This is a genomic window from Enterobacter sp. CM29, assembly GCF_013179605.1.
Taxonomy (GTDB): domain Bacteria; phylum Pseudomonadota; class Gammaproteobacteria; order Enterobacterales; family Enterobacteriaceae; genus Enterobacter; species Enterobacter intestinihominis.
Genome location: NZ_JABMCU010000001.1, coordinates 1 through 56,379, shown reverse-complemented (window position 1 = coordinate 56,379; position 56,379 = coordinate 1). Strand labels below are relative to the sequence as shown.

The following is a 56,379-nucleotide window of genomic DNA, read 5'->3' as shown; positions in this document are numbered from 1 at the left end:
ACATTAACCAGCCACCAAAAATATCGCCATTGGCATTCGTATCCGCAGGCATTGCCAGTGTGCGTAAAACCAGTTCGCCCTGTGGGGCGTCATTTGTTGTCATTGTTTTTAAACTCGTAACTGAAGACTTCAGGCGGGATGCTACTATGATTTCTGGCTGGAGAGAATAGGGTTAGCGCCCGCAGCGCGGGCGCCTGAAGGTCAGAAGGACATGGTTACGCCAGCGTAATAGGCGCGGCCCGGTTCGTTATAGGTAGATGCACCGTCATTTTCACGGTAAATCTGCTTGTCAAAGAGGTTGCTGATGCCGGCGTTCAGGCGCAGGTTTTTGGTCAGCTGATAGTTACTGCCGATACCCACGATGGAATACGCGCCGATCTCTCTGTTGGACATCGCATTTTCCTCTTTGCGGATTTCAGCGTTTTCTCTGGGCTTCTGGTGGCCGTACATCGTCCAGCTTACGTTGGCTGAAAGCTTGCTGTTAACCTCCCAGTCCAGCATGGTGTTGACGGTATATTTGGGGATAATCGACAACGGATTACCGGTGTCTTTACTTTCAGACTGAATCATATACGTCGCATTAGTACGCCAGGTTAGCGTGTCGCGAATAACAGGGACGGTTAGGTTGCCTTCCAGACCTTCAACAACGGCCTTACCGCCGTTCTCCCATTGCAGGATATTTGCGCCGCTGCTTGTCTGCCCCAGCACATCCGTTCCTGAAACGATCTTGTTTTTGTAATCATTGCGGAACCAGGTAATTCCAGCCTCGTAGCCTTCCAGGGCAAAGGCCAGGCCGATCTCTTTGTTCACGCTGATTTCCGGATCCAGATCCGGGTTACCTAACAGATAACAGCTTCCTTCGGAAACGTTATTCGGGCAGCCATTGCCGCGGGTGGAAAGCAGATAGCCTTCGCTGGATTGATACAAGTTTGGCGCTTTAAATACCCGAGCGATACCCGCTTTAACCTTGAACATGTCACCCAAATCCTGAGAGAGGTTCAGGCTCGGACTCCAGTTGCTGCCAAATTGATTGTGATAATCAAAGCGGAGCCCTGGGATCAGGTTGGTGCCCTGACGCGCTTCAATATTGTCCTCAAGATAGATGCCGGTGAGGTCAGCGCTGTTTTTGCTGTTGCGCTCAGAAGCCGTGCCGGGAACGCCGTTAATCACTTCTCCCGACACATTTGTCGACTGCATTGAGGCCGGATCGTTCAGTTCATCACGGTTCCATTCTGCACCCACGGTTAGCGTCTGTTCGACCAGCCAGAAGAAAGGAATGTTCAGTTCACCCGTTGAACGGTATGATTCCAGCCGGCTGGTATCGTATTTATCGCTATTGATCATCCCTTCAACTTTGCCCGTAGAGCCTTCTTCCAGTCGGGTGTTGTTGGTCTTTTCATAATAAACCCCGAACTTTGACTGACCCCAGTCCCAGATGCCGTTGTGCGTAATGCCATAAGACTGGCGGTACATTCGGTTGGTTTCGTGTCCATACAGGGACGACACCAGACCGTCAGGGCTGACGTTGCTGTTGCTGTATTGAGTATCACCCGCGTAGATATTGCCCTGGCGGCTGTAGCTGTAGTCGAAATCGATAATCTGCTGTGGCGTGAGTTTCCAGGAGAGCAGGGCATTAATGTCCTTGTTACGTACGCCCTCTCGCCCGGCGGCGTAAGAGCCGTTTTGCGCGGTGTTGATGTCCTGAGCATCTGCGTCGGTTTTGTTGATGTTCCCGTACAGGCGCATCGTTAACGCATCGCCCGCGAGGGGGCCGCTCAGATCAAAATTAGCGCGTTTCGTCGCCCCCTCTTTATCATTTTCAGGCTGGTTAGTGTACAGGGAGAGGGAGCCGTGCCAGTCGTTGGACGGGCGTTTGGTAATGATGTTGACGACGCCGCCGGCAGCCCCCGAACCATAGCGGGCGGCAGCTGGTCCCCGGAGCACTTCAATACGCTCAACCATCTCTGGCGGAACCCAGTTGGTGTCCCCGCGGGTGTCGCGCTCCCCGCGCCAGCTGTAGCGCACCGAGTTACGTGACGTCACCGGCACACCGTCAATCAGAATCAGCGTGTTCTCTGGCCCCATACCGCGGATGTCGATCTGACGGTTGTTACCACGACTGCCTGTCGCGCTGTTTCCGGTGAGGTTAACCCCGGGCATTTTGCGAATAATTTCCGAAAGATCGTTAACCGGTGGATCCTTTTCTATGTCCTTTGCCGTGATGATGGAAACCCCCGGCTGTTGCTTTAGGGCCTCTTCAGCGGTTGCCTGAACGACCATTGTTTCACCATCGGCGAGAGGATCTTCCGCTGCGTGCGCGCTCTGGTATAGCGTTGAAAGAATGGCGAGCGTAAGTGTAGCCGGGGCAAATCTTATTATGTTATTCATCAACTCATTTCCATTTGTTAAAAATGCGATGAAGAATATTAATGATAGTGATTCTCATTACAATAAAGCGACAGCAATCTCCATAAAATCTTCATGATTCAGACATTTTCGCAGGAAGGTTGTGGAGAAAAGGGAAGGCGGGAAAAGAGGCCAGACCGCGTGACGATCTGGCCAGAAGGATCAGTGCTTGTCATCCTGCGGCATGTGGCGATAAATATAAACGCCGCTGAGCAGGGTGAAGATAAGGGTCAGCGCCGTCAGGCCAAACACCTTGAAGTTGACCCAGATATTCTGCGGCAGCCAGAATGCGATATAGATATTCGCCAGACCACACAGAATAAAAAATAGCGCCCAGGCGATATTCAGACGCCCCCACACAGCCAGCGGCAGCGTCAGTTCTTTCCCCAGCATGCGCTGGATCAGCGGCTTCTTCATCACCCACTGGCTGATGAGCAGCGCGCTCGCAAACAGGCCGTAAATCACTGTGACCTTCCATTTGATAAATTCATCATTGTGGAAGAACAACGTCAGACCACCAAACACCGCCACCATCAGGAAAGTGATGAGCGCCATCTTTTCAACTTTGCGATAGCGAACCCAGCTGTAAATCAGCACCACAGCCGTTGCCACAATCAACGCCAGCGTGCCGGCATAGATGTCGTACAACTTATAAAAAGCGAAAAATACGATCAGCGGTAAAAAATCAAGAAACTGCTTCATTCTGCGATCCCGGTTACTGACGAATTAACATGTACAGGCGGAACAAATAGACCAGCAGTACAGCTGAAATCAGATTGCTCAGCGTATTGGCGACAACCGCGCCGACGTTTGGCGTTAATACCGCAAAATTCGGCGCAAACAGCAACAGTAGAGTCTTGGCCAGCAACCAGCTGATAACGGCCGGGGCGACCAGACGCATATTCGCCCACGCGAGCCTTATACTGCTGCGCATGGCGGTGAAAATACCCATTTTGTCCTGCACAACCATTACTGGCGCAAATGAAAGCACGATAGCCAGCAGCACGCCCGGAACGACAACCAACATTATCCCCATCTGGACCAGCAGCGTAGTCAGGAAGATGAGGATAAACAGTTTCGGCAGCACCGGAGCACTGGCCCCGATGGCACGTAACGCGCTGACGCGTTGGCCGGCAGACACCAGCTGGATCATCAGCAACACGCCACCTGCCAGAATGGCGTTGCCGATTAGCCCCGAGAAGGTAGATGCCGCAGATGCACGCAGCAAGATTTGCTGTTGCTCTGGCGTCATATTCTGCACAAGGTCAAATAACCCTGCGCTGCCTGCAAGATGATCCCCCTGGCTCAGCGAGGCAATCTGTTCATCACTGGGTGAGAACGCATGACCCAGCACCACCGTAATGAAGGCGCACAACAACGCGATCAGTAAAAAAGTAACGAACTGATTGCGGAAAAAATTTCCCGTGTCACGGTAGACAGACTTCGCCGTGATAGACATGCACTCTCCTTGAGTATTGCAGGTGTTAATTAGCCGGCAATTGTACACCGGATAACACGCTGGTGGCAGCATCAAGGCTTGTATGGAAAAGCATATCTTTGTAAAGCGGCGGTAATCCATAGCGGGCGCGGGCGCGATTGCATGCCTCATTGACCTGCCCATCCTCTCCCGACATCGCGAAAGTGCGGCACGGGCTGGGGCGATCCGCGTAAATGGAACAGCGGGTGGATACCCCAGGTTCACCTTGCAGTGCCACACAGCGGCTCTGTTTTTGGTTGGTGCCGCGCATGCAACGCAGGAAAGGGGTCAAGGGTTCAGTGAGATCAACCGGAACGGTGCCGCCGCCATCGCTGGCTTCAGCCCAGTAGAAAGAGACTCGAAAATACGCACAACAGGCTCCGCACGTCATGCACGGGTTATGATCACTCATGGCACACCTGCAAAAGTAGAACGCATCAAATCAGATTGTGAGAGCGATAAATTATCCAGCCGCTACAGGAAGCGCAAGAGAGGAAAAACAGAAAATTTTGTAACTATGAAATGCCAAAAATTGACGCGGCAACAACTTATTGCTTTATGAGGCGTCACCAAAAATTAACCTAGATCAATGAATGTTAACTTACTGGTTTTAATGTGATCTGTGTTAGATCACTTATTACTCATTTGTGAGTATATTCTCCTCCGCAATTAAAACCACAACGATGGAGCGGATATGAAAAAATTAGCGGTGGCAGCCCTTATCTTAAGCAGTCTCTCTGGCGGCGCGTACGCGCATGAAGCAGGTGAATTCTTTATTCGTGCCGGTTCGGCAACGGTGCGTCCAACGGAAGGTTCCGACAATGTACTGGGTATGGGCGGGTTTAACGTTAGCAATAACACCCAGTTAGGCCTGACATTCACGTATATGGCTACGGATAACATTGGCGTTGAGCTTCTGGCCGCCACGCCATTCCGTCACCGCGTCGGTTTAGGGCCGACCGGGGACATTGCTACGGTGCACCATTTACCACCAACCCTGATGGCGCAGTGGTACTTCGGCGATTCCAGCAGCAAGTTACGCCCTTATATTGGTGCAGGCGTTAACTACACCACCTTCTTTGATGAGAAATTTAACGATACCGGTAAAGAGGCTGGGCTATCCGATCTCAGCCTGAAAGACTCATGGGGCATGGCGGGGCAGGTTGGTCTGGATTATCTGATTAACCGTGACTGGCTGATCAACGCCTCGGTCTGGTATATGGACATTGATACAGACGTGCGCTTTAAAGCTAGCGGTGAGCAGCAGAGTATCAGTACCCGTCTGGATCCGTGGGTATTTATGTTCTCAGCGGGTTACCGTTTCTGACAGAAGATATATCCCCGGTCAGCCGGGGATTGCTGTATGGTGGTTGTTCCACATACCTGGCTGGAGGGGATATCCCCAACATCAAATTTGAGTGTCCGGTTTGTGCAGGTAAACAGTTTCAGTTCACGACGTTCAGCCCAGCACATAGCCTACCTCACGGTGCTATCTGTTCCGTTTGCGGAACACGTCTCACCACTCATTCATGCCTGCCGAAACTCAGACGACGACGGTGGCCAAAGCCAGTAAACTAGATAAGGCCTCTGAGAGGCCTTTTTCGATCATGAAATCACTTCTGAATTAAATAACGAATCGTTGGTCCGTCCTGCTGGATATCCAGCACGGTATAGCCGTGATTTTTGGCATCAAGCGGAATGTTATTGATCGACTGGGGGCAATCGCTCACCACTTCCAGAATTTCACCTTTCTTAAGCTGCGGTAACGCCTCAAGCGTGGCAACGGCCGGGTAAGGGCAGGGTTCACCCACCATATCGAGACGATAATCAGGCACGATCTCTTTCATGCGGCATTCTCCTGAGTTTCAGTTTTGACGGTGGCACGCCGGAAGAAGCGCTTTTCTTGCGCAATAACCAGTAAGAAGGCAATAAGCAGCAGGGCGTAGGTCACCATGAGCCCCCCGGGTGGACCAAAGGTATTCAGCAAATTGACCTTGTCCCAGGTGGTTGCCAGTACTGGAGAGACGTCATCCCAGTAGTACGCCAGGAGGGTTGAGCCAATCACGTTACCCAGACCAACCCACCAGTAATGCACCTGGCCTTCCACGGCGCGATACATCCAGCCAGTTTCACACCCGCCCGCCAGCACGATGCCAAAACCAAACAGCAGCCCGCCAATGACCGCATTAGGACCGGCCCACATGATTTTCGGCTCAACGCCGAGCTGAACATAGCTAAAGATCCCGATCGCGCTCACGGCCATCCCGGCAATAATGGCTTTCGCCATCATGGTACGTCCGGTGATCCACATATCGCGAAACGCGGAGGTAAAGCAGATCTGCGCGCGTTCAATCAGCAGACCAAAGCCGACGCCGAACAGCATGGCCAGACCGAGTTTGGGCTGATTCATCGCCGTGCAAATCGCCCAGGCAACCATAGCAAAAAAGACCAGCATACCGAGGCGGAAGCGACGACGCGCCTGATCGGGTTTTTGCGTTAACGGAGATGCAGCGCTAACTTTCGTCATTTTCACCGGAATGCGGAACAGTGGCAGCAGGGTGAACTTTGCACCGAAATATGAGCCTATGGCGGTGGCGACGGCAAAGAACCAGGCATGCAGCGAGAACTGCGGAATACCGGTAAAGAACGCGGCCAGATTACAGCCCATCGCCAGGCGGGCGCCAAACCCGGCAATGATACCGCCGACCACGGCCTGCATAATGCGGATGCGGCTTTTCGGCATGCGCAACTTAACGTTGTTGGCCCACAGCGCGGCCGCAAAACATCCGCCAAACATGCCAATGATCATCATCCCGTCGATGCGGGTCAGCGGTGTGCCCTCAAGATGGATCAGTTTGAAGTAACCCCACTCTTCGGCATGAACGCCTGCCAGCTGTAATAGCTGCCCACCCCAGCGGGTAAACTCGCCCGTAACAGCCCAGAAGGTGCCGGTAATACCGAAATAATAGGTAGAGAGAATGCCTGCCGCGATAACGGCCGGAACAGGTGACCAGAACTTAACCAGGTAAGTCTGTTTGAAGGAATGCCAGGACATGAATAACCTCTGAACTCAGAAGGGTAACGCTAAAAAGAGCCCAGATCATACGCTTACGCGAACGTTTGAAAAGTCATTCACACCGAAAATATCGACAGGATCAATTTTGACCTGCTTCTTTCAGGAAGAGAGAAGGGAAAACCGCCTGACGCCGGGGCCAGACGGTGTTAACGGTTACGCCTTGTGTGTGGCCGCTTTCATGGATGTGACGAATGCGTGTAACTCAGCCAGCATCTGCTCTGGCTTATCCACATTCTTCTCGATGATTTTCACGATAGCCGAACCGGAAATGGCCCCGGCGGCTTTGGCGTCAATCGCCGCAGTAACCTGATCCGGAGAGGAAATCCCAAAGCCCTGAAGCGGCGGTGCAGCATGGTATTCTGCCAGCTTCTCCACCAGATGATGCAGCGGAAGCGCGGCTTTGTTTTCCGCACCGGTGACGCCCGCACGGGAGAGCAGGTAGGTGTAACCCCGTCCGTAAGAGGCAATCTGGCGCAACAGATCGTCATCGGCATTCGGTGGACAGATGAAAATCGGCGCGACGTTGTGGCGCATCGCCGCCTGACGGAACGGCGCAGACTCTTCAACGGGCACGTCAGCCACCAGCACGGAGTCAACGCCCACGCGGGCGCACTCTGCGTAAAACGCATCAATACCGCGGCTGAACACCAGGTTGGCGTACATCAGCAGGCCGATCGGAATGGTCGGGTGCTTCTGGCGAATCGCCGCCAGCATTTCGAAGCACTGGCCCGGCGTCACGCCCGCAGCAAACGCGCGAAGCGTCGCGTTCTGGATGGTCGGGCCATCCGCCAGCGGATCGGAGAACGGAATCCCCAACTCCAGCGCGTCGGCACCGGCGTCAATCAGGGTATCGATAATCTTCAGCGACAGCTCCGGACCGGGGTCGCCCAGCGTCACGAAGGGAACGAAAGCGCCTTCCTGGCGGGCTTTCAGTTGTGAAAATGCGTTATCGTAGCGTTCCATCAGATTTCCCCTCGTGCTTTCAGAATATCGTGAACGGTGAAAATATCTTTGTCACCGCGACCGGAAAGGTTTACCACCAGCAGTTGCTCTTTTTCCGGGTTTTCCTTCATCATTTTCAGCGCGTGTGCCAGCGCGTGGGAAGACTCCAGCGCCGGGATGATCCCTTCATTGCGGCACAGCGTTTTGAAGGCCTCCAGCGCTTCGTCATCAGTGATGGAGACATAATCCGCGCGCCCGGTGCTGTTGAGGAACGCGTGCTGCGGCCCTACGGACGGGAAATCCAGCCCGGCTGAAATTGAGTAAGACTCCTCAATCTGCCCTTCATCGGTCTGCATCATCGGGGCCTTCATGCCGAAATAGATCCCCACGCGACCATGCTTCAGCGGCGCACCGTGCTCGCCCGTTTCAATGCCGTGGCCGGCAGGCTCAACGCCAATCAGCCCAACGCTGGTTTCGTCGATAAAATCGGCAAACATGCCGATGGCGTTAGATCCGCCGCCAACGCAGGCGATCACCGCATCCGGCAGGCGACCCTCTTTTTCGAGGATCTGCGCTTTAGTCTCTTCTCCGATCATGCGCTGGAATTCACGCACGATGGTCGGGAACGGGTGTGGGCCTGCCGCGGTACCGAGCATGTAGTGGGCGGTTTCGTAGCTGCCAGACCAGTCGCGCAGCGCTTCATTACAGGCATCTTTCAGCGTCGCAGAACCGCTGTGCACAGGGATCACTTCCGCCCCCATCAGACGCATACGGAACACGTTAGGCGACTGGCGTTCAACGTCTTTCGCCCCCATATAGATGCGGCACTTCAGGCCGAGCAGGGCGCTGGCGAGGGCAGAGGCCACGCCGTGCTGGCCCGCGCCGGTTTCGGCGATAATTTCGGTTTTACCCATACGTTTGGCGAGCAGAGCCTGGCCAAGCACCTGATTAGTTTTATGCGCGCCGCCGTGCAGCAGATCTTCACGTTTAAGGTAGAGCGTGGTTCTGGTGCCTTCGGTCAGGTTGCGGCATTTGGTCAGTGCCGTCGGACGACCGGCGTAGTTTTTCAGCAGGTCAGTAAACTCCGCCTGAAACGCCGGATCTTTCTGCGCGCTCACGAACGCTTCTTCCAGCTGGCGCAGCGCGGGCATCAGGATTTGTGGGACGTACATCCCACCAAACTCACCAAAATACGGGTTAAGTAATGTCGTCATCTTCTCTTCCTTAATATGCACGCAGAGTTTTAAATACCGATGCCAGCTTGCTGGCGTCTTTTATGCCCGGTTGGGACTCTACGCCTGAATTGAAATCGAGGCCGGCGCAGCCGGTTTTGGCTGCTTCCACACAGTTATCGGGGCTTAATCCCCCCGCCAGCAGGACATTGTCCAGCACTTCGCCACGCAGCAGTGACCAGTCGAAACGCTGCCCCGTGCCGCCCTGGCCGTTGTCGAGCACGTATTTATCAACATGCGTAAGGTTACGCGCGGGCAGGATGGCGCCAACGCTTTGCGCTTTCCAGATCTGAACCTGAGGTGCCAGAACATGTCGCAGAGCATCGATGTATGTCTGATCTTCATCGCCATGTAGCTGAACCGCGCTCAGGGATAACGCGTCCGCTTTCGCCGCAACGTCGTTAATATCCGCATTGCGGAACACGCCCACGTAGCTCAGTGGCACAGCCGCAATCACCTTGCGCGCCTGTTCCTCATTAACGGCGCGAGGAGAGGACTCAACAAAGATCAGACCACCATAGATCGCGCCCGCCTCATACGCGGCCTGCGCATCCTGCTCACGGGTCAGGCCGCAAACTTTGTTCTCACCCAGCAGCACGCGGCGCACGGCCGCATTAAGATCGTCGTGTTCCATCATCGCGGAACCGATCAGGAAACCGTTGGCAAAGTGGCTGAGTTCGCGCACCTGAGCGTAGCTGTTGATTCCGGATTCGCTGATCACCGTGACGCCCGCACCCAGACGCGGCGCAAGCTGGCGCGTACGGTTGAGGTCAATCGACAGGTCGCGCAGGTCGCGGTTGTTAATGCCGACCACTTTGGCTTCCAGCGCGATGGCGCGCTCCAGCTCCTCTTCGTTGCTCACTTCGGTAAGCACGCCCATATTCAGGCTGTGCGCGACGGCGGAGAGCTGGCGATACTGTTCGTCATCCAGCACGGAGAGCATCAGCAGGCAGGCATCGGCCTGGTAAAAGCGCGCCAGCCAGATCTGATACGGGTCGATAATAAAGTCTTTGCACAGAATCGGCTGCGGCGCGATGCCGCTGACTACGGGCAGAAAATCGAAGCTGCCCTGGAAATATTTCTCATCCGTCAGCACAGAAATGGCAGACGCATGATGCTTGTAGATACCGGCAATACGCGCCGGGTCGAAATCGTCACGGATCACGCCTTTGGACGGAGACGCTTTTTTACACTCCAGAATAAACGCGGTACGCGCGCCCTGGAGGGCATCATAGAAACGACGGCTGCTCGGAACGACGTCATTCTGAAAACTGGCGAGCGGCTGCTGTTGCTTACGGGCTTCCACCCAGATGGCCTTATCGGCGACGATTTTCGCTAAAACGGTCTGCATTATTTACCCTCTTGCCGCAAGTGCGGTAACGCGATCGTAAGCTGCACCGGAGCGCAGTACGTCCAGAACTTTTTGGGCGTTGGCTTTCAGATCTTCCTCGCCATGTAAACGCATCAGCATGGCTACGTTGGCCGCCACGGCGGCCTCATGGGCGGCCTCACCTTTACCTTGTAATAAGCGCGTGAGAATGTCACGGTTTTCTTCCGGCGTGCCGCCCGCCAGGGCGTCCTGATGGTACGGGGTCAACCCGAAATCAGCGGCCTCAAGCTGATAGTTCAGCACTTCGCCGTTATTCAGTTCGGCCACCAGCGTGGGCGCATGCAGGGAAACTTCATCCATCCCGCCGCTGTGTACCACGGCGGCGCGTTGGTAACCGAGGACGCGCAGCGTCTCCGCAATCGGCAGGACCAGCTCCGGACTGTAAACGCCAATCAGCGCCAGCGGCGGGTGCGCCGGGTTAATGAGTGGACCGAGCACATTAAACAGCGTCCGGGTTTTAAGCTGCTGGCGAACGGGCATCGCGTGGCGGAAACCGGTGTGATACTTCGGCGCAAACAGGAAACAGACGCCCAGGTCATCCAGCGCTTCACGGGAACGCTCGGCGTTCATGTCCAGGTTGATACCGAAAGCCGCCAGCAGGTCGGACGATCCGGAACGGCTGGACACGCTGCGGTTGCCGTGCTTCGCCACTTTCAGTCCGCATGCCGCCGCCACAAAGGCGCTGGCGGTCGAAATATTGATGCTGTTGCTGCCGTCGCCACCGGTCCCAACGATATCGGCAAACGGATAGTCCGGGCGCGGGAACGGGGCGGCATTTTCCAGCAGCGCGGTTGCCGCACCGGCGATCTCCTGCGGGCTTTCGCCGCGCACTTTCATGCTCACCAGCGCAGCGGCCAGCTGCTCAGGCTTCAGCTCGCCGCGCACGACGGCGGAGAAAAGCTGGTGGCTCTCCTGCTGGCTCAGGGTCTGGGCCTGATACAGTTTTTCCAGAATCGGTTGCAGGGTGTTGGTCTGCTCCAGCTTTTGCAGCGCCCAGTTGAGCGTTTGCTCCAGCAGGCGCGCGCCGTTAGACGTCAGGATAGATTCCGGGTGGAACTGCATCCCGCAGACGCGATCCGCATCGTGACGTACCGCCATCACCATCCCTTCAAACGAGGCGTTAATCGTCAGCCCGGCCGGAATATTGCTGCCGACCAGTGAGTGGTAACGCGCCACCGGAAGCGGGTTCGGCAGACCGGCAAACATCGCCTGACCGTCATGTTCAATGCTTGACGCTTTACCATGCAGGATCTCCCCCGCCTGACCCACGTAACCACCGTAGGCTTCGACAATCGCCTGGTGGCCGAGGCAGATGCCGATAATCGGCAGCTTGCCGCGCATACGGGTCAACAGCTCAGGCATACAGCCCGCTTCGCTCGGTGCGCCTGGCCCCGGGGAGAGCATCAGCACCGGGTTTTGCATGGTCGCCAGACGGTCAATCAGCGTCTGGGCCGGAACGTGGTTGCGATAGATAACGACGTTGTGCCCATTCGCACGCAGCTGATCTGCCAGGTTGTAGGTAAAGGAGTCGATATTATCGAGCAGCAGAATGTCAGCCATCAGAAAATCTCCTGTGCATGGTGTGCGGTAGCAATGGCGCGCACTACCGCGCGCGCTTTACTGCGGGTTTCGTCGGCTTCCGACTGCGGAACAGAATCCAGCACAATCCCGGCCCCGGCCTGGACGGTAGCAATGCCGTCCTCAACGTAGGCGGAGCGAATCACGATGCAGGTATCGAGGTCACCGTGAGCGGTGAAATAGCCCACCGCGCCACCGTAGCTGCCGCGACGGCGGCCTTCAGCTTCGGCAATCAGCTGCATGGCGCGGACTTTCGGCGCGCCGCTCAACGTGCCCATGTTCATGCAGGCGCGGTAGGCGTGCAGGACGTCGAGGTCGTGGCGCAGCTCACCCACCACGCGGGATACCAGATGCATGACGAAGGAGTAGCGGTCGACTTTGGTCAGGTCTGCCACATAGCGGCTGCCCGGCGTACAAATACGCGCCAGGTCGTTACGTGCCAGGTCAACCAGCATCAGGTGTTCGGAGAGCTCTTTGTGGTCGGTACGCATTTCCAGTTCGATGCGGCTGTCGAGATCGCGGTCCAGGGAGCCATCGGCACGACGGCCGCGTGGACGGGTTCCCGCTATCGGGTAGATCTCAATCTGGCGGCTGGTGGCGTCGTACTTTAGGGAGCTTTCCGGTGACGCGCCGAACAGAGTGAAATCATTGTCCTGCATAAAGAACATGTACGGGCTTGGGTTGCTCTTTTTCAGCACATCGTAAGCCGCCAGCGGCGACGGGCAGGGCAGTGAAAAGCGACGGGACGGCACCACCTGGAAAATCTCCCCGGCACGAATCGCTTTTTGCATCTGACGCACCACCGCGCCGTACTGATCGTCGGTCTGACTCACCTCGCAGGTCATCTTTTCAACACGCTGCACCGGGAGCGCGGGCGGTGCTTCTGACATCTGCTGTTGCAGTTGGCCGATGCGCTGCGCGAGGCGATTTTTCTCAGACACAGATGGCGTGAACAGGCTGGCCTGAATGCGGGTGTATTTTTTCTGATGGTCGATCACCATCAGGGTTTCGGCCAGGTAGAAGCAGTAGTCCGGGCAGCGGTTACCCTGCTCGGTTTCCGGTAAATCTTCAAAGCCAGCAACCAGGTCGTAAGCAAACAGCCCGCCAAAGAACATTGCTTCGCGCTCATCTTCCGGCACATTGACCAGATTTTGCAGCAGGCGGAAGGCGTCGAAAACGGAGAGTGAGCAGAGGCGGGCATCTTCATCCAGCAACTGGCTTACCGGCGGGAAATGCAGAATTCGCAGGTCCGGATGACGCTCATTTTCAATGCCTGAAGGCAGAGCCGCATCCAGCAGCGGCAGCAGCGACGCGCCATTCTCGGATAACGCCTTAATAGTGACAGTGTCACCCGATGCGGTAATGCGCAGCGCGCTGTCAACCAGCAGCAGGCTTTTGAGATCGTCCTTGCTGTCGATATCAGCAGATTCCAGCAGCAGCGTCGCAGGACGTGCACCGCACACCTGATGAAAGAGCGCGGTAGGGTTATGGCGATAGGCCGCCTCGCAGGTCAGCAGTTCGAGGTGGGGTTTGGCTGTTTGCATGTTGTTATTCTCATATTCTGTTCAAAAAAAAGCCCGCTTGGGAGCGGGCCGGGTATCTGTTTGCTTTTCGCAGACGCGTGACACTGCCCGAAGATCAGGAAGTACGCCACCAACCGTGCAGAGCGAAATGTGCTGTCATTTTCAGATACCTTTCTCGTGTGAACTTGCGTACTAGTTAACTAGTTCGATGGCGTGTTGTCAACCCCTGATTTCAGTATTTCGCGGTAAGTCGGTATCATAGGTGCTTCGGATGTCTCCAGACTGTTATGGGAAGTGCTTTGAGCGATACCACCTACGCCGTAATTTATGATTTACACAGCCATACGCAGGCTTCAGATGGCCTGCTGACGCCCGAAGCCCTGGTCCATCGCGCCGTTGAAATGCGTGTCGGCACGCTGGCAATAACCGATCACGACACAACAGACGCCATCCCCGCCGCGCGCGCCGAGATTGCCCGAAGCGGGCTGGCGCTAAATCTGGTGCCCGGGGTCGAGATCTCCACGCTCTGGGAAAACCACGAAATTCATATCGTTGGCCTGAATATTGATACAGAACATCCGGCAATGTGCGCATTTTTGCAAGAACAAAAAGCACGACGCAATCAACGCGCGGAGTTGATAGGCGAACGTCTTGAGAAGGCGCATATCCCCGGTGCGCTGGAAGGTGCGCGCAAGCTGGCGAACGGTGGGGCGGTCACGCGCGGCCATTTCGCCCGTTTTCTGGTTGACGCCGGTAAAGCGACGACCATGGCGAATGTGTTTAAAAAGTATCTGGCTCGCGGGAAAACCGGATACGTTCCTCCCCAGTGGTGTACAATAAAACAAGCTATTGATGTGATTCATCATTCTGGTGGTAAGGCCGTATTGGCCCATCCGGGGCGGTATAATCTTTCTGCTAAATGGCTGAAAAGGCTGCTGGCCCACTTTGCCGAATGCGGCGGTGAGGCGATGGAAGTTGCCCAGTGTCAGCAGGCACCCAATGAGCGTTCGCAGCTCGCGACCTACGCCCGTCAGTTTGGCCTGCTTGGGTCACAGGGTTCAGATTTCCATCAGCCCTGCGCGTGGATTGAACTGGGGCGCAAGCTCTGGTTACCCGCTGGCGTTGAGCCCGTCTGGCAGCTCTGGGAACAGCCACAGCAAATTGAAGAGAGGGAAGTATGAGTCAGTTTTTCTATATCCATCCGGATAACCCACAGCCACGTCTGATTAATCAGGCTGTGGAAATCGTCCGTAAAGGTGGCGTTATTGTCTACCCAACCGATTCTGGCTACGCGCTGGGCTGTAAAATCGAGGATAAAGGGGCAATGGAGCGCATCTGTCGCATCCGCCAGCTGCCGGACGGCCACAACTTCACCCTAATGTGTCGCGATCTCTCTGAGCTGTCGACCTATGCGTATGTCGACAACGTGGCCTTTCGCCTGATCAAAAACAACACGCCGGGAAACTACACCTTCATTCTGAAAGGGACAAAAGAGGTGCCGCGTCGTCTGTTGCAGGAAAAACGTAAAACCATCGGCATGCGCGTGCCGTCGAACCCGATTGCCCAGGCGCTGCTGGAAACCCTCGGCGAGCCGATGCTGTCTACCTCGCTGATGCTGCCGGGCAGTGAGTTTACCGAGTCCGACCCGGAAGAGATCAAAGATCGTCTGGAGAAAGTGGTGGAGCTGATTATTCATGGCGGCTATCTAGGCCAGCAACCGACCACCGTGGTGGATCTCACCGAAGACGCGCCAGAAGTGATTCGTGAAGGCGTGGGCGATGTTAAGCCTTTCTTGTAAGGGTGTAAGCAGATTTACTACGCGGCCATCAAAGCAGGGCGTTGCCCTGTTTTTGACCTGATTCGACGCCTGTGAAGGCGCACAAGATAAATATTAAACGCTTTATAATCAGTGAGTTAAAGTAAATCGATTAATGGTTGTTACCAGCTTGTGTGGCAGCCATTAGCCACATCGCGACTCTCATCATGTATGTACACCTTTCCCTGCCGTTAATGGCTTCATTGGTACAGCTCCGTTATGGGTATTAATACCGAGGGGCTTTATGGCTTCTCTTTTCCAAAATCTGTTAGTTGCTCATTTTCTGCACCCTGGTTAACCTAAGATTAATCCTAATGAATCAAGGGTGAGCTTGGCTATCGGGAACAGACAGATTCAAAAAGGAATCACCCAAAGAAGAGTTAGATCGCTTGCTGGATGAGCTTGCATTCACAAAGGAGCAACGGGATTTTATAGAATCCATACGGCAAGATAACGTGGATAAAAACAACGAGGAGTAGTGTCTATGGCGTGGATCTGTGAAGTTAGCAGCCGTAGTGCTGCCGATATTGCTGTTTGTGTAGTCGGTTCAAGATCAGTAGCCGATCTGTTGGTTTGTAGAGTTGAGTCGCGCAGTGTGTCTCAAGGTATGGATGGGCTATGGTGTGAGGTAACGTCTCGAAGTGTTGCTTCATCGAAAGTGAAGTTTGTCACTTCGCGCTCTTCCGCTGATCTACTTATTTGTTATGTGACATCACGGAGTGTTGCGGGATGGACGAGAGAACATCCATTGAAAGGTAAACTCTGACCATAAGGAATCATCATGAGCATTTACTTCACTGAACATGGTAGTGCCATTGGATACCAGGTAGAAGGGCGTTGGACAGTCAAGGGCGATTATTTGCAGGTCAACCATGGTCCCAACATTCTAGGCGGTTTATACAAAATCAACGACAATAAAGTGAAATTCCCATTCGACTACAAAGAAGTTGAGGGAGTGATCGACACTGAGAAACTCACTTTCACCGTGTGTGGCATCGAATACAAAATGAGAAAAATTAAAACAAATCCGTGGGATGTATAATTGAAAAGGGGGCATTACGCTCCCTCGTATTGCCTTCTTAACCCATACTGCTAACGCCATGTTTTAGGGGTGACTGTCTGTAGATCAACCGTTATGATTGCAATACATTCAGAGTCAAAAGGATTGAGACGTGGATACAGTCGAGGAACTCAACGGAACATACTTCTATGCGGGGCGTTCAAACCTCACCGCCTCCGAGCTTTTTTTCATGGTCTTCTGTGAAAATGTTGTTGATCAACTTGGTTTAGGTCTTGTTGATTTCGGTGCTGTAGTTGCCATTGTATCTGGGCGTAATACTCTCCCTACAAGGGCGAAACCAAACGGCGCTGAAAAGGGAACATCCTATGCGTCTAAAGCCTCGCGAAAAGTGTTCAAAAAAGCGCAGTTCCCTTTCGGTATCAAACTACCTTCCGTTATTGGTGGTTATCCACCTTCTACAATCAGAATCAGGGCGGTAGCTAACATTGGAACCTTTACGGGCAGGGCTATTCCTGTCGTGGGGTGGGTTATCTTAGCTTCTGATATCTCTCAAATCACCTATCGCACTATCCGAGACTACAACGCTATAGCGCGGGGTAACGATAAGTTATGGTAAACAATGTTGAGCAGCGCGTTTATGAGCTTGTACGGCCTTACGCTGGCACGTACCTATTCAAGTTCAAGAAAGTAGAGCTAACACCTGAAACGGATCTTGATACTGATTTGAGTCTTGATGAGCTTGAAGCTGGTGAGTTAATGGATAAGTTTTTCGATGCGTTCAAGGTTGAACGGGGACACTTTAAAATAGAAACTTACTATCCTGACCAGCCTGTTTCATGGAATCCATTTAAAAAAACAGAGCCTACTCCTGTACCAGATTTCAATGTTGGTATGCTGATCGAATCAGCTAAAGCCGGAAGATGGTTGTACGAATGAGTGGCGCACCGCCCCCAGTAAATGCTGACTTATTTAGCCGTAATAAAATTAAGAATTTTTTACATGGATTAAAAGGAGATTAAGAAATGATTGAGTTGGCATCAGAGGTTGTTAACTTCATTGTAAATAAAATTGGATTGATTTTTTCCTTAGCTGCATTGGTGTTATCTTTCTTGAGCTATAGGAACAGTAAATTAGTAAAAAAGAAGAGCGACAAAGATGCTCTTTATAAATTTAAGACGGAAACCTTACTCAAGGCGCGGGAATTTGAAATTGCTTTTCAAGATTCATATGATAAGATAAATGGCTTTATAAAAGAGTTGCAAGGAAATAACACGCTCTTTGCAGAGCTAAAGAATGTAATTTTGAATGAGTTGATTTCACAGCGTGACTCTTTCTATAAGCAGTGCGTGCTTGACGCCAAAGCAACTTGTTTAAAATTAATTGATAACTTTGATACATTAAGTGAAGATGAAATTGCGGAGTATCATAAGGTTTTTAACTCTGAATTGGAGAGATTAAAAGCAAATAATAAAAGATTGGATTCAAAATTTACGTCTTTAATCCAGAGTATTGCAGTGAAATAAATACACTCCACGAAGTCTTATTCTATTTGGTATGCATTATACCATCTCAATTACCAACATTGGGCACTCATGATATCAATATGAAATGCCCTAAGTGCGTGTCCCTCTCTTAATGCCCGTTGAATACTTCGTTCGTAGTGCGTCTACTTTGGCCTGAGTAATCCCCAGGTAGGCGCGGGTATGTTCGGTGGAGCGATGCCCCAACATCTTACTAATCTCCTCAAGATCTTCGCCGTGGGCGTGAGCGATAGCAGCCACGGTCTTACGTGACGAGTGCATACTGATCACTGCTTCCTGTGGAAGCAAGCCCCCGCATTTTGAGCTTGTCCACTGCATACTCAATCTCAGCATGGATTTTGGAACGGCTAATCGGCTTACCCTTGGTCCGGTTGTTGTCATTCTGGAATACATACACGTTATCCCCGCGCTCGTTATAACGAGCCTTGAGCACCTCCCTTGCTGTCTCCGTCAACTCCACTTCTACCGCTTCTTTGGTCTTGTCGTGGGTGATACGCAATACCTTGCTACCAATGTCCAGTTCATCCCAGCGCCAGGATCGCATATCCACGCCGCGAAGCTGTGTCTCTATCAGTACCGAGACTCAGACGCACAAAACTTGTTGAATCATTTAGTCTAAAGTTAGTGTAGTATGTGCGCCCACGAATCATTGTGTGTGACAGCTTGTGTGACACGTTGTTTGCCATGCTGTGTACCATGAAAGAGTTACAGATCAGTGAGTTAAGTCGATTTATTAGCTAACTCGTTGTTTTAGAAAGTATACCAGACGCCTGTGAAGGCGACACCTGAGGAAGCTCAATGAGCGAGAAGTTACAGAAAGTGCTGGCGCGCGCCGGCCACGGTTCGCGCCGTGAAATCGAAGCCATTATTGAAGCAGGTCGCGTGAGTGTGGACGGTAAAATCGCCACACTCGGTGACCGCGTTGAAATCGTACCGGGGCTGAAGATCCGCATTGACGGCCATCTTATCTCCGTGAAAGAGTCCGCTGAACAGATCTGCCGCGTGCTGGCTTACTACAAGCCGGAAGGCGAACTGTGTACCCGCAACGATCCGGAAGGCCGCCCGACGGTGTTCGACCGTCTGCCAAAACTGCGTGGCGCCCGCTGGATTGCCGTAGGGCGTCTTGACGTGAATACCTGTGGCCTGCTGCTGTTCACCACCGATGGTGAACTGGCAAACCGCCTGATGCACCCGAGTCGTGAAGTGGAGCGTGAATACGCCGTTCGTGTTTTCGGCCAGGTTGATGAGAACAAACTGCGCGATCTGTCGCGTGGCGTTCAGCTGGAAGACGGCCCAGCGGCGTTCAAAACCATCAAGTTTACCGGTGGTGAAGGCATTAACCAGTGGTACAACGTTACCCTGACAGAGGGACGTAACCGCGAGGTGCGTCGTCTGTGGGAAGCGGTCGGTGTCCAGGTAAGCCGTTTGATTCGTGTCCGCTATGGCGACATCCTGCTGCCGAAAGGCCTGCCACGTGGCGGCTATACCGAGCTGGATCTGACGCAAACCAACTACCTGCGCGATCTGGTTGGCCTGACGCCAGAAACCACATCGAAAGTGGCGGTAGAGAAAGATCGTCGTCGTATGAAGGCGAACCAGATCCGCCGTGCGGTTAAACGTCACAGCCAGGTTAGCAGCAATCGCCGCTCTGGCAGCCGTAATAACAACGGTTAATCTAAAAGCCCGGTGAAAATACCGGGCTTTTTTCTTCAGTAATCAATCCCTATTTGCGCTTTGATACCCGCATCGAACGCATGCTTAACCGGACGCAGCTCGCTGATGGTATCGGCCAGCTCCAGAATGTCCCGATGACACCCGCGCCCCGTGACGATCGCCGTCTGGTGTGCAGGGCGGTTCCTGAGGGCCTCCAGCACGGCTTCCAGCGGCAGGTAGTCATAGGCCACCATATACGTGATCTCATCCAGCAACACCATGTTCAGCGACGGATCAGAGAGCATTCTTTTGGCATGTTCCCAGACGGCGAGGCAGGCTGCGGTATCTGTTTCCCGGTTCTGGGTATCCCAGGTAAAACCGGTCGCCATCACCTGAAACTCAACGCCATGCGGTTCGAGCAGATTACGCTCGCCGTTGGGCCATTCACCCTTGATAAACTGGATCACGCCCACTTTCTGACCGTGCCCGACTGCGCGGGTGGCGGTCCCAAATGCGGCGGTGGTTTTGCCTTTGCCGTTGCCGGTGAACACGATGAGGATCCCGCGCTCGTCCTGAGCGGCCGCCACGCGTGCATCAACCTGTTCTTTGAGACGCTGCTGGCGCTGCTGATGACGGTCTTCACTCATTGCGATATCCCCGGTTTGCGGCCTGGCTGAGCATCGAATGTCATTCCGGTTTTACGACGGCTGTCGTCACCCATTAGCCACAGGTAAAGAGGCATAATATCGGCCGGGGTTTTAAGCTTTTGCGGATCTTCTGTCGGGAACGCGCTGGCACGCATTTTAGTGCGCGTACCGCCAGGGTTAATACAGTTAACCCGCAGATGGCGGTTTTGATACTCTTCGGCCAGCACCTGCATCATTCCTTCCGTGGCAAATTTTGAGGCGGCGTAAGCCCCCCAGTTCGCACGACCCTGACGCCCCACGCTGGAGGAGGTAAACACCAGCGAACCGGAATCTGAGTTAAGTAATAAAGGAAGCAAGGCCTGGGTCAGGAAAAACGTCCCATTGACGTTAACCTGCATCACCTGCTGCCAAATCTCCGGATCCTGTTCATCCATCGGGCGCACTTCGCCCAGTAACCCCGCGTTGTGCAGTACGCCGTCCAGACGCGAATAATGCGTACTAATGCGCTGGGCAAGGGCCTGACATGACGCTGGCGTACAGGTCAGCAGATCGAGCGTATACCAGGGCGTGGGGGTACCGCCGGCGTTTTCGATTTCACGGGCAACGGCTTTGAGCTTTTCTTCATTACGTCCCAGCAGAATAAGGCTCGCACCGTATTCAGAATAAGTCAGCGCCGCTTCGCGACCAATCCCGTCGCTGGCACCGGTAACCAGAATGATGCGGTTCTGTAGAAGGTTTTTTTGTGGCTGATAATGCACGGTGGCTCCTCAGGCGCATTGGGCGTGACTTGCACCTTTATTTATGACTTTTCGGCTTTATGCCCGAAACCGCGTCAGAATTCAATCAGTCTACAGGACAGAACGCTGGGAAATTAACATTTTGCAAAGATTTAAACCAGAAACGGGGGATTCCTGAAGCCGCCTCGCAGAGCTAATGTCCAGAGCGAGACGCCTGCGCAGGGCTGTTGTACACTGGCGTGAAAGATTCGTGGTTAAATCAAGGTGGAACGCGTGGAATTACTTTCTCAGTATGGGTTGTTTTTGGCCAAAATCGCGACGGTGGTTATTGCTGTCGCGGTGATTGCCGTCCTGATTGTCAACCTGACGCAGCGTAAGCGTCAGCGTGGTGAGTTACGCATTACCCGCCTGAGCGAGCAGTATAAAGAGATGCGGGAAGAGATGTCTCTGGCGCTGCTTGACGATCATCAACAGAAGCTGTGGCTAAAAGCCCAGAAGAAAAAACATAAGCAGGACGCCAAAGCCGCGAAGGAGAAAGCTAAGCTCGCCACGCCACAGGCTGTCGCAAAACCGCGCGTCTATGTGCTCGATTTTAAAGGTAGCATGGATGCGCATGAAGTCTCCTCTCTGCGTGAGGAAGTGACAGCGGTGCTGGCCGTGGCGACAGCCCAGGATCAGGTGGTGGTTCGCCTTGAAAGCCCGGGCGGCGTAGTGCATGGTTATGGACTGGCGGCTTCGCAGTTACAACGTCTGCGGGATAAACAGATCCCGCTCACCGTGGCGGTAGATAAGGTCGCGGCGAGTGGCGGCTATATGATGGCGTGCGTGGCGGATAAAATCGTCGCAGCACCGTTCTCCATTATCGGCTCGATTGGGGTGGTTGCGCAGATCCCTAACTTCAATCGTTTCCTGAAAAATAAAGAGATCGACATCGAATTGCATACGGCGGGTCAGTACAAACGTACGCTGACGCTGCTCGGCGAAAATACCGAAGAGGGACGGCAGAAGTTCCGGGAAGATCTGAACGAAACCCACCATCTGTTCAAGGATTTCGTGCACCGCATGCGCCCAACGCTGGACATTGAGCAGGTGGCTACGGGCGAACACTGGTACGGCACGCAGGCGCAGGAGAAAGGGCTGGTGGATGAAGTGGGTACCAGCGACGACCTCCTGCTCAACCTGATGGAAGGTCGTGAGCTGGTGGGGGTGCGCTTCACCCGACGTAAGCGCCTGCTCGACCGTTTAACCAATAGTGCGGCAGAAAGCGCGGATCGCCTGCTGATACGCTGGTTGCAGCGCGGACAAAAGCCGCTGCTGTAAAGAAAAACGCGAGGCAGATGCCTCGCGTTTTCGTTTTAATCGACCAGGTGGTACTTCTCTGAGAGGGTATGCGCCAGGTATTTAAACATGTTAAACACGGCGGTGCTTTTCGGGGTTGGTAACCCTTGTTCATCAAGGAAGTATTCACCGCTGAACACCAGCACGCCATTACGTTGTTCCACGCCAGTCGCTTCAATCCCCGCCAGGGTGTCTTCATGGTCGCGAATGAGTTTGTTTGCTTCGATAAGCAGTGAAGCTCGGTCAATGGGTTGGGTCGTATTCTGCATATTCCACTCCTTAAACAGTGACAATAGTCTACGCCTGGGTCGCTTCGGGGGCAAATTTTCCCTGCTATTCGCGGGTATAAGGAACAGGGGCTGGCTGGCGGGATTTGCTTTTGCATGCTAATAAAGTTGCGTAACGAATTTTATCAGGTACAGTGTGCGCTTTCGTCATTCTGGCAACAGAATTGCTTGACATTCGACCGGGAATTCGTCACGAATGAACTTTGATGTGAGAAAAATACCCGAAAACTCAATGACCTGGATGTCGCCATACTGACGTTCGGTAAGACAAAGGGGTTGATATCCCCTGACGACGTCGCAATATCAATGGCTCGTCGTCAGCGGAAGGGAAATCAACGTGCGGCGTATTCCTGGAAGAATTAAATTAGGTAAAGGTGAATATGGGTAAAGCTCTCGTCATCGTTGAGTCCCCGGCAAAAGCCAAAACGATCAATAAATATCTGGGCAATGACTATGTGGTTAAGTCCAGCGTTGGTCACATTCGCGATTTGCCGACAAGTGGCTCAGCCAGCAAAAAGAGCGCAGACTCTACCTCCACCAAAGGGGCTAAAAAGCCTAAAAAGGATGAACGTAGCGCGCTTGTCAACCGCATGGGTGTTAACCCATGGCACAACTGGGATGCACAATACGAAGTGCTGCCAGGCAAAGAAAAAGTCGTTAACGAGCTGAAGCAGCTTGCTGAAAAAGCAGACCACATTTATCTCGCAACCGACCTTGACCGCGAAGGGGAGGCCATCGCATGGCACCTGCGGGAAGTGATTGGGGGTGATGACAAACGCTACAGCCGTGTAGTGTTTAACGAAATTACAAAGAATGCGATTCGTCAGGCGTTTGAAAAGCCGGGTGAACTGAATATCGACCGTGTTAACGCTCAGCAGGCGCGTCGCTTTATGGACCGCGTTGTAGGCTACATGGTTTCGCCGTTGCTGTGGAAAAAGGTCGCTCGCGGCCTGTCTGCGGGGCGTGTGCAGTCTGTGGCTGTTCGTCTTGTTGTCGAACGTGAACGCGAGATCAAAGCGTTTGTTCCGGAAGAGTTCTGGGAAGTGGATGCGAATGTCACCACGCCGGGCGGCGATGCGCTGCCGTTGCAGGTGAGCCACCACAACGACAAACCGTTCCGTCCTGAAAATCGCGATCAGACCATGGCCGCCGTAGCGCTGCTGGAAAAAGCGCGTTATCAGGTGCTGGATCGTGAAGACAAACCGACCAGCAGCAAGCCTGGCGCACCGTTTATCACGTCAACGCTTCAGCAGGCGGCAAGTACGCGTCTGGGTTACGGCGTGAAGAAAACCATGATGATGGCCCAGCGTTTGTATGAAGCGGGTTACATCACCTACATGCGTACTGACTCCACCAACCTGAGCCAGGACGCTGTCAGCATGGTGCGTGGCTATATCGAGGACAACTTCGGTAAGAAATACCTGCCGGACAGCCCTAATCAGTACGCCAGCAAAGAGAATTCTCAGGAAGCGCACGAAGCGATCCGTCCTTCTGACGTTTCCGTTCTGGCGGAATCTCTTAAAGATATGGAAGCGGACGCCCAGAAGCTGTATCAGCTGATCTGGCGCCAGTTCGTGGCCTGCCAGATGACGCCAGCGAAATACGACTCCACTACGCTGACCGTTGGCGCGGGTGATTTCCGCCTGAAAGCGCGCGGCCGCATTCTGCGTTTCGACGGCTGGACAAAAGTGATGCCTGCGCTGCGTAAAGGTGATGAAGACAGAACGCTGCCTTCCGTCAACAAAGGCGACGAGCTGTCGCTGGTTGATCTGGTACCGGCCCAGCACTTCACCAAGCCGCCTGCGCGTTTCAGCGAAGCGTCGCTGGTAAAAGAGCTGGAAAAACGCGGCATCGGTCGCCCGTCTACCTATGCGTCAATCATTTCGACCATTCAGGATCGTGGATACGTTCGCGTTGAGAACCGTCGTTTCTATGCTGAAAAAATGGGTGAGATTGTTACCGACCGTCTGGAAGCTAACTTCCGTGAGTTGATGAACTATGACTTCACCGCGCAGATGGAGGACAGTCTCGATGAGGTTGCCAGCCATAAGGCCGAGTGGAAGAAAGTTCTCGACAGCTTCTTCAGCGATTTTACCAACCAGCTTGAGAAAGCTGAGAAAGATCCTGAAGAAGGCGGCATGCTGCCTAACCAGATGGTACTGACCAGCATCGACTGCCCAACCTGTGGCCGTAAAATGGGGATCCGTACCGCAACCACGGGCGTGTTCCTCGGCTGTTCTGGTTATGCGCTTTCGCCGAAAGAGCGTTGCAAAACCACTATCAACCTCGTGCCGGAGAACGAAGTTCTCAACGTGCTGGAAGGTGACGATGCGGAGACCAACGCACTGCGCGCCAAGCGCCGCTGTAAGAAATGCGGCACGGCGATGGACAGCTACCTGATCGATCCAAAACGTAAACTGCACGTTTGCGGTAATAACCCAACCTGCGACGGTTATGAGATCGAAGAAGGTGAGTTCCGCATTAAGGGCTATGACGGTCCGATCGTTGAGTGTGAGAAATGTGGTTCCGAAATGCACCTGAAAATGGGACGCTTCGGTAAGTACATGGCATGTACCAACGACGACTGTAAAAACACGCGTAAGATCCTGCGTAACGGTGAAGTTGCGCCGCCGAAGGAAGATCCGGTTCCGCTTCCTGAGCTGCCGTGCGAGAAGTCAGAGGCGTATTTCGTGCTGCGTGACGGCGCTGCCGGGGTATTCCTGGCGGCCAACACCTTCCCGAAATCGCGCGAAACCCGTGCGCCGCTGGTAGAAGAGCTGTACCGCTTCCGTGACCGTCTGCCGGAGAAACTGCGTTACCTGGCCGATGCGCCACAGCAGGATCCGGAAGGCAACAAAACCGTGGTGCGCTTCAGCCGTAAAACGAAGCAGCAGTACGTGGCGGCAGAGAAAGAGGGTAAAGCGACCGGTTGGTCAGCCTTCTTTGTCGACGGGAAATGGGTTGAAGGTAAAAAATAATCTTCACTTACCGTAACTTACCTGTGAAAGGGCCGGACTTCCGGCCCTTTTTTATTACGTTGTTATTATTTTTTGTTCCGTACTATACAGCCTGGCTATAAATGATATAGTGGTTATAGTTAACCCGTTTCTTATTATCAAATCGTATTAAGCGATTGACGCATGCGCTAAATCGGATGGTCTGGCATGAAATTACAGCAGCTTCGCTATATCGTTGAGGTCGTCAATCATAACCTCAATGTCTCTTCCACCGCAGAAGGTCTTTATACCTCGCAGCCTGGCATCAGTAAGCAGGTGCGTATGCTGGAGGATGAATTAGGTATTCAGATATTTGCCCGCAGCGGTAAGCACCTGACTCAGGTCACGCCGGCAGGGCAGGAAATCATTCGCATCGCACGAGAAGTGCTTTCCAAAGTCGATGCCATTAAATCCGTCGCCGGGGAACATACCTGGCCGGATAAAGGCTCCCTTTATATAGCCACCACGCACACGCAGGCGCGTTATGCGCTTCCCGGGGTGATCAAAGGTTTTATCGAACGCTATCCCCGCGTTTCCCTGCATATGCATCAGGGCTCACCGACGCAAATCGCAGAGGCCGTGTCTAAAGGCAATGCCGATTTTGCCATCGCGACGGAAGCTCTTCATCTGTACGATGATCTGGTCATGCTCCCGTGCTACCACTGGAACCGCTCTATTGTCGTGACCCCCGATCATCCGCTGGCGGGGAAGGGCGAAGTGACAATCGAAGAGCTGGCGCAATACCCGCTGGTTACCTATACGTTCGGATTTACGGGCCGTTCTGAGCTAGACACCGCCTTTAACCGCGCCGGATTAACGCCACGGATCGTCTTCACTGCAACGGATGCGGACGTCATTAAAACGTACGTGCGTCTGGGTCTGGGCGTAGGCGTTATTGCCAGCATGGCGGTGGATCCTGTATCAGACCCGGATCTGGTGCGTCTGGACGCGCATGATATCTTCAGCCACAGCACCACCAAGATAGGTTTTCGTCGCAGCACGTTCCTTCGCAGCTATATGTATGATTTTATTCAGCGCTTCGCACCGCATTTAACACGTGACGTGGTCGACACGGCCGTGGCGTTACGCTCCAATGAAGACATCGAAGAGATGTTTAAAGACATCAAACTTCCTGCCAAATAATTACACCCGGTATCTTTCTCTTCTGGAAAGATACCGGTTTCCCCCTTTAAATCTAAATTAGAATTAACCTCATCTGCGCCTACTGTCATATATCGTCATAACCCATTTGATGAATAGGGTTTTACTGTCGCAAATTTGCGACAAAAGTAGAAACTAATTTACAGGTGTGCAAATTATTCTTTTCAATTATTTATTTCTGGTCAAAAGATTGAATTTTCCCAGGCTCAGATTCGTAAATTCACTGGCTTTTCGGCTAAAGTTTCTTTAGGATTTATCTCATCAGATGATTACTTGTGCCAATTGTTTGGTCTCTAAATGATAAGCGATATCGATTGTATGAGGTTAGCAATGCCGTCAGGAAGTGAAGAACCGCAAAGGGATCCCGCGCTTAAGCGTAAAGCCTGGCTGGCGGTCTTTCTCGGCTCTGCCCTGTTCTGGGTGGTTGTTGCTCTTGTCGTCTGGAAATATTGGGGTTGAATATGGTCATGACGGTGCGTACTGACGCGAGAAAAGAGATGTGTCAGCTTCGTGACAATGCTCACAAAGCGCGTAAGGCGCCAGCAACCAGCGTGCCAGCCTCCTGGCAACTGACGCCACAGCAGCAGGCCTTTATTGATGTGTTCGCAGAAGACGAACCCAAAAAACAATAATTTTGATTTTTGCGTAATGATGCAAATAGTCTGAATAAAGACTGTGCACTTTTGTACTCCTTAATAAATACACATCAGCAATATAGAACGAGGGCAGACCTCGCATCCTTAAATAATTAAAGTCTGGTGTCCCTATGATGAATAACATGACAACCGTAAAATACTGGTCATGGCTCGGCGTATTCTCAGCGTCGATCCTCTTCTGGTGTCAGCTCCTCTGGCTGGCCTTACACTAAATCGTAAAACCTCGCCACGGCGGGGTTTTTTGTTTAATCCCTCGCGTTGGACCATTCCTAAATTTATCAATTTGGGTTGTTATCAAAACGTTACGACATCTTTGTGTTATCTTTAATTACAGCCCTGATGATTGTCAGGACATCCCTGTTTTTAAGGAGGAGCTTATGTCGTTAACCCTACGCGAAGCCAGTAAGGACACATTACAGGCGGAAAATAAAACCTGGCGCTACTACAGCTTACCGCTGGCTGCCAGGACGCTTGGGGACATTTCGCGGTTACCCAAGTCGTTGAAAGTACTACTGGAAAACCTCTTGCGCTGGCAAGATGGCGACTCGGTTACCGAGGAGGATATCCAGGCTCTGGCAGGGTGGCTGAAAAATGCTCACGCAGACAAAGAAATTGCCTACCGCCCGGCCAGGGTATTGATGCAGGATTTCACCGGCGTGCCGGCGGTTGTGGACTTGGCCGCCATGCGTGAAGCTGTTAAGCGTCTCGGGGGCGATACGGCTAAGGTGAACCCGCTCTCACCGGTAGACCTCGTCATCGACCACTCCGTCACCGTCGATCACTTTGGTGACGACGATGCTTTCGGTGAAAACGTCCGTCTGGAGATGGAACGTAACCATGAACGCTATGTCTTCCTCAAATGGGGTCAGCAGGCGTTCAGCCGTTTCAGCGTTGTTCCACCAGGCACCGGCATTTGTCACCAGGTCAACCTGGAATATCTCGGCAAAACCGTCTGGAGTGAATTGCAGGATAAAGAGTGGGTGGCTTACCCGGATACGCTGGTGGGCACCGATTCACACACGACCATGATTAACGGCCTTGGCGTTCTGGGCTGGGGCGTCGGTGGTATTGAAGCGGAAGCGGCCATGCTCGGCCAGCCGGTATCGATGCTCATTCCCGATGTGGTGGGCTTTAAGCTGACCGGTAAATTGTCCGAAGGCATTACCGCCACGGATCTGGTCCTGACGGTCACCCAGATGCTGCGTAAGCATGGCGTGGTGGGTAAATTCGTTGAATTTTATGGTGATGGTCTGGATTCACTGCCGCTGGCGGACCGGGCCACCATCGCCAACATGGCGCCGGAATATGGTGCGACCTGCGGCTTTTTCCCAATTGATAGCGTTACGCTTGAGTATATGCGCCTCAGTGGTCGCAGCGAGGAGCAGGTGGCGCTCGTAGAGGCCTACACCAAAGCGCAGGGCATGTGGCGTAACCCGGGTGACGAGCCGGTATTTACCAGCACGCTGGAATTGGATATGGGCACCGTTGAGGCAAGCCTCGCAGGGCCGAAACGACCGCAGGACCGCGTCGCCCTGAGCAACGTTCCGAAAGCCTTTGCCGCCAGCAATGAGCTGGAGGTTAACGCCGCGCAAAAAGATCACCGTCCTGTGGACTATGTTCTGAACGGGCATCAGTATCAGCTCCCTGACGGCGCCGTGGTGATCGCCGCTATCACTTCCTGTACCAACACGTCCAACCCGAGTGTGTTAATGGCTGCCGGGCTGCTGGCAAAAAAAGCGGTAGAACTGGGACTCAAGCCACAGCCGTGGGTTAAGGCGTCCCTGGCGCCTGGTTCGAAAGTGGTTTCCGATTACCTGGCGCAGGCCAGACTCACGCCGTACCTCGACGAGTTGGGCTTTAATCTGGTGGGTTACGGCTGTACGACCTGCATCGGTAACTCTGGTCCACTGCCTGAGCCTATTGAAGTGGCGATCAAGCAGGGTGATTTGACCGTTGGCGCGGTACTTTCCGGTAACCGAAACTTTGAGGGGCGTATTCATCCGCTGGTGAAAACCAACTGGCTGGCCTCGCCGCCGCTGGTCGTAGCCTATGCTCTGGCCGGAAACATGAACATTAACCTGGCGACCGATCCGATTGGTCACGATCGCAATAATGAACCTGTCTATCTGAAAGACATCTGGCCATCATCGCGTGAAATTGCGCGCGCGGTAGAGAAAGTTTCCACCGAGATGTTCCGCAAAGAGTATGCGGAAGTGTTCGAAGGTACAGCGGAATGGAAAGCGATCGACGTGGTGGGTTCCGATACCTATGACTGGCAGGATGATTCTACCTATATTCGCCTGTCGCCCTTCTTCGATGAGATGCTGGCGGAGCCTGCACCGCTGAAAGACATTCACGGCGCGCGCATTCTGGCGATGCTGGGCGATTCCGTCACCACTGACCATATCTCACCAGCGGGGAGCATCAAAGCGGACAGTCCGGCAGGTCGGTATCTGCAAAGCCGTGGCGTGGAACGTCGCGATTTTAACTCCTACGGTTCGCGCCGCGGTAACCACGAAGTGATGATGCGCGGGACATTTGCCAACATCCGCATTCGTAATGAAATGGTCCCGGGCGTGGAAGGGGGCATGACGCGCCACCTGCCAGATACAGAGGTCATTTCAATTTATGACGCAGCCATGAAGTATCAGCAGGAGGGTACGCCACTGGCCGTTATTGCCGGTAAAGAGTACGGCTCTGGTTCCAGTCGCGACTGGGCGGCTAAAGGTCCACGTCTGCTCGGGGTTCGCGTGGTGATTGCCGAATCCTTTGAACGTATCCACCGCTCAAACCTGATCGGGATGGGGATCCTGCCGCTGGAGTTCCCGCAGGGCATAACGCGTAAAACGCTGGGTCTGACCGGGGAAGAGCAGATTGATATCAGCGGTCTGCAAAATCTGCAACCGGGTAAAACCGTTCCGGTGAAGTTAACGCGGGCAGATGGTACAACAGAAGTGCTGGATTGTCGGTGTCGTATTGATACGGCAACAGAGCTAACCTATTACCAGAACGACGGCATTTTACATTATGTGATTCGAAAGATGCTGGACTGATAAAACTCGCCCGGCAGAAGTGCCGGGCGTTTTGCGTTTACTCGCTCAGCAGGTGCCCCATCTTTGCAGCTTTGGTATCGAGGTAGTGCGCGTTTTTCGGATTGCGGCCAACAATCAGCGGCACGCGTTCAACGATATTGATGCCCGCTTCAGTGAGGATCTCCACTTTTTTCGGGTTATTGGTCAACAGACGCACTTCGTCCACGCCCAGCAGCTTGAACATATCTGCGCAGAGGGTGAAATCGCGCTCGTCAGCAGCAAAGCCGAGCTGATGGTTTGCTTCGACGGTATCATAGCCCTGATCCTGCAACGCGTAGGCGCGGATTTTATTCAGCAGACCGATATTGCGTCCTTCCTGGCGGTGATACAGCAGCACGCCACGTCCTTCCTCTGCGATATGAGAAAGAGCGGCTTCGAGCTGGAAACCGCAGTCACAGCGCAGGCTGAAGAGCGCGTCACCGGTCAGACACTCAGAATGAACGCGGGACAGTACCGGCGTCTGCCCCGAAATGTCACCGTATACCAGGGCGACGTGATCTTGTCCGGTTGCCAGTTCTTCAAAACCCACCATCAGGAAATCGCCCCATGGGGTTGGCAGTTTGGCTTCTGCCACACGTTTAAGCTGCATGTGATTCTCCATACCAGGCTGACACGTTTCGTGCCTTTGCCCCATTTTGCTTTCTGTATTGGACTATTTTGCCACAAGCCCGGCTACTTCACCTAATCACCACCACGCTATACGGACGTTAAACGCACGATCCGACATATCCACCAGAAGGTGGAAATTCAGTTATGATTGTGGTGCTTAGTGAAAAAGGAGAGGACATGCTTTCAATTGCCAGACGCACGGCCGCAGGCGCCGCCGTATTGCTTGTTATACCCCTGATCGTTTGGTTCTCCGGCTGGATGTGGAAGCCCGGACAAAACGAGACGTGGCTGAAAGCCTTATACTGGATAACTGAGACGGTCACCCAGCCCTGGGGGATTATTACGCACGTGCTGCTCTGTGCCTGGTTCCTGTGGTGCCTGCGCTTTCGTCTTCGCGCGGCGCTGGTATTATTTGCCATTCTCGGAGGTGCCATTCTTGTCGGGCAGGGGGTGAAGTCGTGGGTGAAAGATCGCGTGCAGGAACCCCGTCCCTTTGTTATCTGGCTGGAAAAAACGCACCATATTCCGGTAGATGAGTTCTACACTTTAAAGCGTAAGGATCGCGGGGCGTTGGTGAAAGAACAGCTTGCGGAACAGCAGGATATCCCGACATTTTTACGCAAACACTGGCAAAAAGAGACCGGCTTTGCGTTTCCTTCCGGACATACGATGTTTGCTGCCAGCTGGGCGCTACTCGGCGTGGGGCTGCTTTGGCCACGTCGACGTACCCTCACGATTGCGATTTTGCTGGTCTGGGCGACAGGCGTAATGGGCAGCCGGATGCTGCTGGGTATGCACTGGCCGCGTGATTTGGTGGTGGCTACGCTGATTTCGTGGGTACTGGTTACGCTGGCGACCTGGCTTGCACAACGTTTCTGTGGGCCTCTGACGCCACCGCAGGAAGAGAAGGAAGAAATAGCCGAAAGGGAGTCAGGCGGAACCTGAAGCTTGATATTCCGCATTTTGACCATAAATCCATGAAGGGCGCATTACTTTTTCCGTTTCGCGCCCGCCACTAAAATGGTAGCTTATAAGGCTGATTGCAGTGAGTTGAACACGCTTTATACGCTCGAACCACATAACGGGAAGTCATGTGAAATATTTACTCATTTTCTTACTGGTGTTGGCGATTTTTGTCATTTCAGTCACATTGGGCGCGCAAAACGATCAACAGGTAAGTTTCAACTATCTGCTGGCGCAGGGCGAGTACCGGGTGTCGAGCCTGCTGGCTGTGTTATTCGCAGCGGGTTTTGTCATCGGATGGCTTGTATGTGGCCTGTTCTGGCTTAAGGTTCGTGTTTCCCTTGTTCGCGCTGAACGTAAAATTAAACGACTTGAACATCAACTTACGCCTGCGACTGACATTCCGGCGAGCTCTGTTGTGCCGGTAGTCAAGGAATAATCGAATATGCTGGAGTTGTTGTTTCTGCTTTTGCCTGTCGCCGCAGCCTATGGCTGGTATATGGGCCGCAGAAGCGCGCAACAAACAAAACAGGATGAAGCAAACCGACTCTCCCGTGACTACGTTGCGGGGGTGAACTTCCTGCTGAGCAATCAGCAGGATAAAGCGGTCGATCTGTTCCTCGACATGCTCAAAGAGGATACCGGCACCGTAGAGGCGCATCTCACCCTGGGAAACCTGTTCCGCTCGCGCGGAGAGGTTGACCGTGCCATTCGTATCCACCAGACCCTGATGGAAAGCGCTTCGTTGACCTATGAGCAACGGTTGCTGGCCGTTCAGCAGCTTGGACGGGATTACATGGCCGCGGGGCTTTACGATCGCGCCGAGGATATGTTCTCTCAGCTGGTGGATGAGACCGATTTCCGTATCGGTGCGCTTCAGCAACTTCTGCAAATCTACCAGGCAACCAGCGACTGGCAAAAAGCGATTGATACCGCCGAACGGCTGGTCAAACTCGGCAAAGACAAACAGCGCGTCGAAATTGCCCATTTTTACTGCGAGCTTGCCCTTCAGCAAATGGGTAGCGATGACATGGATAAGGCCATGGCATTGCTAAAAAAAGGCGCCGCGGCCGATCGCAACAGCGCCCGCATCTCGATAATGATGGGGCGGGTCTTTATGGCTAATGGTGATTACGCCAAAGCCGTGGAAAGCCTGCTTCGCGTTATCGATCAGGACAAAGAGCTGGTCAGCGAAACGCTGGAAATGCTGCAAACCTGCTATCAGCAGTTAGGTAAGCAGGACGAGTGGGTTGCATTCCTGCGCCGCTGTGTTGAAGAAAACACCGGTGCCACAGCCGAGCTGATGCTGTCGGATGTCGTCGAAGAGCACGAAGGGAGTGATACCGCCCAGGTATACATTACCCGTCAGTTGCAGCGCCATCCGACGATGCGCGTCTTCCACAAGCTGATGGATTATCATCTTAACGATGCAGAAGAAGGGCGCGCTAAAGAGAGCCTGATGGTGCTGCGAGACATGGTCGGTGAACAGGTGCGGAGCAAGCCGCGCTATCGCTGCCAGAAATGCGGCTTCACCGCCTATTCGCTCTACTGGCATTGCCCTTCCTGCCGGGCCTGGTCCACCATCAAGCCAATTCGTGGTCTGGACGGGCAGTGATTTTTTAAAACACTCCATTTTAGTTACAACATACTAAAGAGTGCATTATTTCTTTCAGCACCGTGCGGTCTGTGGTTCAACAGGAAAAGCATTCGATTCTGTTCATTTACCCCGAGGGCAGGTAGAATGCACGCCGTTTATCTGTTCCGCGCCGCTGCGCGCCCATAGACGAAAAGGGCTGGTCATGACGTCTGTTACTTCCTCCACTTCCCGCGTAGTTACCGATTCTCCTGTAGTTGTTGCTCTGGATTACAATAACCGTGACGCCGCACTGGCCTTTGTTGATGGTATTGATCCCCGGGATTGCCGTCTTAAAGTAGGCAAAGAGATGTTTACGCTGTTCGGTCCGCAAATCGTCCGCGATCTGCACCAGCGTGGTTTCGACGTTTTCCTCGACCTGAAATTCCACGATATTCCGAATACCACTGCCCACGCCGTTGCTGCGGCGGCTGAACTGGGTGTGTGGATGGTTAACGTTCATGCCTCCGGTGGGGCACGTATGATGACGGCTGCGCGCGAAGCGCTGGTGCCGTTTGGCAATGACGCTCCGCTTCTTATCGCCGTCACCGTGCTGACCAGTATGGATGAATCTGACCTTCGTGACCTGGGTGTGACGTTGTCACCTGCCGAACATGCGGAGCGTCTGGCGCGCCTCACGCAACAGTGTGGGCTTGATGGCGTGGTCTGTTCAGCTCAGGAGGCGGTTCGCTTCAAATCTGAGTTAGGCCGCGAATTTAAACTGGTGACGCCAGGTATCCGTCCGGCAGGCAGCGAGTCAGGGGATCAGCGACGCATCATGACGCCAGAGCAGGCGCTGAGCGCGGGGGTAGACTATATGGTAATTGGTCGCCCGGTGACGCAATCCGCTCATCCGGCAGAGACTCTGAAAGCGATTAATGCATCACTGAAAAAGGGGGCATAATGCGTGATGCCAACACTCGTCTGGTCTATTCAACAGATACCGGGCGCATTGAAGAGCCAAAAGAGAAAGCTGAACGTCCGAAAGGCGATGGAATCGTGCGTATTCAGCGCCAGACCAGTGGCAGAAAAGGGAAAGGCGTTTGCCTTGTCACCGGGATTGATCTGGATGATGCAGAGCTGGTAAAGCTCGCCGCTGAGCTTAAAAAGAAGTGCGGATGCGGTGGGGCAGTAAAAGACGGCATAATTGAGATTCAGGGCGATAAGCGGGATTTAATTAAAACGCTGCTGGAAGCCAAAGGTATGAAAGTCAAACTGGCGGGCGGTTAAAATAAATGAGCCACGGACATTGCCGTGGCTCTTTTTTTTACGTGCGTAAGTCAGACCTGAAAATACAAAATATATTATTATACCGGTGAGAGCCGTTATGGTGATTATTTGCCCACCTGGTGACCGATAATACCACCTACGGCAGCACCACCTAATGTACCCAGCGTACTACCATCCGTTAATACTGCACCACCAAGCGCACCAGCACCGGCACCAATCGCGGTGTTACGGTCACGTTTAGACCAGTTAGAGCAAGCGCTCAGAGACATTGCTACAGTGATTGCCAGAACAGCGGCGGCTAATTTTTTGCTGGTAAAGGTCATAATACTTTCTCCTGAATTATCGATTCACGGAAAGGAATGCACTTTAAGTATAGACAATATCCGTACTTAAATTCTGTTCCCGTGAAAGCTGGTCGCGCAGGCGTTACATCATCACGCAGGTGATAGTCACTTCCTGTTATATCGCTAATATTAATTTTACGTGTTTAGAACAGTTTCAACAGGTAAAAACTCTTAAAGGAAGGGTCGGAATACTCTCAGAGAAAGGTTTAAGTGCGCCCATTATTCGGGCGCAGCAGGATAATCAGGCCGTTTTTTTCACAATATCGACAGTCAGGCCGTCTTGTTCTAATTGCTGGCGATATTCATCGCGTAAACGCTCATCCGTGATCACACGGCTGAAGCGCGAAGCCGGACCCATCGTATAAGGGTGTACGGCGCCAAACTTAGAGCTATCGGTCAGCACAATCGCTTCACACTCTTTGGCGAGTACGGCGTTCACCACGTCTGAACGCATCATGTCGCGACCGGTAAAGCCGGTGTCGGGCTGCCAGCCGTCAATGCCAATGAATGCCTTACTGAAGTGAACCTGCTGAACATATTGACGCGTTAATGGCCCCACCATGCTTTCGCTTTTCTTCTGGTAAATGCCGCCCAGCAGAATGACCTCGCAGCGAGTTTCCTTCAACAGATGGGCGATATAGCTGCTTACGGTAATGATGGTAACGTCTTTTTGATCGGCAAGCGTGCGCGCCAGAAGGGCGTTACTGCTGCCATTTTCAATAAAGACGGTCTCACCGTTATTCACTAAGGATGCAGCAAACTCCGCCAGTTCCCGCTTGAGCGCAAAATTGTTCATCATGCGGGTTTCAACGTCCTCGCTGTCCAGTGGAACGGCATATCCGTGCGCACGCCGCAGGTAGCTCTGTTTTTCCAGAAGATTCAGATCCTGACGAATGGTGACTTCAGAAACGCCGGTAGCTTTAGCGAGATCGACTACGCTTACGCGTCCCTGATCGATCACCATCTGCAAAATGATTTGTTGTCGGGAATTCATAGCATCCATTTAAAAGGCAAGGGCGAAAACGACGTGGTTACACTTCCCACGGGGCTTTTGGTTGAGTGGATTCTGATGCGTTATCAGTGCCGTTCTCAGCCAGCAGTTCAGACTTGAGGATCTCAAGATTACGGATAGCAGAGTGATAATCGCCCGCGACAAGAATATCCAGCACAGTATCAATACGCTGTGCCACGGCTGTTGCATCAATGTTAGACATAAGCTCACCCTGAAGCGAAAAGTTAATATTATCAATGATGCAGAAAATTGATTCAAAAGAGAAGGTAAAAAATGCAATAACCAAAGTTCATAAATGAAAGTGACAAATTTAACCCCCGTATGCTGCGGGTTGTAGGGGTGGATTAGTCTAAAACTGCGCGCAACGCGCTTTTTTATAAGAGGAATTCGACTATGACAGTTATCAACCAGACAACCTGCACATTGTTTACTGATGCTGAACGATTCACTCAACTGGCGGCTTATTATGAGGCCGAACGGCGCACGGTGTGGATGATGTTACGTGCCACGCCACGGCCTTGCTTCAATCATGCGCTGATCGAGGAGATCATGAATCTCTCCTGGCTGGTTCGCCAGTCCGGATTTGTCGTTGATTTTTGGGTCACCGGATCGCTGGTCCCTGACATCTACAATACCGGCGGTGATTTACAATTCTTCGTTGAGTGCATCAAAAACAACCGACGCGAAGCGTTACGCGCCTATGCCCGGGCTTGTGTGGACTGCGTTCATGCCGCCTCACGAGGGTTCGATACCGGTGCTGTCACGCTGGCGATGGTGGAAGGAAGCGCGTTAGGGGGCGGGTTTGAAGCCGCGCTCGCGCACCATTTCATTCTGGCCCAGCGCGATGCCCGATTAGGCTTTCCGGAAATCGCGTTCAATCTGTTCCCGGGCATGGGCGGTTATTCACTGGTGGCGCGTCGTGCCGGCATGAAAATGGCAGAGGCGCTGATCTATAAAGGTGAGTCGCATACGGCGGAATGGTATGAACAGCACGGTCTTGTGGATCTCTTATTCGAGCCGTTACAGAGCTATGTTTCGGTACGGACGTTTATCGACACGCTACAGCCGAAGCTGAACGGCGTAAGGGCCATGCTGCGCGCGCGTACGCGTGTTCTGCCACTTCCGCGAAGCGAGTTGATGGACATTACAGAGGATTGGGTGGATGCCGCCTTCTGCCTTGAACCGAAGGATATCGCCTACATGGAGCGGCTGGTTATGCTGCAAAATCGCCATCAGGCGACGGGCTTACGCAAAGCCAGCTAACGGACATTCCTGGCCTGATAGCGCTTTAGCCATCGCTCGAATGCGGCTGCGGGCATGGGCTTAGCAAAAAGATAACCCTGCCGTTCGTTGACGCCATTCTTCGTCAGAAAGGCGTCTTCTTTTGCACTCTCCACCCCTTCAGCAATGACCTGCAGATTCAACGCCTGTGCCACGGCGACTATCGCGCGCACGAGCGACTGTGAAATGGACTGCTTATGGATATCCCGGACGAAGGACTGGTCAAGCTTGATGGCGTCGATAGGGAAGCGCGCCAGCTGCGACAGGGAAGAGTACCCCGTACCAAAGTCATCAAGGTGAATTTGCGCCCCCAGGCGGCTAAATTGCTGGATCACTGACAGGGCCAGCTCTTCATTTTCGATGAGACAGCTTTCGGTCAATTCCACGTCAATCGGGCAGTATTCAAAATTCAGGTCTTTCAGCGCCTGCTTCAGGTCACTGAAGATGGTCTGGTCCGCCAGCTGACGGGCGGAAACGTTGACCGCGACGCGCAGGTTGATCCCTTTGTCGCGCCATTTTGCCACCTGGCGCACCACATCGAGCATAACCCAGCGGCCAAGGGGCACTATCAGTCCTGACTCTTCCGCATAGGAGATAAATTCCATCGGCGGGATCAGGCCACGCTCCGGCGACTGCCAGCGCACCAGCGCCTCCAGACTTCTGACTTCGCCGCGCCAGGTCATTTTTGGCTGGTAGTGAATTAACAGCTGATCGTTATCCAGCGCTTTACGCAGGTTGGTATCCAGCCACAGATATTCAAATACGCGCTGGTTCATCTCTGGCGAGAAGACGCAGAATTTACCCCGGCCATTTTCCTTGGCGGTGTACATGGCGGTGTCGGCATTGCGAATGACGCTTTCCCGATCGTTACCGTGCTGGGGCGCAAGCGCGATACCAAGCGAGCAGCCGGTGTAAACCTCAATCAGCCCGATGCGGAAAGGCTGCCGCAGTCGGGTCAGAATGCGCGACGCCATAGCTTCCAGCGCGCCCTGCGAGGTATCGGTGGCCATCACGATAAACTCATCCCCACCCAGGCGCGCCAGGGTTTGTCCGTCGTCCAGGCAACTCAGGATCGCCAGCGCAACGGCCTGTAGCAGCTGGTCGCCAAACATATGCCCATAGGCATCGTTCACTTTTTTAAAGTTATCCAGATCGAGATAAACCACGCCCACCTGCGTTTCACCCCGGGAGGTGATGGCGTCGGAGATCAGCTCATGGATGGCATTTCGGTTAGGCAAACCGGTAATCGTATCCGTATTGGCGAGAACGCGCAGGCGCTCCTGGGCCCGGCGCTCTTCCGTGATGTCGGTACCTGAACAGATGAGGAAAATTTCATTTTTCCCGCTGCCGCTGTGAACGAATTTATTTCTGAAGAGAAACAGGCGTTGCCCCTTGCGGGTCTTGATCCAGCGTTCGACTTCGTAGGAGCTGCCGTTACGAAAAAAACCGGTGATGTTGCGTTTTGAGGCCGCGGCTTCGCTGCGGCTCATGAACAGTTTAAACACGTTTTGCCCGATGACTTCCTGTTCCTTCAGGCCCGTATATTCTTCACTTAAACGGTTGAAGCGCTGAATATTCCCGTTCTGGTCGAGGATGACAATTACGGAGTTAGCTTCGGACACCACCTGTTCGGCGAAGGAGAGTCCCTGCGCCAGATCGCGCGCCACGGAAGGCGTGTCGTTCCATGCTGATGCCGTTCCCGCCCACTCATTTTTGTTAATTTTACGACCGACAAGATGGACGGGAACGTCCACACCATACAAGGGAAGGGTCATGGCAATGCTGGACGTGATAACGGTGAGCTGGCGAATCAGAGCGGCCTGCTCATCGTCCAGCGCAACCACCTGAACGATTTCAGCGCTTTCACTGGCAGCAAGATGCAGAGCATTGCTGTCTGCTGTTAGTCGCCACCAGGGGCTATGCGTACCCATGTAACGAAACAGCAAATTCTGCTCCAGATCGTCCATCCCGTTTTCTCCCGCGGCTGCTGAGTAGCGCACAAATTATTCATTTGCAGTCGACTATGACGGCTCTTTTTACTGTAGATAATTCTGGCGAAATGTGGCGGTGGGAAACAGAAAAGTGTGAGAAAAAACGATGATTTTGCGAGAGATAATACTGGGAAGAACTCCCGGCCATCCCTGAACGGAACGGCCGGGAGTCTACGCGGTTATCAGGCGACAGGGCGCGCGATAATGCTGCGGGTTTCCATGCGGACTTCAGCGATGTTTACATCAATCACGTCAGTGACTTTGTAAACCGTTTCGCCTTTAATTTGCACGGTCCCGTTTTCCTGGCTACAAACCAGTTCGTCGCGAACGGCATGCAGGAACGGGGCAGGAATAAAGGCAACGGCGCCATTATCCACCAGACGCACGCGCATACCGCCGCGGCTGATGTCAATGATTTCAGCCGGGAAACGGGTGTCAGTCCCTGCCTTATCATTCAGGAAACGCGCGTACAACCAGTCGCCGACATCACGCTCCGCCATACGGTTCAGACGGCGACGCTCTGCCATCTGCAACGTAGTCTCATCCTGTGGGCGGGCAACAGATTCCCCTTTGATGATCGCTTTCAGCAGACGATGGTTAACCATGTCGCCGTACTTACGGATCGGGGAGGTCCAGGTGGCGTAAGCCTCAAGACCGAGACCGAAGTGCGGGCCTGGCTCGGTGCTGATTTCCGCAAAGGACTGGAAGCGGCGAATGCGGCTGTCAAGGAAACCTGACGGCTGTGCGTCCAGCTCGCGGCGCAGCTTGCAGAAGCCTGGCAGGGTCAGCACCTCTTCCGGATCGACGTGGACGTCATGGGTTTTGAGCAGGGCGGCCAGCGCTTCGGTGTTAGCCGGGTCAAAGCCGGTGTGCACGTTGTAAATGCCAAAGCCTAACTTGTCGCGCAGCACGCGTGCGGCGCAAATGTTGGCGGAGATCATCGCTTCTTCAACGATACGGTTGGCAATACGGCGTGGCTCGGCGACGATGTTGAGCACTTCGCCTTTGTCCCCCAGCACAAAGCGGTAGTCCGGGCGGTCCTTAAATACCAGGGCGTGGGTCTGGCGCCACTCACTGCGGCTCTGGCAGACGCGATGCAGCAGACGAATTTGCGCAGCGATATTATCGGATTCAGGCTTCCAGCTGCCGGTATTTTCCAGCCAGTCGGACACGTTGTCATAAGCCAGTTTAGCTTTGGATTCGATGGTGGCGGCGAAGAATTCGATATCTTCTTCAATGGTACCGTCAGCCGCGATGGTCATGCGGCAGGCCAGTACCGGACGCACTTCATGGGGACGCAGGGAGCAGAGATCGTCGGAAAGCTCGCGCGGCAGCATCGGGATGTTGAAGCCCGGCAGGTAGTTGGTGAACGAACGCACTTTGGCCATTTCGTCCAGCTTGCTGCCTTCGACAATCCATGCGGTAGGGTCGGCGATGGCAACGGTCAGATGCATTTTGCCATCCGCTGCCTCTTCGGCATACAGCGCATCGTCCATATCCTCGGTGCTGGCGCTGTCGATGGTGACAAAGTCCAGCGCTGTCAGATCGCGACGCTCAAGACCTTCGTCCTGCATTTTGGTCGCGACGCCATCCGGCGCTTCTTTTTCGAGGTTGTGGCGCGCCAGCGTCACCCACCATGGGACGAAATGGTCGTCGCCAAAGGTGATGAACTGGGTCAGCTCGGCGTAGAAACCGCGATCGCCTTTTAAAGGATGACGGCGCATTTCGGCAACCGCCCAGTCACCCTCGACAAAGTCATGCTCAACGCCACGCGCGGCGCGGCAAGGGATGGCATCTTTCAGGAGAGGATGATCCGGTACGATAGAAAGACGATCGTCTTTTTTATGCACTTTCCCGACAAAGCGGGTCAGGAAAGGTTCGATCAGTGCTTCCGGCTCGGCAGACTCTCGTTCCTTTTCGGTATGAATAACGGCCGAAATGCGGTCGCCATGCATCACTTTCTTCATCTGAGGAGGCGGAATGAAGTAGCTCTTCTGTCCGTCAACTTCAAGAAAGCCAAAGCCCTTTTCCGTGGCTTTTACGACCCCTTCTGCACGGGGCGTCTGGGAATGTAGTTGCTGTTTAAGCTGCGCTAGCAGCGGGTTGTCCTGAAACATAATGTTCTATTTTCGTAGCCATTGAGCGGCTGACAGTTTTACGCGATTCTCACTGCTACAGCAAGCGCTCTTTAGGTAAAGCGTGTGGTTATTCCTCTTTGCCAAGCGCCACGCGAAGACGGTCCAGCCAGCCATTAAAAGCGCCGTGGGTTAACAGGTTAATTGCCTTGCCCGGCGGGATACCGGCCTCCGTGAGAGGCGTTAACTGGGCGGCGCTAAAACGATCGGGAGACGTAAGCAGCAGCGCATGGGCGGCTGAGAGCGATGCAGATGGCTGGGCTTCGCTTTGTGGGTGGTTAACCAGTATCTCGCCCGTCAGATTCAGCAGCATCGGCTCATGGCAGAGAACCGGCGTGAGCGCTGAAAGCGCAGGTTCGGCCTGCCAGCGTGAGAGCGCCTCAAGTTGAACCGCACTGGCATATTTTAGTTCGACTACGGGCTGGGTGGCTGTCCATCGGGTAAAGCTCAGCGGTAGTGTATGGGGCTGAATGTGGTGTCCCGGTAGCCAGCGTACCGGATGGCCAAGCAGCGCCTGAAACACTGCAACCGCCCGCGCCTGAAAACCAGTAAAGCCGATGATCTGGTTGATAAGCACAATGTCATACGTTGTCAGTCCCACCTCATCAAGCTGAGTTTGCGCTTTATCGTCAATGACGTCCGGAGAGCTCGCCAGCTGGCGGGCATACTGAGTGATTTCTGCAAGGCGTCGATTGCTTTCCCGGGAAGAGTCGGGGCCCGGAAGGGGGGCGAGGAGCGCCGCGTAGTGGTTACAGAGCCGCTGGACGCCACACGCCTGGGAAACCGTCAACGCCGTGCTCAGTCTGTCGTAGGCGCTAAGCGTGTGCAGACGGTTTACGGGAGTATCGAGCGGGAATAAGAGGCGGCACAAGGTTCGGGCTGGCGTAAGCCACCCACAACAGCTTGCGGCAATGTCGTCAGGCAGGGCTAAATCGAGCAAAAAACGATCGTCGACGTTAGCGGCTTCAGGCACCAGCGGCAGAACGTCCGTCTGCGAATGATTCGACTGGGTTTCGTGATACCAGTGGCCTTTGCCGGAAAAACGGCGTTGTTCCATGGGCGTTCCTTGATCTCAAAATGGCGATCAATATCCTGGCGTAAGGCGGATGAGGGGAAAAATATTGTTAGGTGATAACAAATAGCAGAACGGAATAACGAAGTGCGGGGAGGGGAGAAAACTCTCTTCCCAGGCGGGAAGAGAGTAACAGACTTATTTGATTTCCAGCTCGTTCATGGCAGCGATGTTGAAGCCGCCGTCCACGTGAACCACTTCGCCGGAGATACCTGCGGAAAGGTCAGAGCACAGGAATGCCGCAGAGTTACCCACATCTTCGATGGTAACGGTACGACGAATCGGGGTAACCGCTTCGCAATGTGCCAGCATTTTACGGAAATCTTTGATACCGGAAGCGGCCAGAGTACGGATTGGACCCGCAGAAATTGCGTTAACACGCACGCCTTCAGGACCCATTGCGTTCGCCATATAGCGCACGTTGGCTTCCAGAGACGCTTTCGCCAGACCCATAACGTTGTAGTTAGGAATAGCGCGTTCTGCGCCCAGGTAGGACAGGGTCAGCAGGGCGGCGCCCGGGTTCAGCATCGCGCGGCAGGATTTTGCCATCGCAACGAAGCTGTAGGAGCTGATGTCATGAGCGATTTTGAAGCCATCACGGGTAACCGCGTTCACGTAGTCGCCGTCCAGCTGATCGCCCGGAGCGAAGCCGATGGAGTGAACGAAACCGTCGAATTTCGGCCATGCTTTTGCCAGTTCAGCAAACATGCCATCAATGCTTTCGTCTTGTGCAACGTCACATTCCAGAACAATGCTGGAACCCAGCTGCGCGGCAAATTCTTCAACACGGCCTTTCAGCTTGTCGTTCTGGTAGGTGAACGCCAGCTCAGCGCCTTCGCGATGCATAGCTTGTGCGATGCCGTATGCGATGGACAGTTTGCTGGCAACGCCAGTTACCAGAATGCGCTTACCGGAAAGAAAACCCATAGCTTTAATCCTTATATTCATTGCTTATTTTGCCTTGTAATTCATAGCGTTACAGGCAGTATTTCAAAATCATTCGAAATTAGCTCGAAATTATAGCCCACTCACAGCCCCTTGTGTCACGATATTTCTCGCTCACGTGCCGTGACTGGGCGCACGAAAGACGTTGAACTGACTCTTTATCAGGCTATTTCGTGTGTATTCCAGCAGTATATCACCAGGTGCTGGGTTCGCCTCATCCAACCAGAGGTTGGCCAGAAGCTTCACGCTAAGACGGCCGGATATTAATTCGCTGGCGAGGGGATTCGGGCAATAACCTTAATTTCAAAATCAAATCCGGCCAGCCAGTTAACGCCGATAGCCGTCCAGTTTGGGTAAGGTGGCTGTGGAAACACCAGTTTCTTCACCTCCATGATGACGGGGAACTGGTTTTCTGGATCGGTATGAAACGTCGTGACATCAATCAGATCGTCAAAAGTGCATCCTGCGGCGGCCAAAGTCGCCTGTAAATTATCGAATGCCAACTGCACCTGAGCGGCGAAATCAGGCTCAGGCGTGCCATCGCTGCGGCTGCCGACCTGACCGGAAACAAATAACAGATCGCCAGAGCGAATGGCAGCCGAATAGCCATGTTCCTCATAAAGGGCATGTCGATTGACAGGGAAGACAGGATTACGTGGATGCATGGCATTTCCTTTTCTGTCAGAGGCGTTGTTGTGGTTACTTAAGAGAAGTAACATACGCAATGTATGTGAAAAAATGTAATTCACATACGTCGCGTATGTCAAATTAAAAATATCGCTTTGATAGGAAGTTCTATGGCTACAAAACGTCGTGCTGAAACGGCTCAGGAAAATCGCGAAAAATTGATTCATGCGGCGCGAAAGGCGTTTGCTGAGAAAGGCTTTGCTGCAGCGTCGATGGATGAACTGACGGCAAGCGTGGGGTTAACGCGCGGTGCGCTGTATCATAATTTCAGAGATAAGAAAGGGTTACTGGCGGCGGTGGTCGCGCAGATAGACAGCGAAATGGCGGGCAACGCGAAAGCCGTTGCCGCGGCCACAGACGATGATTGGGAAAGACTGCTGGCGGAGGGTATCGCCTACATCAACATGGCGCTCGTTCCGGAAGTTCAGCGTATCGTGCTTCTTGACGGTCCGGCCGTTCTGGGCGATCCGGCGCAATGGCCCAGCCAGAACAGCTGTCTTGAGTCGACCCGCCAGACCATCGAAAAATTAATCGAACGCAACGTGCTTAAAAAAATGGATGCGAAAGTCGCAGCCCATCTGTTGAACGGCGTTGCGCTGAATGCTGCCTTGATGATTGCCGCGAGTGACGAGCCGCAGAAGACGCTGCCGCATGCCATCGAGGTGTTTACTCTGCTGGCAAGCGGGTTACGCAACGGCTAACGATCTTTCCGCCACGCATCGGCCGTCAATGCTTCACCAAAGTGTCCGGCAATCAGGCGTTTTGTCAGGTCGTGGAGCGGGGAGGCCAGCACGTCAGCGGTACTGCCGCGCTCAACGACTTCACCCTGGTGCATCACCAGCACCTGATCGCTGATGTGCTTCATCATGCCCAGGTGCTGAGTCACGTAGATATACGATATCCCCTGCTTTTCCTGTAGCTCCAGCATCAGGTTGATGAGTTGCGAACGCATCGACATGTCCAGCGACGCCAGCGCTTCGTCGGCGATAATGACCTTTGGGCGCAGGATCAGCGCGCGGGCCAGTCCGAGACGCTGTTTTTGGCCCGGGGCCAGCATGTGCGGGTAATAGCTGACATGGTCGGGCAGGAGGCCTACCAGACGCAGGGTTTCGACAATCCGTTTGCGACGCGCTTCCGGCTCCAGGTCGGTATTCAACCGCAGCGGGAAATCCAGGATCTGGGAAATACGCTGGCGCGGGTTCAGGGACGTCGACGGATCCTGAAAAATCATCCGGATGCGCTGACTGCGAAAAGAGTAGTCCCCAAATTCCAGAGGATGATCGTCAATCAGTATTTCACCGCCGCTCGGCTCGACCATACCCGCGAGCATTTTTGCCAGGGTCGATTTGCCCGAGCCGTTTTCACCGATAATCGCCAGCGTCTGCTTTTCGCGCAGCGTAAAGCTCAGGGGTTTAACCGCCTCGACGGTCTGACGGTGAAACAGGCCGGTGCGATAGCGAAAGGTCTTACTCAGGTTACGTACTTCCAGTAAGGTTTCGACCATTTCACTCTCTCTCCATGTTCAGCGGGAAATGACAGGCAAACAGATGATTTTTCGGCCCTGTCAGGCGCGGTGTTTCAATGCATTTACGCTGAGCATACGGGCAACGCGGACCCAGACGGCAGCCAATGGGCAGCGATTCCAGCAGCGGTATCGCGCCAGGCAGAGTATTCAGACGGCTCTTGTGTGGCATTGCGCTGCCAAAATCAGGGATCGCCCTGATCAGCGCCTGCGTGTAGGGATGATGCGGCGTCGTCACCAGGTCTTCACTTGGCGCGGTTTCTACCGTTTGTCCGCAATACATCACGTCAATTTTATCCGCCCACTTGCTCAACATTTGCAGGTCATGGCTGATCAGCAAAATGGTGGTGTTGTTATTCTGGTTCAGACGCGTGAGCAGGCGGAAAATCTGCGCCTGAGTCGTTGGCTCCATCGCGTTCGTCGGTTCGTCCGCAATCAGCAGACGCGGCTGATTGGCCAGGGCGATAGCAATCATCACTTTCTGGCATTCACCGTCGGTCAGTTCGTAGGGGAAACTGCGCATCGCGTCTTTATGGTCTTTGATCCCCACACGGTGCAATAGCTCAATGGCACGGCGTTTACGCCAGCCGAAACGCTGCCACCAGCGGCCTTTATAGGTCCAGCCGGGGATATTCTGCATCAGCTGTTTCCCGACGCGCTCGGACGGATCGAGACAGGATTGCGGCTCCTGAAAAATCATCGAGACGTTATGGCCCACCAGTTTACGGCGTTCGCGCGGGGAGAGACGCAACAGATCGATGTCGTCGAAACGCATACGGTCGGCGGTCACCCGCCAGTTGTCCTTCGCCACGCCGCAAATGGCTTTGGCGATTAGACTCTTACCGGAACCCGATTCGCCCACCAGCCCGCGTATTTCGCCCTCTGCGAGCGTAATACTGATGCGATCCACCGCTTTAACCCAGCCTTCGCCCGTTTTAATTTCGATCGTGAGGTTGCGGATATCAAGTAACGGCATTATTGCACCCCCGCATTGATTGCGCGGCGGATCCCGTCGCCAAGCAGGTTAACGAGCAGAACGCTCACCATGATGGCCGCGCCCGGCAGCATGACCGTCCACGGCGCGACGTAAATCAGCTCCAGAGCATCGCCGAGCATTGCGCCCCATTCCGGGGAGGGGAGCTGCGCGCCCAGGTCCAGGAAGCCCAGCGCTGCGATATCAAGAATCGCCATCGACAGGGCGCGGGTGATCTCCGTCACCAGCCCGGCGGCAATGTTAGGCAGCACGGCAAACCACAAAATATTAAACGTGGTGGCACCGTCCAGACGGGCGGCGACGACATACTCTTTCTCCAGTTCGTCGTGAACCAGGCTGTAAACCGATCGCACCATGCGGGGCAGAATGGCCAGCCAGACGGCGAACATCGCATGTGTGAGGTGCGGCCCCGCGAAGGCCACGACGATAATCGCCAGCAACAGCGAAGGAATCGAGAGCAAGGTATCAAGAATATGATTAAGCACGGCAGACCGCAGCCCGTGGGTTGAGCCGGCAAAAATGCCCAGCGCAAGGCCGCATATCGCGGCGGCCAGGGTGACCACGAACGCGCCGCCTACCGTAGGTGCGGCGCCGCTCAGTAAACGACTTAGCACGTCGCGTCCGAGATCATCAGTCCCCAGGAAGAACGAAACCTCCCCGTAACGCGACCACGATGGCGGTAAAAGCTGATAACCAAGGAACTGCTGATCGATGCCATACGGGGCAAACCACGAACCAAAAACACACAGCAACACGAGGCCAATGCAGCCGTAAAAGCCGATCATCGCCGTGGTGTCGCCGTAGAAATTACGCCACACGGTGCGTAGCGCACCAGGCGTGCGCTTTTCGCTGTAGACGTTATCGTAAGGCATACCATTCCTTATGCTTCAACGGGTTGGCCATGGCACCCAAAATATCGGAAACAACGTTAACAATAATAACCAGCGAGCCAATCACCATCACTCCGGCGGAGATCGCAGCGTAATCCTGCTGGCGAATGGCGTTGATCATCCAGCGTCCAAGGCCCGGCCAGCTGAAAACCATCTCGGTGATCATCGCCAGCGTCAGCATGGTTGAGAATTGCAGCCCAAGCCGTGGGATTACCGGCGGCAACGCATTGTGCAGCACATGGCGACGTAGAATCGTCAGGCGAGACAGTCCGCGTGTGGCGGCGGCTTTCACATAGTTTTGATCGAAGACTTCGATAGTGCTGATGCGCATCAGGCGGATCACTTCGGTCGTCGGTGCGACGGCCAGCGTGAGCACTGGCAGCACCATATGGCGCAGGGCGCTCACGATCATTTCGTCGCGCCAGACTGAATCGGAAAGCCAGGCGTCAACGATGGCGAAGCCGCTCACCGTTTGTACGTTATACAGCAGGTCGAAACGGCCAGACACCGGAAGCCAGCCTAACGTCAGTGAGAAGAAGAGGGTAAGCAGCAGCGCCAGCCAGAAAACAGGGATGGAAAAGCCAATTAAGGCAAGCGCGCTGATGAATTTATCCTGCCATTTATTGCGATAAATTCCCGCCAGCATCCCCACCGGGATCCCCACCATGAGGGCAAAGCCAAAGGCGAGTATACACAGCTCCATGGTGGCCGGGAAAACCATCTTCAGCTGCTCAGAGATGAGCTGTCCGTTGATGCTGGACACGCCAAAATCCCAGTGCAACAGGCCGTTAAACCAGAACAGCCAGGCGTCCCAGAGGGATGAGCCCTGAAGCGGGGCGTGCGGCGTAAAGTAGCTAAGGCTAAAGCCGACAAAGGTCAGGAAGAACAGGGTGACCAGCAGTAACAGCAGCCGCCGCAAGGTAAATATAATCATGGTTTTTTCACCTCTTGTTCTTCCTCACGAGTCACGCCCGCGAAGGAGGCGTTACCAAACGGGCTGAGTACCAGCCCTTTTATATCGTAACGGTAGGCCTGAAGGCGCAGGGAAGAGGCAAGCGGCAACACGGGAAGCTCTCTGGCCAGAATATTTTGCGCTTCATCGTAGGCCTCAATGCGTGAAGCAAGCTGTTGAGATGAGAGGGCTTTTTGCAGCACAGCATCAAATTCCCGGTTACACCAGTGCGCGTAGTTGGTCTGGGAGTTGATCGCCGCACAGCTCAGCAGCGGACGGAAGAAGCTGTCCGGGTCGTTACTGTCGGTAGACCAGCCAGCCAGCGTTAAGTCGTGATTCATGTCCATCAGACGCGCCTCCTGGAAACGGCCTTCGACAGGAACGATGATCACCTTCACGCCCACCTGGGCCATATCTGCCTGCAACAGTTCGGCGGTTTTCAGCGGGCTAGGGTTCCACGCCTGAGAGCTGGTGGGTACCCACAGCTGAAGCGTCAGGTTTTCTGCCCCCAGTGCTTTAAGCTGTTCGCGCGCTTTCGCCGGATTATATTCCGTGATCTTCGCCTCGCCGTCATAGGCCCAGGAGGCGCGGGGCAGAATAGAGGCGGCGGTTTCCGCGGTGCCGTAATAAATCGACTGCATCAGACGCTGATTGTTGATCGCTAACGCCAGCGCATGGCGCACGGCCGGATTATTCAGCGGTGGCTTATCGGTGTTAAACGCCAGATAGGCGATGTTCATTCCCGGGCGTAGGGTCAGGCGCAGGCGGGGGTCGTCGCGCAAAATAGTCAACTGGCTGGCCGCAGGCCACGCAAGGACGTCGCACTCACCGGTCAGCAGTTTGGAGAGGCGGCCTGTTCCACCTGAACCCAGATCAACAATAACCTGCGGCATCAGCGGTTTGCCGCGCCAGAAATGATCGTGTCGTTGCAGGCGAATGTATTGTCCGGCGCGGTACTCAGCTAACTGGAAGGGTCCTGTGCCCACAGGCTCACGATCGAGACGTTCCTGACGATCCTTTTTCGTCAGCTGATCCGCGTATTCGGCTGACATGACGGACGCGTAGTGCGTCGCCAGGTGCCAGAGGAAGGAGGCGTCCGGGCGCGTCAGGCGAAACTCAACCGTGCGGTTATCCAGCTTACGAACGCTTTTGACCGTGTCCGCGAATTGCAGACTGTCGAAGTAGGGGAAGTTTCCGCCGTTGACGTTATGCCACGGATGGTTGCGGTTAAAGATGCGCTGGAAGGTGAAAACCACGTCATCCGCGTTGAGCTTGCGGGTTGGGGTAAACCACGGGGTGTGCTGAAAAGCCACATCATCGCGTAGACGGAAGCGGTACGTGGCGCCGTTATCAAGCACTTCCCAACTTTCAGCAAGCTCCGGAACCAGCCGATAGGTATAAGGATCGACGTCGAGCAGGCGATCGTAAATCTGTGCGGCCAGCGTATCAACAATCACGCCGCTCCCCGCTTTTTGCGGGTTAAAGGTATCAACTTGCCCGCTGACGCAATAGACGAAACCACTATCACGAATATCAGGAGGCGCAGTACGATCGGGCGCAGCAAAGGCCAGATTGCTGAACAGACCGAGTGCAAACAGGGATGATAAAACCAGGCGCATAGTTTTTAAGGTTTTTAGATTCGATCTGCAAAGTGTATCGCACTTACGCCTGCTTCGTAAAAATGTCTGGGGGTAAGTGCTGATAATGTCAGCGCATTTGATGTTTTTTGAGCAATGCCCTTAACTGATGGTAGGTCAGACCCAGCAGTTCAGCTGCCCGTTTCTGGTTATATTTCGCCTCTTTCAGGCTCCGTTCCAGCAGTTGCTGCTCCTGCTGATGCTGGAACTGGCGTAAATCGAGCGGCAACGCCGGATCATGCTGGCGCGCCGCCGGAGCAAGGGGCTGTTTAACCTCGCGCCGAAACGGATCGAGAATAATGTTGTCCAGTTCGGTCTCGCTGCTGCCATGACGGTAAACAGACCGTTCCACCACGTTTTTCAGTTCACGGATATTCCCCGGCCAGTGGTAACCGAGCAGGGTCTCGGTGGCCTGTTCGCTGAAGCCCGGAAAGAGCGGCAGGCCCAGTTCCCGGCACATCTGAATGGCAAATTGATCGGCCAGCAGCATGATATCGCTGCGTCGCTCACGCAGCGGCGGCAACTGGACGACATCGAAAGCCAGCCGGTCCAGCAGGTCGGCGCGGAATTTATCTTCTGCCACCATCGCGGGCAGATCGGCGTTAGTGGCGCACACCAGGCGAACGTTTACCTGAAGCGGCTGACTTCCGCCAACGCGTTCCAGTTCGCCATACTCAATGACGCGCAGCAGCTTTTCCTGCACCAGCATTGGCGCGGTCGCCAGCTCGTCGAGAAAGAGCGTTCCGCCGTCGGCACGTTCAAAACGACCGGGGTGCCGTTTTTGTGCGCCAGTAAACGCGCCGGCTTCATGACCGAAAAGCTCCGTGTCGAGCAGATTTTCATTCAGCGCCGCGCAGTTAAGCGAAATAAAAGGCCCGTCCCAGCGGCCAGACAGAAAGTGCAGACGGTTAGCGATAAGTTCTTTACCCGTTCCGCGCTCACCGATAATGAGCACCGGTTTATTCAGCGGCGCCAGGCGCGATACCTGCTCAAGCACTTCCAGGAAGCTGTTTGCCTCGCCAAGCAAATTGTCTTTATATTCAGCCATGATGAAATTAACCACTCCTTAGTGATATTCACCAGGTGAGAATAGCCGCTGGATGGATAAATATCAATCACACCCAGTAAAATCAATAAGATAAAAAGTTGGCATGGGATTTGTATTAACTACTCAGCAGGGCATCGCCCGATAACAGAACTATGAGGATTGAATTATGGGTATTTTTTCTCGTTTTGCCGACATCGTGAACGCCAACATCAACTCGCTGCTGGAGAAAGCAGAAGATCCGCAGAAGCTGGTGCGCCTGATGATTCAGGAGATGGAAGACACGCTGGTTGAAGTACGCTCCACCTCCGCCCGCGCGCTGGCAGAGAAGAAGCAGTTAACGCGTCGTATCGAGCAGGCGACTGCCCAGCTTAACGAGTGGCAGGAAAAAGCTGAACTGGCGCTGCGCAAAGATAAAGAAGATCTGGCCCGCGCTGCGCTGATTGAGAAGCAGAAGCTGACCGATATGGTGGCCACGCTGGAACATGAAGTGACGCTGGTGGATGATACTCTGACGCGTATGAAGAAAGAGATTGGTGAGCTTGAAAACAAACTCAGCGAAACCCGTGCACGTCAACAGGCGCTGGCGCTGCGCCACCAGGCTGCAAGCTCGTCCCGTGACGTGCGTCGCCAGCTGGACAGCGGCAAACTGGATGAAGCGATGGCGCGTTTCGAATCGTTCGAACGCCGTATCGACCACATGGAAGCGGAAGCCGAAAGCCACAGCATCGGTAAGCAGAAAACCCTGGATCAGCAGTTTGCTGACCTGAAAGCCGATGATGAAATTAGCGAGCAGCTGGCTGCGCTGAAAGCCAAAATGAAGCAAGACAACCAATAATAAATCCTGCGGCACCTGAGCGTGCCGCATCGCAAGACAAGGAGTACACATGAGCGCGCTTTTTCTGGCAATACCCCTGACAATTTTCGTGCTGTTTGTTCTGCCCATCTGGTTATGGCTGCACTACAGCAACCGCTCTTCTCGCGGGGAGCTGTCGCAAAGCGAGCAACAGCGGCTGGCGCAGCTCTCTTCTGAGGCAAACAAAATGCGCGAACGTATTCAGGCGCTGGAAGCCATCCTGGATGCGGAACACCCGAACTGGAGGGAGCGTTAATGGCTGGACTAAATCTGAATAAAAAACTGTGGCGCATCCCGCAGCAGGGCATGGTTCAGGGCGTTTGCGCCGGGCTGGCACACTATCTGGATGTCCCGGTAAAACTGGTACGTGTGGTCACCGTATTGTCGATTTTCTTTGGCCTGGCCTTTATTACACTGGTGGCTTACATCATTCTGTCGTTTGTACTTGATCCGATGCCGGAAGGTGAGCTGGATGCGGAAAACACGCCAACCAGCAGCGATCTTCTTAACGCGGTGGATGAACAGCTGAGCGCAGGGGAGAAGCGATTGCGCGAGATGGAACGTTATGTCACCTCCGATACCTTTACGCTGAGAAGTCGTTTCCGTCAGCTTTAAGAGAGAACTTACATGAAACAAAACTGGCAACAGGCCGGTCAGAAGGTAAAACCCGGCCTGAAAATCGCAGGTAAACTGGTTCTGATGACGGCGTTACGTTATGGTCCGGCTGGTGTGGCGGGCTGGGCGATCAAGTCTGTTGCCCGTAAGCCGGTCAGAATGTTGCTGGCGGTCGCCCTGGAGCCGCTGTTACAAAAACTGGCAAAACGCGTTTCACGTCGCTACTTTTCACGCTAATCCCGCTCATATAAGCCCTTTCTCGCGCTGAGAGAGGGCATGAATTCCCCCTCTGCTTTTTCTCTTTCTTTGCGGCAGCTCACATTACTGCGTTGCGCTGCTTTGAGAATGCCTTTTTCAGCCCCCAGGTCCGTTGACAGATATTTTTCATGGGAGTAGATTGCCACTCCGTGGGACCGCTACCATGGAAAATAATGTGAACGCAAAAATTAAATACCTTATCAATCATATTTACGGTGAATCATTTTCAGATGCACACCTTGACGTGTTATTAACTAAGCTTCAACAGGCGGCGGTTAATATTACGGAGAAGCGTAAGTCAGGCTGGGATGAAAAAGATGTTGTTCTGATTACCTATGCCGATCAGATCTCCGCGAAAGGGGAGAAAGCATTGCCGGTATTTACCCGGTTCTATAATGAGTGGCTTTCTCGTACTTTTTCTCATGTCCATCTTTTACCTTTCTATCCGTGGTCATCAGATGATGGTTTTTCCGTTGTTGATTATCATACCGTTGCACCTGAAACGGGAAACTGGCGCGATGTCGCGGAATTAAAACAGTCAGCCAGCTTAATGTTTGATTTCGTTTGCAATCATATGTCAGCGAAAAGCGAATGGTTTGCGAATTATCTTGCGCAGAAGCCTGGTTATGAAGATTTCTTTATTTCTGTCGACCCGGAAACCGATTTATCCGCGGTGACGCGCCCACGCGCTTTACCGCTGTTGACGCCGTTTACGCTTAATGATGGCAGCGTTCGTCATTTATGGACTACATTCAGCGATGACCAGATCGATCTCAATTTCGCCTCGCCGCAGGTGCTGATTGCAATGGTTGACGTTCTGCTCCATTACCTCATGGAAGGGGCGCGTTATATCCGTCTGGATGCGGTCGGGTTTATGTGGAAAATCCCGGGAACAACCTGCATCCATCTGGAACAAACCCATTGCCTTATTCAGCTGTTCCGCGCCATTACGGACGCCGTGGCACCTGGAACGGTGATCATTACTGAGACAAATGTTCCGCACAAAGACAACATCTCTTACTTCGGTGATGGTGAAAACGAAGCCCAGATGGTCTATCAGTTTTCCTTACCTCCGCTGGTGCTGCATGCCGTTCATCGTCAGGATGTGAAAGCACTTTGCCAATGGGCGGGGTCGCTGGCACTGCCTTCTTCACACACTACATGGTTTAATTTCCTGGCCTCGCATGATGGTATCGGTTTGAATCCGCTGCGCGGCATTCTTCCGGAATCAGAGATCCTCTCGTTGGTCGAAAATCTTCAGCAGGAAGGCGCGCTGGTCAACTGGAAAAATAATCCTGACGGAACGCGAAGCCCTTATGAAATTAATGTCACCTATCTTGATGCGTTAAGTTTACAAGACAGTTCAGATGAGGAACGTATTGCACGGTTCCTCCTCGCGCATGCTGTGTTGTTAAGTTTCCCAGGCGTCCCGGCTGTTTATATTCAGAGCATTCTTGGTTCGCGGAACGATTATGAAGGCGTCGAACGCCTCGGATATAACCGCGCGATTAACCGGAAAAAATACACGGCGGGGCAGCTTGATAGCGAACTGAATAATAAGAAGAGTATTCGTTATCAAATTTATTCTCGTTTGAGTGAGTTTATCGCTATTCGTCGCGGTGAGAGGGCGTTCCATCCGGATAGTCAGGCTGCTTTCGACGCAGTGGGTAAACAAATTCTTAAAATTATTCGTGTTGCTGAAAATGGCGAGCGAATTACAGCATTATTTAATTTTAGCAATAAAATGCAGACCGTTTATGAACAAACGCTTTCTGGTAAGGAGTTATTATCAGGACAGGATATTAGCGGTACGGAGCTGATCCTCAATCCATGGCAGGTAATGTGGATTAAAGAAAACTAAAAAGGACCCTAAAATGAAAATGCCAAAAATTGTGCTGTTATCAGCACTGGTTTCGTGCGCCCTGTTATCAGGCTGTAAGGACGATAAAGCATCTCAGGTCACCATTGAGTTTATGCACTCGTCGGTAGAACAGGAGCGTCAGGCCGTTATCACGAAATTGATTGAAAAATTCGAACAAGAGAACCCGACTATAACGGTGAAACAGGTACCCGTTGAGGAAGATGCCTATAACACCAAGGTTATTACTCTGGCCCGTACCGGTGCGCTACCGGAGGTGATAGAGATCAGTCATGACTACGCCAAAGTCATGGATAAAGAGCAGTTGCTGGATCGTGACGCCATCGGCCGCGCCGTCAAGGCGGTGGGCGAGGAGACATTTTACGACGGCATTTTACGCGTGGTTCGCACGGAAGATGGCAACGCATGGACGGGGGTGCCGGTTAGCGCCTGGCTGTCCGGCGTCTGGTATCACAAAGATGCGCTCGCGGCAGCGGGTATTGAAGAGCCGCACAACTGGGAGCAACTGCTGAAAGCCAGTCAGGCGCTCAACGATCCGGCTAAAAAACATTACGGTATCGCGCTTCCAACCGCAGAAAGCGTCATGACGGAGCAGGCTTTCTCGCAATTTGCTTTGTCAGGAGGGGCCAACGTCTTTGATGCAAACGGCAGCGTGAAAATCGATACCCCTGAGATGTCGAAAGCGCTGGAGTTTTATAGGGCACTGGCCGCGAACACCATGCCGGGCTCGAATGATGTCATGGAGATCAAAGACGCCTTCATGAACGGTTCTGCGCCTATGGCCGTTTACTCTACCTATATCCTGCCCGCGGTCTTCAAAGATGGCAATCCGGCCAACCTGGGGTTCGTTGTCCCGACGGAAAAATCATCAGCCGTGTACGGCATGATCACTTCTTTGACGATCACTACCGGCCAGACCGAAGAGGAAACGCAGGCCGCCGAGAAATTTGTCACCTGGATGGAGCAGGCTCAGAACGCCTCTGATTGGGTCATGATGTCTCCGGGCGCCGCGCTACCGGTCAATAAACTCGTGGTGGGCACAGATTCCTGGAAAAACAACGACGTTATCAAGGCCTTTGGTCAACTGCCTTACGAGCTGATTGCGCAGTTCCCGAACGTCCAGGTGTTTGGTGCCGTGGGCGACAAGAACTTTACCCGCATGGGAGATGTTACCGGGTCCGGCATTATCAGTTCCATGGTGCATAACGTGACGGTGGGACAAAAAGATCTCAGTGCGACGTTAAGCAACAGCCAGAAGAA

61 protein-coding genes and 1 other annotated feature (1 of these 62 only partly in view) are annotated in these 56,379 nt (G+C 53.6%); of the genes, 29 read left to right on the top strand and 32 right to left on the bottom strand.

Features of this window, described 5'->3' with window-relative positions; all coding sequences use genetic code 11:
• The 5 genes from yciA to HP459_RS00275 form a co-directional block, all read right to left on the bottom strand.
• Positions 1-103: the beginning of an acyl-CoA thioester hydrolase YciA gene (gene yciA, locus HP459_RS00295; protein ID WP_022648341.1), read on the bottom strand. 293 nt of this gene lie to the left of the window's left edge; 103 of the gene's 396 nt are visible here — the first part of the coding sequence; its start codon is at positions 101-103; its stop codon lies beyond the left edge, outside the window.
• A 98-nt stretch (positions 104-201) separates the two neighbouring features.
• Entirely contained in the window at positions 202-2,388 is a 2,187-nt protein-coding gene (locus HP459_RS00290; protein WP_171935801.1) for a TonB-dependent siderophore receptor, read from the bottom strand.
• Positions 2,389-2,568: 180 nt separating this feature from the next.
• A complete protein-coding gene (locus tag HP459_RS00285) occupies positions 2,569-3,108 on the bottom strand; it encodes a septation protein A (RefSeq protein ID WP_171935800.1) in 540 nt (179 codons plus the stop codon).
• Positions 3,109-3,121: 13 nt separating this feature from the next.
• On the bottom strand, positions 3,122-3,865 hold the full coding sequence (locus HP459_RS00280; RefSeq protein WP_023300270.1) for a YciC family protein: 744 nt from the start codon (positions 3,863-3,865) through the stop codon (positions 3,122-3,124).
• 25 nt (positions 3,866-3,890) lie between these two features.
• Positions 3,891-4,295: a YkgJ family cysteine cluster protein gene (locus HP459_RS00275; protein WP_017384228.1), complete on the bottom strand. Its 405-nt coding sequence runs from the start codon at positions 4,293-4,295 to the stop codon at positions 3,891-3,893.
• A 282-nt stretch (positions 4,296-4,577) separates the two neighbouring features.
• On the opposite strand from HP459_RS00275, the gene ompW reads away from it, so the two are divergent.
• Entirely contained in the window at positions 4,578-5,210 is a 633-nt protein-coding gene (ompW, locus tag HP459_RS00270; RefSeq protein WP_023300268.1) for an outer membrane protein OmpW, read from the top strand.
• A 286-nt stretch (positions 5,211-5,496) separates the two neighbouring features.
• Here the strand turns inward: ompW and yedF are convergent, their stop codons facing one another.
• From yedF to trpL, 8 genes are all read right to left on the bottom strand, one after another.
• Complete coding sequence (gene yedF, locus HP459_RS00265) at positions 5,497-5,730, bottom strand: sulfurtransferase-like selenium metabolism protein YedF (RefSeq protein ID WP_003856774.1); 234 nt, start codon at positions 5,728-5,730, stop codon at positions 5,497-5,499.
• The gene (gene yedE, locus HP459_RS00260) at positions 5,727-6,938 is read right to left on the bottom strand and encodes a selenium metabolism membrane protein YedE/FdhT (RefSeq protein ID WP_165715985.1); all 1,212 of its coding nucleotides are present in this window, start codon (positions 6,936-6,938) and stop codon (positions 5,727-5,729) included. The genes yedF and yedE overlap by 4 nt, the downstream gene beginning before the upstream one ends.
• A 174-nt stretch (positions 6,939-7,112) precedes the next feature.
• Entirely contained in the window at positions 7,113-7,922 is an 810-nt protein-coding gene (gene trpA / locus HP459_RS00255) for a tryptophan synthase subunit alpha (RefSeq protein WP_063146359.1), read from the bottom strand.
• A complete protein-coding gene (gene trpB, locus HP459_RS00250; protein ID WP_022648334.1) occupies positions 7,922-9,115 on the bottom strand; it encodes a tryptophan synthase subunit beta in 1,194 nt (397 codons plus the stop codon). The genes trpA and trpB overlap by 1 nt, the downstream gene beginning before the upstream one ends.
• A 10-nt stretch (positions 9,116-9,125) precedes the next feature.
• Positions 9,126-10,484, bottom strand: coding sequence for a bifunctional indole-3-glycerol-phosphate synthase TrpC/phosphoribosylanthranilate isomerase TrpF (trpCF, locus tag HP459_RS00245; RefSeq protein ID WP_063199372.1), 1,359 nt, complete (start codon positions 10,482-10,484; stop codon positions 9,126-9,128).
• 3 nt (positions 10,485-10,487) lie between these two features.
• Positions 10,488-12,083 (bottom strand): bifunctional anthranilate synthase glutamate amidotransferase component TrpG/anthranilate phosphoribosyltransferase TrpD, encoded by a 1,596-nt coding sequence (trpD, locus tag HP459_RS00240; RefSeq protein ID WP_022648332.1) that lies wholly within the window; start codon positions 12,081-12,083, stop codon positions 10,488-10,490.
• The gene (locus tag HP459_RS00235) at positions 12,083-13,645 is read right to left on the bottom strand and encodes an anthranilate synthase component 1 (RefSeq protein ID WP_063149420.1); all 1,563 of its coding nucleotides are present in this window, start codon (positions 13,643-13,645) and stop codon (positions 12,083-12,085) included. The genes trpD and HP459_RS00235 overlap by 1 nt, the downstream gene beginning before the upstream one ends.
• A 23-nt stretch (positions 13,646-13,668) precedes the next feature.
• Positions 13,669-13,763 (bottom strand) — a sequence feature (Trp leader region).
• Positions 13,740-13,784: a trp operon leader peptide gene (gene trpL / locus HP459_RS00230; RefSeq protein ID WP_071524153.1), complete on the bottom strand. Its 45-nt coding sequence runs from the start codon at positions 13,782-13,784 to the stop codon at positions 13,740-13,742. It overlaps the preceding feature by 24 nt.
• A 139-nt stretch (positions 13,785-13,923) precedes the next feature.
• Between trpL and rnm the strand changes: the two genes are divergently transcribed.
• The 7 genes from rnm (at position 13,924) to HP459_RS00200 (ending at position 17,984) form a co-directional block, all read left to right on the top strand.
• Positions 13,924-14,805: an RNase AM gene (rnm, locus tag HP459_RS00225; RefSeq protein ID WP_048966764.1), complete on the top strand. Its 882-nt coding sequence runs from the start codon at positions 13,924-13,926 to the stop codon at positions 14,803-14,805.
• Positions 14,802-15,422: an L-threonylcarbamoyladenylate synthase gene (locus tag HP459_RS00220; RefSeq protein ID WP_003856793.1), complete on the top strand. Its 621-nt coding sequence runs from the start codon at positions 14,802-14,804 to the stop codon at positions 15,420-15,422. The genes rnm and HP459_RS00220 overlap by 4 nt, the downstream gene beginning before the upstream one ends.
• A gap of 502 nt (positions 15,423-15,924) precedes the next feature.
• Entirely contained in the window at positions 15,925-16,206 is a 282-nt protein-coding gene (locus tag HP459_RS23710) for a DUF6150 family protein (RefSeq protein ID WP_219925542.1), read from the top strand.
• Positions 16,207-16,221: 15 nt separating this feature from the next.
• Positions 16,222-16,482 carry a hypothetical protein gene (locus HP459_RS00215; protein ID WP_045308893.1) on the top strand — a complete coding sequence of 87 codons (261 nt, stop codon included), beginning with the start codon at positions 16,222-16,224 and terminating at the stop codon, positions 16,480-16,482.
• A gap of 130 nt (positions 16,483-16,612) precedes the next feature.
• Complete coding sequence (locus HP459_RS00210; RefSeq protein ID WP_015704509.1) at positions 16,613-17,077, top strand: STM2901 family protein; 465 nt, start codon at positions 16,613-16,615, stop codon at positions 17,075-17,077.
• Entirely contained in the window at positions 17,071-17,397 is a 327-nt protein-coding gene (locus tag HP459_RS00205; protein ID WP_171935799.1) for a DUF1493 family protein, read from the top strand. Before HP459_RS00210 ends, HP459_RS00205 begins: the two co-directional genes overlap by 7 nt.
• Positions 17,398-17,483: 86 nt before the next feature.
• Entirely contained in the window at positions 17,484-17,984 is a 501-nt protein-coding gene (locus HP459_RS00200; protein WP_171935798.1) for a hypothetical protein, read from the top strand.
• Positions 17,985-18,246: 262 nt separating this feature from the next.
• On the opposite strand, the gene HP459_RS23445 is transcribed toward HP459_RS00200, so the two are convergent.
• On the bottom strand, positions 18,247-18,546 hold the full coding sequence (locus tag HP459_RS23445; RefSeq protein WP_253939611.1) for a tyrosine-type recombinase/integrase: 300 nt from the start codon (positions 18,544-18,546) through the stop codon (positions 18,247-18,249).
• 254 nt (positions 18,547-18,800) lie between these two features.
• Here HP459_RS23445 and rluB point away from each other — a divergent pair, with 254 nt between their 5' ends.
• Positions 18,801-19,676, top strand: coding sequence for a 23S rRNA pseudouridine(2605) synthase RluB (gene rluB / locus HP459_RS00190; RefSeq protein ID WP_003856794.1), 876 nt, complete (start codon positions 18,801-18,803; stop codon positions 19,674-19,676).
• 35 nt (positions 19,677-19,711) lie between these two features.
• On the opposite strand, the gene cobO is transcribed toward rluB, so the two are convergent.
• On the bottom strand, positions 19,712-20,302 hold the full coding sequence (gene cobO / locus HP459_RS00185; RefSeq protein ID WP_023300262.1) for a cob(I)yrinic acid a,c-diamide adenosyltransferase: 591 nt from the start codon (positions 20,300-20,302) through the stop codon (positions 19,712-19,714).
• A complete protein-coding gene (locus HP459_RS00180; protein WP_023300261.1) occupies positions 20,299-21,060 on the bottom strand; it encodes a YciK family oxidoreductase in 762 nt (253 codons plus the stop codon). Before HP459_RS00180 ends, cobO begins: the two co-directional genes overlap by 4 nt.
• Positions 21,061-21,312: 252 nt before the next feature.
• On the opposite strand from HP459_RS00180, the gene sohB reads away from it, so the two are divergent.
• A complete protein-coding gene (gene sohB / locus HP459_RS00175) occupies positions 21,313-22,359 on the top strand; it encodes a protease SohB (RefSeq protein ID WP_171935797.1) in 1,047 nt (348 codons plus the stop codon).
• Between the two features lie 35 nt (positions 22,360-22,394).
• Here sohB and HP459_RS00170 read toward each other — a convergent pair whose 3' ends face one another.
• Positions 22,395-22,646 (bottom strand): YciN family protein, encoded by a 252-nt coding sequence (locus tag HP459_RS00170; protein ID WP_003856804.1) that lies wholly within the window; start codon positions 22,644-22,646, stop codon positions 22,395-22,397.
• Between the two features lie 398 nt (positions 22,647-23,044).
• Here HP459_RS00170 and topA point away from each other — a divergent pair, with 398 nt between their 5' ends.
• From topA to acnA, 6 genes are all read left to right on the top strand, one after another.
• Positions 23,045-25,642, top strand: a complete 2,598-nt coding sequence (gene topA / locus HP459_RS00165; RefSeq protein WP_171935796.1) for a type I DNA topoisomerase — start codon at positions 23,045-23,047, stop codon at positions 25,640-25,642.
• 186 nt (positions 25,643-25,828) lie between these two features.
• Positions 25,829-26,803: an HTH-type transcriptional regulator CysB gene (cysB, locus tag HP459_RS00160; RefSeq protein ID WP_006810844.1), complete on the top strand. Its 975-nt coding sequence runs from the start codon at positions 25,829-25,831 to the stop codon at positions 26,801-26,803.
• A 336-nt stretch (positions 26,804-27,139) separates the two neighbouring features.
• On the top strand, positions 27,140-27,280 hold the full coding sequence (locus HP459_RS00155) for a YmiA family putative membrane protein (RefSeq protein WP_216661609.1): 141 nt from the start codon (positions 27,140-27,142) through the stop codon (positions 27,278-27,280).
• 8 nt (positions 27,281-27,288) lie between these two features.
• A complete protein-coding gene (locus HP459_RS00150) occupies positions 27,289-27,453 on the top strand; it encodes a hypothetical protein (RefSeq protein WP_162181317.1) in 165 nt (54 codons plus the stop codon).
• A gap of 137 nt (positions 27,454-27,590) precedes the next feature.
• Complete coding sequence (ymiC, locus tag HP459_RS23440; protein ID WP_032103392.1) at positions 27,591-27,689, top strand: small membrane protein YmiC; 99 nt, start codon at positions 27,591-27,593, stop codon at positions 27,687-27,689.
• Positions 27,690-27,854: 165 nt separating this feature from the next.
• Positions 27,855-30,530 carry an aconitate hydratase AcnA gene (gene acnA, locus HP459_RS00145; protein ID WP_171935794.1) on the top strand — a complete coding sequence of 892 codons (2,676 nt, stop codon included), beginning with the start codon at positions 27,855-27,857 and terminating at the stop codon, positions 30,528-30,530.
• A gap of 37 nt (positions 30,531-30,567) precedes the next feature.
• Here acnA and ribA read toward each other — a convergent pair whose 3' ends face one another.
• Positions 30,568-31,158 carry a GTP cyclohydrolase II gene (gene ribA, locus HP459_RS00140; RefSeq protein WP_013096372.1) on the bottom strand — a complete coding sequence of 197 codons (591 nt, stop codon included), beginning with the start codon at positions 31,156-31,158 and terminating at the stop codon, positions 30,568-30,570.
• 197 nt (positions 31,159-31,355) lie between these two features.
• Here ribA and pgpB point away from each other — a divergent pair, with 197 nt between their 5' ends.
• The 5 genes from pgpB to yciH all read left to right on the top strand — a co-directional run bounded on the left by pgpB (position 31,356) and on the right by yciH (position 35,004).
• Positions 31,356-32,123: a phosphatidylglycerophosphatase B gene (pgpB, locus tag HP459_RS00135; protein ID WP_032622464.1), complete on the top strand. Its 768-nt coding sequence runs from the start codon at positions 31,356-31,358 to the stop codon at positions 32,121-32,123.
• Between the two features lie 148 nt (positions 32,124-32,271).
• Complete coding sequence (locus tag HP459_RS00130; protein WP_171935793.1) at positions 32,272-32,580, top strand: lipopolysaccharide assembly protein LapA domain-containing protein; 309 nt, start codon at positions 32,272-32,274, stop codon at positions 32,578-32,580.
• 6 nt (positions 32,581-32,586) lie between these two features.
• Positions 32,587-33,756 (top strand): lipopolysaccharide assembly protein LapB, encoded by a 1,170-nt coding sequence (gene lapB / locus HP459_RS00125; RefSeq protein WP_003856819.1) that lies wholly within the window; start codon positions 32,587-32,589, stop codon positions 33,754-33,756.
• A 184-nt stretch (positions 33,757-33,940) separates the two neighbouring features.
• Positions 33,941-34,678 carry an orotidine-5'-phosphate decarboxylase gene (gene pyrF, locus HP459_RS00120; protein ID WP_022648318.1) on the top strand — a complete coding sequence of 246 codons (738 nt, stop codon included), beginning with the start codon at positions 33,941-33,943 and terminating at the stop codon, positions 34,676-34,678.
• Positions 34,678-35,004 carry a stress response translation initiation inhibitor YciH gene (yciH, locus tag HP459_RS00115; protein WP_022648317.1) on the top strand — a complete coding sequence of 109 codons (327 nt, stop codon included), beginning with the start codon at positions 34,678-34,680 and terminating at the stop codon, positions 35,002-35,004. Before pyrF ends, yciH begins: the two co-directional genes overlap by 1 nt.
• Positions 35,005-35,108: 104 nt before the next feature.
• Here the strand turns inward: yciH and osmB are convergent, their stop codons facing one another.
• The 3 genes from osmB to HP459_RS00100 all read right to left on the bottom strand — a co-directional run bounded on the left by osmB (position 35,109) and on the right by HP459_RS00100 (position 36,562).
• Complete coding sequence (gene osmB, locus HP459_RS00110; protein ID WP_003856823.1) at positions 35,109-35,327, bottom strand: osmotically-inducible lipoprotein OsmB; 219 nt, start codon at positions 35,325-35,327, stop codon at positions 35,109-35,111.
• A 262-nt stretch (positions 35,328-35,589) separates the two neighbouring features.
• The gene (locus tag HP459_RS00105) at positions 35,590-36,342 is read right to left on the bottom strand and encodes a DNA-binding transcriptional regulator YciT (protein WP_023306387.1); all 753 of its coding nucleotides are present in this window, start codon (positions 36,340-36,342) and stop codon (positions 35,590-35,592) included.
• A gap of 37 nt (positions 36,343-36,379) precedes the next feature.
• Positions 36,380-36,562, bottom strand: coding sequence for a hypothetical protein (locus HP459_RS00100; protein ID WP_022648315.1), 183 nt, complete (start codon positions 36,560-36,562; stop codon positions 36,380-36,382).
• A gap of 191 nt (positions 36,563-36,753) precedes the next feature.
• On the opposite strand from HP459_RS00100, the gene HP459_RS00095 reads away from it, so the two are divergent.
• Entirely contained in the window at positions 36,754-37,623 is an 870-nt protein-coding gene (locus HP459_RS00095) for a crotonase/enoyl-CoA hydratase family protein (RefSeq protein WP_047051533.1), read from the top strand.
• On the opposite strand, the gene pdeR is transcribed toward HP459_RS00095, so the two are convergent.
• From pdeR to HP459_RS00070, 5 genes are all read right to left on the bottom strand, one after another.
• The gene (gene pdeR / locus HP459_RS00090; protein ID WP_058646442.1) at positions 37,620-39,608 is read right to left on the bottom strand and encodes a cyclic di-GMP phosphodiesterase; all 1,989 of its coding nucleotides are present in this window, start codon (positions 39,606-39,608) and stop codon (positions 37,620-37,622) included. The two genes, HP459_RS00095 and pdeR, sit on opposite strands and share 4 nt — an antisense overlap.
• Positions 39,609-39,814: 206 nt before the next feature.
• The gene (locus HP459_RS00085) at positions 39,815-41,749 is read right to left on the bottom strand and encodes an exoribonuclease II (RefSeq protein WP_126490309.1); all 1,935 of its coding nucleotides are present in this window, start codon (positions 41,747-41,749) and stop codon (positions 39,815-39,817) included.
• 88 nt (positions 41,750-41,837) lie between these two features.
• Entirely contained in the window at positions 41,838-42,824 is a 987-nt protein-coding gene (locus HP459_RS00080; protein ID WP_032676207.1) for an oxidoreductase, read from the bottom strand.
• Positions 42,825-42,977: 153 nt separating this feature from the next.
• On the bottom strand, positions 42,978-43,766 hold the full coding sequence (gene fabI, locus HP459_RS00075) for an enoyl-ACP reductase FabI (RefSeq protein ID WP_003856831.1): 789 nt from the start codon (positions 43,764-43,766) through the stop codon (positions 42,978-42,980).
• 281 nt (positions 43,767-44,047) lie between these two features.
• Positions 44,048-44,449, bottom strand: coding sequence for a RidA family protein (locus HP459_RS00070; RefSeq protein ID WP_022648310.1), 402 nt, complete (start codon positions 44,447-44,449; stop codon positions 44,048-44,050).
• 132 nt (positions 44,450-44,581) lie between these two features.
• On the opposite strand from HP459_RS00070, the gene HP459_RS00065 reads away from it, so the two are divergent.
• Positions 44,582-45,172: a TetR/AcrR family transcriptional regulator gene (locus HP459_RS00065; protein WP_022648309.1), complete on the top strand. Its 591-nt coding sequence runs from the start codon at positions 44,582-44,584 to the stop codon at positions 45,170-45,172.
• On the opposite strand, the gene sapF is transcribed toward HP459_RS00065, so the two are convergent.
• The 6 genes from sapF to pspF form a co-directional block, all read right to left on the bottom strand.
• Positions 45,169-45,975, bottom strand: coding sequence for a putrescine export ABC transporter ATP-binding protein SapF (sapF, locus tag HP459_RS00060; RefSeq protein WP_003856838.1), 807 nt, complete (start codon positions 45,973-45,975; stop codon positions 45,169-45,171). The two genes, HP459_RS00065 and sapF, sit on opposite strands and share 4 nt — an antisense overlap.
• Position 45,976: 1 nt before the next feature.
• Positions 45,977-46,969: a putrescine export ABC transporter ATP-binding protein SapD gene (sapD, locus tag HP459_RS00055; RefSeq protein WP_003856840.1), complete on the bottom strand. Its 993-nt coding sequence runs from the start codon at positions 46,967-46,969 to the stop codon at positions 45,977-45,979.
• Complete coding sequence (gene sapC / locus HP459_RS00050; RefSeq protein ID WP_006810824.1) at positions 46,969-47,859, bottom strand: putrescine export ABC transporter permease SapC; 891 nt, start codon at positions 47,857-47,859, stop codon at positions 46,969-46,971. Before sapC ends, sapD begins: the two co-directional genes overlap by 1 nt.
• Positions 47,846-48,811, bottom strand: a complete 966-nt coding sequence (gene sapB / locus HP459_RS00045; protein ID WP_022648308.1) for a putrescine export ABC transporter permease SapB — start codon at positions 48,809-48,811, stop codon at positions 47,846-47,848. Before sapB ends, sapC begins: the two co-directional genes overlap by 14 nt.
• Positions 48,808-50,448: an ABC transporter substrate-binding protein SapA gene (gene sapA / locus HP459_RS00040; protein ID WP_063150491.1), complete on the bottom strand. Its 1,641-nt coding sequence runs from the start codon at positions 50,446-50,448 to the stop codon at positions 48,808-48,810. Before sapA ends, sapB begins: the two co-directional genes overlap by 4 nt.
• 88 nt (positions 50,449-50,536) lie before the next feature.
• Positions 50,537-51,529 carry a phage shock protein operon transcriptional activator gene (pspF, locus tag HP459_RS00035; protein WP_162882544.1) on the bottom strand — a complete coding sequence of 331 codons (993 nt, stop codon included), beginning with the start codon at positions 51,527-51,529 and terminating at the stop codon, positions 50,537-50,539.
• Positions 51,530-51,680: 151 nt separating this feature from the next.
• On the opposite strand from pspF, the gene pspA reads away from it, so the two are divergent.
• The 6 genes from pspA to HP459_RS00005 all read left to right on the top strand — a co-directional run.
• Positions 51,681-52,349, top strand: a complete 669-nt coding sequence (gene pspA / locus HP459_RS00030) for a phage shock protein PspA (RefSeq protein ID WP_022651342.1) — start codon at positions 51,681-51,683, stop codon at positions 52,347-52,349.
• A 49-nt stretch (positions 52,350-52,398) separates the two neighbouring features.
• A complete protein-coding gene (gene pspB, locus HP459_RS00025) occupies positions 52,399-52,623 on the top strand; it encodes an envelope stress response membrane protein PspB (protein ID WP_022648304.1) in 225 nt (74 codons plus the stop codon).
• Positions 52,623-52,982: an envelope stress response membrane protein PspC gene (gene pspC, locus HP459_RS00020; protein WP_063849107.1), complete on the top strand. Its 360-nt coding sequence runs from the start codon at positions 52,623-52,625 to the stop codon at positions 52,980-52,982. Before pspB ends, pspC begins: the two co-directional genes overlap by 1 nt.
• 12 nt (positions 52,983-52,994) lie before the next feature.
• Positions 52,995-53,219 (top strand): phage shock protein PspD, encoded by a 225-nt coding sequence (pspD, locus tag HP459_RS00015; protein WP_006810818.1) that lies wholly within the window; start codon positions 52,995-52,997, stop codon positions 53,217-53,219.
• A gap of 184 nt (positions 53,220-53,403) precedes the next feature.
• Positions 53,404-55,101: a sugar phosphorylase gene (locus tag HP459_RS00010; protein ID WP_063849106.1), complete on the top strand. Its 1,698-nt coding sequence runs from the start codon at positions 53,404-53,406 to the stop codon at positions 55,099-55,101.
• A 13-nt stretch (positions 55,102-55,114) separates the two neighbouring features.
• On the top strand, positions 55,115-56,379 hold a 1,265-nt coding region (locus HP459_RS00005; protein WP_171935792.1), incomplete at its 3' end, for an ABC transporter substrate-binding protein.

Bases quoted from the DNA above. Each gene is read 5' to 3' on its own strand.
- HP459_RS00290 (WP_171935801.1), bottom strand. From the start codon at position 2,388: ATGAATAACATAATAAGATTTGCCCCGGCTACACTTACGCTCGCCATT.
- HP459_RS00285 (WP_171935800.1), bottom strand. From the start codon at position 3,108: ATGAAGCAGTTTCTTGATTTTTTACCGCTGATCGTATTTTTCGCTTTT.
- HP459_RS00280 (WP_023300270.1), bottom strand. From the start codon at position 3,865: ATGTCTATCACGGCGAAGTCTGTCTACCGTGACACGGGAAATTTTTTC.
- HP459_RS00275 (WP_017384228.1), bottom strand. From the start codon at position 4,295: ATGAGTGATCATAACCCGTGCATGACGTGCGGAGCCTGTTGTGCGTAT.
- ompW (WP_023300268.1), top strand. From the start codon at position 4,578: ATGAAAAAATTAGCGGTGGCAGCCCTTATCTTAAGCAGTCTCTCTGGC.
- yedF (WP_003856774.1), bottom strand. From the start codon at position 5,730: ATGAAAGAGATCGTGCCTGATTATCGTCTCGATATGGTGGGTGAACCC.
- yedE (WP_165715985.1), bottom strand. From the start codon at position 6,938: ATGTCCTGGCATTCCTTCAAACAGACTTACCTGGTTAAGTTCTGGTCA.
- trpA (WP_063146359.1), bottom strand. From the start codon at position 7,922: ATGGAACGCTACGATAACGCATTTTCACAACTGAAAGCCCGCCAGGAA.
- trpB (WP_022648334.1), bottom strand. From the start codon at position 9,115: ATGACGACATTACTTAACCCGTATTTTGGTGAGTTTGGTGGGATGTAC.
- trpCF (WP_063199372.1), bottom strand. From the start codon at position 10,484: ATGCAGACCGTTTTAGCGAAAATCGTCGCCGATAAGGCCATCTGGGTG.
- trpD (WP_022648332.1), bottom strand. From the start codon at position 12,083: ATGGCTGACATTCTGCTGCTCGATAATATCGACTCCTTTACCTACAAC.
- HP459_RS00235 (WP_063149420.1), bottom strand. From the start codon at position 13,645: ATGCAAACAGCCAAACCCCACCTCGAACTGCTGACCTGCGAGGCGGCC.
- HP459_RS00220 (WP_003856793.1), top strand. From the start codon at position 14,802: ATGAGTCAGTTTTTCTATATCCATCCGGATAACCCACAGCCACGTCTG.
- HP459_RS23710 (WP_219925542.1), top strand. From the start codon at position 15,925: ATGGCGTGGATCTGTGAAGTTAGCAGCCGTAGTGCTGCCGATATTGCT.
- HP459_RS00215 (WP_045308893.1), top strand. From the start codon at position 16,222: ATGAGCATTTACTTCACTGAACATGGTAGTGCCATTGGATACCAGGTA.
- HP459_RS00205 (WP_171935799.1), top strand. From the start codon at position 17,071: ATGGTAAACAATGTTGAGCAGCGCGTTTATGAGCTTGTACGGCCTTAC.
- HP459_RS00200 (WP_171935798.1), top strand. From the start codon at position 17,484: ATGATTGAGTTGGCATCAGAGGTTGTTAACTTCATTGTAAATAAAATT.
- HP459_RS23445 (WP_253939611.1), bottom strand. From the start codon at position 18,546: ATGCGATCCTGGCGCTGGGATGAACTGGACATTGGTAGCAAGGTATTG.
- rluB (WP_003856794.1), top strand. From the start codon at position 18,801: ATGAGCGAGAAGTTACAGAAAGTGCTGGCGCGCGCCGGCCACGGTTCG.
- cobO (WP_023300262.1), bottom strand. From the start codon at position 20,302: ATGAGTGAAGACCGTCATCAGCAGCGCCAGCAGCGTCTCAAAGAACAG.
- HP459_RS00170 (WP_003856804.1), bottom strand. From the start codon at position 22,646: ATGCAGAATACGACCCAACCCATTGACCGAGCTTCACTGCTTATCGAA.
- topA (WP_171935796.1), top strand. From the start codon at position 23,045: ATGGGTAAAGCTCTCGTCATCGTTGAGTCCCCGGCAAAAGCCAAAACG.
- cysB (WP_006810844.1), top strand. From the start codon at position 25,829: ATGAAATTACAGCAGCTTCGCTATATCGTTGAGGTCGTCAATCATAAC.
- HP459_RS00155 (WP_216661609.1), top strand. From the start codon at position 27,140: ATGAGGTTAGCAATGCCGTCAGGAAGTGAAGAACCGCAAAGGGATCCC.
- HP459_RS00150 (WP_162181317.1), top strand. From the start codon at position 27,289: ATGACGGTGCGTACTGACGCGAGAAAAGAGATGTGTCAGCTTCGTGAC.
- ymiC (WP_032103392.1), top strand. From the start codon at position 27,591: ATGAATAACATGACAACCGTAAAATACTGGTCATGGCTCGGCGTATTC.
- acnA (WP_171935794.1), top strand. From the start codon at position 27,855: ATGTCGTTAACCCTACGCGAAGCCAGTAAGGACACATTACAGGCGGAA.
- ribA (WP_013096372.1), bottom strand. From the start codon at position 31,158: ATGCAGCTTAAACGTGTGGCAGAAGCCAAACTGCCAACCCCATGGGGC.
- pgpB (WP_032622464.1), top strand. From the start codon at position 31,356: ATGCTTTCAATTGCCAGACGCACGGCCGCAGGCGCCGCCGTATTGCTT.
- lapB (WP_003856819.1), top strand. From the start codon at position 32,587: ATGCTGGAGTTGTTGTTTCTGCTTTTGCCTGTCGCCGCAGCCTATGGC.
- pyrF (WP_022648318.1), top strand. From the start codon at position 33,941: ATGACGTCTGTTACTTCCTCCACTTCCCGCGTAGTTACCGATTCTCCT.
- yciH (WP_022648317.1), top strand. From the start codon at position 34,678: ATGCGTGATGCCAACACTCGTCTGGTCTATTCAACAGATACCGGGCGC.
- osmB (WP_003856823.1), bottom strand. From the start codon at position 35,327: ATGACCTTTACCAGCAAAAAATTAGCCGCCGCTGTTCTGGCAATCACT.
- HP459_RS00105 (WP_023306387.1), bottom strand. From the start codon at position 36,342: ATGAATTCCCGACAACAAATCATTTTGCAGATGGTGATCGATCAGGGA.
- HP459_RS00100 (WP_022648315.1), bottom strand. From the start codon at position 36,562: ATGTCTAACATTGATGCAACAGCCGTGGCACAGCGTATTGATACTGTG.
- HP459_RS00095 (WP_047051533.1), top strand. From the start codon at position 36,754: ATGACAGTTATCAACCAGACAACCTGCACATTGTTTACTGATGCTGAA.
- pdeR (WP_058646442.1), bottom strand. From the start codon at position 39,608: ATGGACGATCTGGAGCAGAATTTGCTGTTTCGTTACATGGGTACGCAT.
- HP459_RS00085 (WP_126490309.1), bottom strand. From the start codon at position 41,749: ATGTTTCAGGACAACCCGCTGCTAGCGCAGCTTAAACAGCAACTACAT.
- HP459_RS00080 (WP_032676207.1), bottom strand. From the start codon at position 42,824: ATGGAACAACGCCGTTTTTCCGGCAAAGGCCACTGGTATCACGAAACC.
- fabI (WP_003856831.1), bottom strand. From the start codon at position 43,766: ATGGGTTTTCTTTCCGGTAAGCGCATTCTGGTAACTGGCGTTGCCAGC.
- HP459_RS00070 (WP_022648310.1), bottom strand. From the start codon at position 44,449: ATGCATCCACGTAATCCTGTCTTCCCTGTCAATCGACATGCCCTTTAT.
- HP459_RS00065 (WP_022648309.1), top strand. From the start codon at position 44,582: ATGGCTACAAAACGTCGTGCTGAAACGGCTCAGGAAAATCGCGAAAAA.
- sapF (WP_003856838.1), bottom strand. From the start codon at position 45,975: ATGGTCGAAACCTTACTGGAAGTACGTAACCTGAGTAAGACCTTTCGC.
- sapD (WP_003856840.1), bottom strand. From the start codon at position 46,969: ATGCCGTTACTTGATATCCGCAACCTCACGATCGAAATTAAAACGGGC.
- sapC (WP_006810824.1), bottom strand. From the start codon at position 47,859: ATGCCTTACGATAACGTCTACAGCGAAAAGCGCACGCCTGGTGCGCTA.
- sapB (WP_022648308.1), bottom strand. From the start codon at position 48,811: ATGATTATATTTACCTTGCGGCGGCTGCTGTTACTGCTGGTCACCCTG.
- sapA (WP_063150491.1), bottom strand. From the start codon at position 50,448: ATGCGCCTGGTTTTATCATCCCTGTTTGCACTCGGTCTGTTCAGCAAT.
- pspA (WP_022651342.1), top strand. From the start codon at position 51,681: ATGGGTATTTTTTCTCGTTTTGCCGACATCGTGAACGCCAACATCAAC.
- pspB (WP_022648304.1), top strand. From the start codon at position 52,399: ATGAGCGCGCTTTTTCTGGCAATACCCCTGACAATTTTCGTGCTGTTT.
- pspC (WP_063849107.1), top strand. From the start codon at position 52,623: ATGGCTGGACTAAATCTGAATAAAAAACTGTGGCGCATCCCGCAGCAG.
- pspD (WP_006810818.1), top strand. From the start codon at position 52,995: ATGAAACAAAACTGGCAACAGGCCGGTCAGAAGGTAAAACCCGGCCTG.
- HP459_RS00010 (WP_063849106.1), top strand. From the start codon at position 53,404: ATGGAAAATAATGTGAACGCAAAAATTAAATACCTTATCAATCATATT.